Source organism: Microcoleus sp. Pol17C6, assembly GCF_036701145.1.
In the GTDB taxonomy this organism is placed as follows: domain Bacteria; phylum Cyanobacteriota; class Cyanobacteriia; order Cyanobacteriales; family Microcoleaceae; genus Microcoleus.
Genome location: NZ_JAUBQH010000032.1, coordinates 1 through 53,616, shown reverse-complemented (window position 1 = coordinate 53,616; position 53,616 = coordinate 1). Strand labels below are relative to the sequence as shown.

General features: G+C 46.0%; 54 protein-coding genes, 1 tRNA gene and 2 pseudogenes. 29 read left to right on the top strand and 28 right to left on the bottom strand.

What is annotated here, in order from left to right:
* Positions 1–923, top strand: a pseudogene (locus QUA25_RS17205) (WD40 repeat domain-containing protein); the annotation flags it as partial.
* A gap of 108 nt (positions 924–1,031) precedes the next feature.
* Here the strand turns inward: QUA25_RS17205 and QUA25_RS17200 are convergent.
* The 5 genes from QUA25_RS17200 to QUA25_RS17180 all read right to left on the bottom strand — a co-directional run bounded on the left by QUA25_RS17200 (position 1,032) and on the right by QUA25_RS17180 (position 4,100).
* The gene (locus QUA25_RS17200; RefSeq protein WP_333039849.1) at positions 1,032–2,012 is read right to left on the bottom strand and encodes a HemK/PrmC family methyltransferase; all 981 of its coding nucleotides are present in this window, start codon (positions 2,010–2,012) and stop codon (positions 1,032–1,034) included.
* Positions 2,013–2,159: 147 nt separating this feature from the next.
* Positions 2,160–2,996 (bottom strand): Tic22 family protein, encoded by an 837-nt coding sequence (locus QUA25_RS17195; RefSeq protein WP_333039848.1) that lies wholly within the window; start codon positions 2,994–2,996, stop codon positions 2,160–2,162.
* 152 nt (positions 2,997–3,148) lie between these two features.
* Positions 3,149–3,222 (bottom strand) — tRNA-Pro (locus QUA25_RS17190).
* A 153-nt stretch (positions 3,223–3,375) separates the two neighbouring features.
* Entirely contained in the window at positions 3,376–3,564 is a 189-nt protein-coding gene (locus QUA25_RS17185; RefSeq protein WP_333039847.1) for a hypothetical protein, read from the bottom strand.
* Positions 3,549–4,100, bottom strand: coding sequence for a GNAT family N-acetyltransferase (locus QUA25_RS17180; RefSeq protein ID WP_172187348.1), 552 nt, complete (start codon positions 4,098–4,100; stop codon positions 3,549–3,551). Before QUA25_RS17180 ends, QUA25_RS17185 begins: the two co-directional genes overlap by 16 nt.
* A 270-nt stretch (positions 4,101–4,370) precedes the next feature.
* Between QUA25_RS17180 and QUA25_RS17175 the strand changes: the two genes are divergently transcribed.
* The 10 genes and pseudogenes from QUA25_RS17175 to QUA25_RS17130 all read left to right on the top strand — a co-directional run bounded on the left by QUA25_RS17175 (position 4,371) and on the right by QUA25_RS17130 (position 15,343).
* Positions 4,371–4,523, top strand: a complete 153-nt coding sequence (locus QUA25_RS17175) for a hypothetical protein (protein WP_333039846.1) — start codon at positions 4,371–4,373, stop codon at positions 4,521–4,523.
* Between the two features lie 85 nt (positions 4,524–4,608).
* Positions 4,609–5,334 (top strand): hypothetical protein, encoded by a 726-nt coding sequence (locus tag QUA25_RS17170; protein ID WP_006631881.1) that lies wholly within the window; start codon positions 4,609–4,611, stop codon positions 5,332–5,334.
* Positions 5,335–6,500: 1,166 nt separating this feature from the next.
* Entirely contained in the window at positions 6,501–7,370 is an 870-nt protein-coding gene (locus QUA25_RS17165) for an alpha/beta hydrolase (protein WP_333039844.1), read from the top strand.
* A gap of 299 nt (positions 7,371–7,669) precedes the next feature.
* Positions 7,670–8,812, top strand: a complete 1,143-nt coding sequence (hrcA, locus tag QUA25_RS17160) for a heat-inducible transcriptional repressor HrcA (RefSeq protein WP_445242230.1) — start codon at positions 7,670–7,672, stop codon at positions 8,810–8,812.
* Positions 8,813–9,242: 430 nt separating this feature from the next.
* Complete coding sequence (locus tag QUA25_RS17155; RefSeq protein WP_333039840.1) at positions 9,243–9,377, top strand: hypothetical protein; 135 nt, start codon at positions 9,243–9,245, stop codon at positions 9,375–9,377.
* 280 nt (positions 9,378–9,657) lie between these two features.
* Positions 9,658–11,250 (top strand): methionine--tRNA ligase, encoded by a 1,593-nt coding sequence (gene metG / locus QUA25_RS17150; protein WP_333039838.1) that lies wholly within the window; start codon positions 9,658–9,660, stop codon positions 11,248–11,250.
* 105 nt (positions 11,251–11,355) lie between these two features.
* Complete coding sequence (locus QUA25_RS17145) at positions 11,356–11,961, top strand: LabA-like NYN domain-containing protein (protein WP_006631885.1); 606 nt, start codon at positions 11,356–11,358, stop codon at positions 11,959–11,961.
* A 197-nt stretch (positions 11,962–12,158) separates the two neighbouring features.
* On the top strand, positions 12,159–13,355 hold the full coding sequence (gene lptC / locus QUA25_RS17140; protein WP_333039835.1) for an LPS export ABC transporter periplasmic protein LptC: 1,197 nt from the start codon (positions 12,159–12,161) through the stop codon (positions 13,353–13,355).
* 430 nt (positions 13,356–13,785) lie between these two features.
* Positions 13,786–14,844, top strand: a pseudogene (locus tag QUA25_RS17135) (ISKra4 family transposase).
* Between the two features lie 367 nt (positions 14,845–15,211).
* On the top strand, positions 15,212–15,343 hold the full coding sequence (locus QUA25_RS17130; protein WP_333039834.1) for a hypothetical protein: 132 nt from the start codon (positions 15,212–15,214) through the stop codon (positions 15,341–15,343).
* Here QUA25_RS17130 and hpsP read toward each other — a convergent pair.
* From hpsP to hisH, 8 genes are all read right to left on the bottom strand, one after another.
* Complete coding sequence (gene hpsP / locus QUA25_RS17125; RefSeq protein ID WP_333039832.1) at positions 15,340–16,518, bottom strand: hormogonium polysaccharide biosynthesis glycosyltransferase HpsP; 1,179 nt, start codon at positions 16,516–16,518, stop codon at positions 15,340–15,342. The genes QUA25_RS17130 and hpsP overlap by 4 nt on opposite strands.
* Before the next feature lie 47 nt (positions 16,519–16,565).
* Positions 16,566–16,745 carry a hypothetical protein gene (locus QUA25_RS17120; protein ID WP_332977946.1) on the bottom strand — a complete coding sequence of 60 codons (180 nt, stop codon included), beginning with the start codon at positions 16,743–16,745 and terminating at the stop codon, positions 16,566–16,568.
* A complete protein-coding gene (locus tag QUA25_RS17115) occupies positions 16,742–17,089 on the bottom strand; it encodes a hypothetical protein (protein ID WP_333039830.1) in 348 nt (115 codons plus the stop codon). Before QUA25_RS17115 ends, QUA25_RS17120 begins: the two co-directional genes overlap by 4 nt.
* Before the next feature lie 43 nt (positions 17,090–17,132).
* Positions 17,133–18,302 carry a hormogonium polysaccharide biosynthesis glycosyltransferase HpsO gene (gene hpsO / locus QUA25_RS17110; protein WP_333039828.1) on the bottom strand — a complete coding sequence of 390 codons (1,170 nt, stop codon included), beginning with the start codon at positions 18,300–18,302 and terminating at the stop codon, positions 17,133–17,135.
* 31 nt (positions 18,303–18,333) lie between these two features.
* Positions 18,334–19,308 (bottom strand): hormogonium polysaccharide biosynthesis glycosyltransferase HpsN, encoded by a 975-nt coding sequence (hpsN, locus tag QUA25_RS17105; protein ID WP_333039891.1) that lies wholly within the window; start codon positions 19,306–19,308, stop codon positions 18,334–18,336.
* 187 nt (positions 19,309–19,495) lie between these two features.
* Positions 19,496–20,956 carry a phosphoglucosamine mutase gene (gene glmM / locus QUA25_RS17100; protein WP_333039826.1) on the bottom strand — a complete coding sequence of 487 codons (1,461 nt, stop codon included), beginning with the start codon at positions 20,954–20,956 and terminating at the stop codon, positions 19,496–19,498.
* A 258-nt stretch (positions 20,957–21,214) separates the two neighbouring features.
* Positions 21,215–21,757 (bottom strand): 16S rRNA (guanine(966)-N(2))-methyltransferase RsmD, encoded by a 543-nt coding sequence (gene rsmD, locus QUA25_RS17095; RefSeq protein WP_333039824.1) that lies wholly within the window; start codon positions 21,755–21,757, stop codon positions 21,215–21,217.
* A 188-nt stretch (positions 21,758–21,945) separates the two neighbouring features.
* Entirely contained in the window at positions 21,946–22,581 is a 636-nt protein-coding gene (hisH, locus tag QUA25_RS17090; RefSeq protein WP_333039822.1) for an imidazole glycerol phosphate synthase subunit HisH, read from the bottom strand.
* Between hisH and QUA25_RS17085 the strand changes: the two genes are divergently transcribed.
* Positions 22,571–23,149 (top strand): pyroglutamyl-peptidase I family protein, encoded by a 579-nt coding sequence (locus QUA25_RS17085; protein WP_445242228.1) that lies wholly within the window; start codon positions 22,571–22,573, stop codon positions 23,147–23,149. The two genes, hisH and QUA25_RS17085, sit on opposite strands and share 11 nt — an antisense overlap.
* Before the next feature lie 113 nt (positions 23,150–23,262).
* Here QUA25_RS17085 and QUA25_RS17080 read toward each other — a convergent pair whose 3' ends face one another.
* The 4 genes from QUA25_RS17080 to lgt all read right to left on the bottom strand — a co-directional run bounded on the left by QUA25_RS17080 (position 23,263) and on the right by lgt (position 26,735).
* On the bottom strand, positions 23,263–23,745 hold the full coding sequence (locus QUA25_RS17080) for a flavin reductase family protein (protein ID WP_333039820.1): 483 nt from the start codon (positions 23,743–23,745) through the stop codon (positions 23,263–23,265).
* A 152-nt stretch (positions 23,746–23,897) separates the two neighbouring features.
* Positions 23,898–24,734, bottom strand: coding sequence for a dienelactone hydrolase family protein (locus QUA25_RS17075; protein ID WP_333039819.1), 837 nt, complete (start codon positions 24,732–24,734; stop codon positions 23,898–23,900).
* A gap of 180 nt (positions 24,735–24,914) precedes the next feature.
* Positions 24,915–25,721: a precorrin-4 C(11)-methyltransferase gene (cobM, locus tag QUA25_RS17070; RefSeq protein WP_333039818.1), complete on the bottom strand. Its 807-nt coding sequence runs from the start codon at positions 25,719–25,721 to the stop codon at positions 24,915–24,917.
* 120 nt (positions 25,722–25,841) lie between these two features.
* Positions 25,842–26,735: a prolipoprotein diacylglyceryl transferase gene (gene lgt, locus QUA25_RS17065; protein ID WP_333039816.1), complete on the bottom strand. Its 894-nt coding sequence runs from the start codon at positions 26,733–26,735 to the stop codon at positions 25,842–25,844.
* 338 nt (positions 26,736–27,073) lie between these two features.
* Between lgt and rlmN the strand changes: the two genes are divergently transcribed.
* Entirely contained in the window at positions 27,074–28,183 is a 1,110-nt protein-coding gene (gene rlmN, locus QUA25_RS17060) for a 23S rRNA (adenine(2503)-C(2))-methyltransferase RlmN (RefSeq protein ID WP_333039813.1), read from the top strand.
* Between the two features lie 100 nt (positions 28,184–28,283).
* Here the strand turns inward: rlmN and QUA25_RS17055 are convergent, their stop codons facing one another.
* From QUA25_RS17055 to QUA25_RS17040, 4 genes are read right to left on the bottom strand one after another with little or no spacing between them, the layout of a single operon-like run.
* Positions 28,284–29,393 carry a class I SAM-dependent methyltransferase gene (locus QUA25_RS17055; RefSeq protein WP_333039811.1) on the bottom strand — a complete coding sequence of 370 codons (1,110 nt, stop codon included), beginning with the start codon at positions 29,391–29,393 and terminating at the stop codon, positions 28,284–28,286.
* The gene (gene purN, locus QUA25_RS17050; RefSeq protein WP_333039808.1) at positions 29,386–30,060 is read right to left on the bottom strand and encodes a phosphoribosylglycinamide formyltransferase; all 675 of its coding nucleotides are present in this window, start codon (positions 30,058–30,060) and stop codon (positions 29,386–29,388) included. Before purN ends, QUA25_RS17055 begins: the two co-directional genes overlap by 8 nt.
* Before the next feature lie 7 nt (positions 30,061–30,067).
* On the bottom strand, positions 30,068–31,024 hold the full coding sequence (locus QUA25_RS17045; protein WP_333039807.1) for a type IV pilin-like G/H family protein: 957 nt from the start codon (positions 31,022–31,024) through the stop codon (positions 30,068–30,070).
* Positions 31,025–31,072: 48 nt separating this feature from the next.
* Positions 31,073–31,648: a GNAT family protein gene (locus tag QUA25_RS17040; protein WP_333039805.1), complete on the bottom strand. Its 576-nt coding sequence runs from the start codon at positions 31,646–31,648 to the stop codon at positions 31,073–31,075.
* A 59-nt stretch (positions 31,649–31,707) separates the two neighbouring features.
* Here QUA25_RS17040 and QUA25_RS17035 point away from each other — a divergent pair, with 59 nt between their 5' ends.
* Positions 31,708–32,598: a sugar ABC transporter permease gene (locus tag QUA25_RS17035; RefSeq protein WP_333039804.1), complete on the top strand. Its 891-nt coding sequence runs from the start codon at positions 31,708–31,710 to the stop codon at positions 32,596–32,598.
* 140 nt (positions 32,599–32,738) lie between these two features.
* Here the strand turns inward: QUA25_RS17035 and QUA25_RS17030 are convergent, their stop codons facing one another.
* A complete protein-coding gene (locus tag QUA25_RS17030; protein WP_333039802.1) occupies positions 32,739–33,356 on the bottom strand; it encodes a DJ-1/PfpI family protein in 618 nt (205 codons plus the stop codon).
* Positions 33,357–33,433: 77 nt separating this feature from the next.
* Here QUA25_RS17030 and QUA25_RS17025 point away from each other — a divergent pair, with 77 nt between their 5' ends.
* Positions 33,434–33,793: a hypothetical protein gene (locus QUA25_RS17025; protein WP_333039800.1), complete on the top strand. Its 360-nt coding sequence runs from the start codon at positions 33,434–33,436 to the stop codon at positions 33,791–33,793.
* Positions 33,794–34,051: 258 nt separating this feature from the next.
* On the opposite strand, the gene psaX is transcribed toward QUA25_RS17025, so the two are convergent.
* Positions 34,052–34,156, bottom strand: a complete 105-nt coding sequence (gene psaX / locus QUA25_RS17020; RefSeq protein WP_333039887.1) for a photosystem I protein PsaX — start codon at positions 34,154–34,156, stop codon at positions 34,052–34,054.
* Positions 34,157–34,324: 168 nt separating this feature from the next.
* The gene (locus QUA25_RS17015) at positions 34,325–35,299 is read right to left on the bottom strand and encodes a lipoyl synthase (RefSeq protein ID WP_333039798.1); all 975 of its coding nucleotides are present in this window, start codon (positions 35,297–35,299) and stop codon (positions 34,325–34,327) included.
* A gap of 198 nt (positions 35,300–35,497) precedes the next feature.
* Between QUA25_RS17015 and QUA25_RS17010 the strand changes: the two genes are divergently transcribed.
* On the top strand, positions 35,498–36,049 hold the full coding sequence (locus tag QUA25_RS17010; protein ID WP_006635176.1) for a response regulator: 552 nt from the start codon (positions 35,498–35,500) through the stop codon (positions 36,047–36,049).
* Between the two features lie 286 nt (positions 36,050–36,335).
* Positions 36,336–37,427, top strand: a complete 1,092-nt coding sequence (locus QUA25_RS17005) for a PfkB family carbohydrate kinase (RefSeq protein WP_333039796.1) — start codon at positions 36,336–36,338, stop codon at positions 37,425–37,427.
* A 164-nt stretch (positions 37,428–37,591) separates the two neighbouring features.
* Here the strand turns inward: QUA25_RS17005 and QUA25_RS17000 are convergent, their stop codons facing one another.
* A complete protein-coding gene (locus QUA25_RS17000; protein WP_333039794.1) occupies positions 37,592–39,340 on the bottom strand; it encodes a CapA family protein in 1,749 nt (582 codons plus the stop codon).
* Between the two features lie 542 nt (positions 39,341–39,882).
* Positions 39,883–40,026, bottom strand: coding sequence for a hypothetical protein (locus QUA25_RS16995; RefSeq protein WP_333039792.1), 144 nt, complete (start codon positions 40,024–40,026; stop codon positions 39,883–39,885).
* A gap of 220 nt (positions 40,027–40,246) precedes the next feature.
* Here QUA25_RS16995 and QUA25_RS16990 point away from each other — a divergent pair, with 220 nt between their 5' ends.
* From QUA25_RS16990 to QUA25_RS16935, 12 genes are all read left to right on the top strand, one after another.
* On the top strand, positions 40,247–41,440 hold the full coding sequence (locus QUA25_RS16990; protein ID WP_333039789.1) for a HEAT repeat domain-containing protein: 1,194 nt from the start codon (positions 40,247–40,249) through the stop codon (positions 41,438–41,440).
* Between the two features lie 105 nt (positions 41,441–41,545).
* Positions 41,546–42,631: a glycosyltransferase family 4 protein gene (locus QUA25_RS16985; protein ID WP_333039788.1), complete on the top strand. Its 1,086-nt coding sequence runs from the start codon at positions 41,546–41,548 to the stop codon at positions 42,629–42,631.
* 135 nt (positions 42,632–42,766) lie between these two features.
* The gene (gene map / locus QUA25_RS16980) at positions 42,767–43,528 is read left to right on the top strand and encodes a type I methionyl aminopeptidase (protein ID WP_333039787.1); all 762 of its coding nucleotides are present in this window, start codon (positions 42,767–42,769) and stop codon (positions 43,526–43,528) included.
* Between the two features lie 305 nt (positions 43,529–43,833).
* Positions 43,834–44,763 carry an LD-carboxypeptidase gene (locus QUA25_RS16975; RefSeq protein WP_333039786.1) on the top strand — a complete coding sequence of 310 codons (930 nt, stop codon included), beginning with the start codon at positions 43,834–43,836 and terminating at the stop codon, positions 44,761–44,763.
* 165 nt (positions 44,764–44,928) lie between these two features.
* Positions 44,929–45,711 carry a hypothetical protein gene (locus tag QUA25_RS16970; RefSeq protein WP_333039785.1) on the top strand — a complete coding sequence of 261 codons (783 nt, stop codon included), beginning with the start codon at positions 44,929–44,931 and terminating at the stop codon, positions 45,709–45,711.
* Between the two features lie 320 nt (positions 45,712–46,031).
* Complete coding sequence (locus tag QUA25_RS16965) at positions 46,032–46,229, top strand: hypothetical protein (protein ID WP_333039784.1); 198 nt, start codon at positions 46,032–46,034, stop codon at positions 46,227–46,229.
* Positions 46,230–46,282: 53 nt separating this feature from the next.
* Positions 46,283–46,495 (top strand): ParE family toxin-like protein, encoded by a 213-nt coding sequence (locus tag QUA25_RS16960; protein ID WP_333039886.1) that lies wholly within the window; start codon positions 46,283–46,285, stop codon positions 46,493–46,495.
* 470 nt (positions 46,496–46,965) lie between these two features.
* The gene (locus QUA25_RS16955; RefSeq protein ID WP_333039783.1) at positions 46,966–47,229 is read left to right on the top strand and encodes a hypothetical protein; all 264 of its coding nucleotides are present in this window, start codon (positions 46,966–46,968) and stop codon (positions 47,227–47,229) included.
* A gap of 12 nt (positions 47,230–47,241) precedes the next feature.
* Complete coding sequence (hemE, locus tag QUA25_RS16950; RefSeq protein WP_333039782.1) at positions 47,242–48,306, top strand: uroporphyrinogen decarboxylase; 1,065 nt, start codon at positions 47,242–47,244, stop codon at positions 48,304–48,306.
* 404 nt (positions 48,307–48,710) lie between these two features.
* Positions 48,711–49,676 carry an NAD(P)-dependent oxidoreductase gene (locus QUA25_RS16945; RefSeq protein ID WP_333039781.1) on the top strand — a complete coding sequence of 322 codons (966 nt, stop codon included), beginning with the start codon at positions 48,711–48,713 and terminating at the stop codon, positions 49,674–49,676.
* Between the two features lie 398 nt (positions 49,677–50,074).
* Positions 50,075–51,667, top strand: a complete 1,593-nt coding sequence (locus QUA25_RS16940) for a B12-binding domain-containing radical SAM protein (protein ID WP_333039780.1) — start codon at positions 50,075–50,077, stop codon at positions 51,665–51,667.
* A gap of 304 nt (positions 51,668–51,971) precedes the next feature.
* Positions 51,972–52,871: a M48 family metalloprotease gene (locus tag QUA25_RS16935; RefSeq protein ID WP_333039779.1), complete on the top strand. Its 900-nt coding sequence runs from the start codon at positions 51,972–51,974 to the stop codon at positions 52,869–52,871.
* 128 nt (positions 52,872–52,999) lie between these two features.
* Here QUA25_RS16935 and QUA25_RS16930 read toward each other — a convergent pair whose 3' ends face one another.
* Positions 53,000–53,383: a type II toxin-antitoxin system VapC family toxin gene (locus QUA25_RS16930; protein WP_333039777.1), complete on the bottom strand. Its 384-nt coding sequence runs from the start codon at positions 53,381–53,383 to the stop codon at positions 53,000–53,002.
* A gap of 1 nt (position 53,384) precedes the next feature.
* Positions 53,385–53,555 carry a type II toxin-antitoxin system VapB family antitoxin gene (gene vapB / locus QUA25_RS16925; RefSeq protein ID WP_445242229.1) on the bottom strand — a complete coding sequence of 57 codons (171 nt, stop codon included), beginning with the start codon at positions 53,553–53,555 and terminating at the stop codon, positions 53,385–53,387.
* Positions 53,556–53,616 lie beyond the last annotated feature (61 nt).

Genomic DNA, 53,616 nt, shown 5'->3' with positions numbered 1-53,616 from the left:
CTGCCAGTCGGGACAAGACCATCAAACTCTGGGATGTCACCACTGGCAAGCAAATCCGCACTCTCCAGGGGCATAGCGAGGTGGTTACGAGTGTCAGTTTCAGCCCCGATGGCAGAACCTTGGCTTCTGCCAGTTATGACGAGACCATCAAACTCTGGGATGTCACCACTGGCAAGCAAATCCGCACTCTCCAGGGGCATAGCAGTTGGGTTAGGAGTGTCAGTTTCAGCCCAGATGGCAAAACCTTGGGTTCTGGCAGTGATGACAACACCATCAAACTCTGGGATGTCACCACTGGCAAGCAAATCCGCAATCTCCAGGGGCATAGCAGTTTGGTTTATAGTGTCAGTTTCAGCCCCGATGGTCAAACCTTGGCTTCTGCCAGTGAGGACAACACCATCAAACTCTGGGATGTCACCACTGGCAAGCAAATCCCCACTCTCCAGGGGCATAGCTTTCAGGTTTGGAGTGTCAGTTTCAGCCCCGATGGTAAAACCTTGGCTTCTGGCAGTGATGACAAGACCATCAAACTCTGGGATGTCACTACTGGCCAGGAAATCCGCACTCTCCAAGGGCATAGCGAGGTGGTTATGAGTGTCAGTTTCAGCCCCGATGGTCAAACCTTGGCTTCTGCCAGTCAGGACAACACCATCAAACTCTGGGAGGTCACCACTGGCAAGCAAATCCGCACTCTCCAGGGGCATAGCCGTTGGGTTTGGAGTGTCAGTTTCAGCCCCGATGGTCAAACCTTGGCTTCTGCCAGTCAGGACGAGACAGTGATTTTGTGGAATTTGAATTTTGACGATTTACTGGTGCGCGGTTGCGATAAGGTGCGGGTTTATTTGCAGAACCCCAGCGCAAATATCAGCGAAAGTGACAGACATCTATGTGATGGTATTGGTACTGGGAAAAGTCAGAAATGATGCTTCCATTTATGATAGCAACTCCTTCTTACTGCTTTCCCAACTAGATCTCGGAAAATCAAGCAACAATGCACATTCGATAAATTCTCTATTTGCTTGCCTTGATCCCTAACGTCGATAAGCTAAGGCAAAGCGATCGATTCCTGCTAAATCAGAAAATATCTGAACTTCACCGTAACTTCCGTGACTTTGCAGCATATCAGCTACCGCCTCAGCTTGTCCCGCCATCATCTCCACCAACCAAACTCCCCCGGATTCTAAATAATCGGGAGCCGTTTCTACCAAATGCCGGATGCAATCTAACCCGTCAAAGCCGCCGTCTAAGGCCAGATGAGGTTCGTGCTTCAAAACTTCCGGTTGCAGAGTCAGCACCGTGCTGCTGGGGATGTAAGGCGGGTTAGACACCATGCCGCTGACTTGACCTTTGAGAAATGCTAGCGGTTCCCACCACAAACCTTGATAAAAATTAATTCGCGATCCAAAACCCAAATTCTCAGCATTCAGTCGAGCAACTGCCAAAGCTTCCGAACTGCAATCTACTGCATAAACCGTAGCATTTGTCAACGCAGAAGCCAACCCGATCGCGATCGCCCCGCTGCCCGTCCCCAAATCCACCCAATGCGATTTGGCAAATTCTCCCCCCCGAAGTTCGGAGAAGTTTAAATCTTCTCCCCCCCTTAGTAAGGGGGGGTTGGGGGGAGTAAATTTTTGATTGATATTTTCGGCTTCTAAACGGCTTTTAACAGCTTCTACAGCCAAATCGATCAGCAATTCCGTTTCAGGACGCGGAATTAGCACCGCCGGCGTTACTTTGAGCGAAAAATGCCGCCAATGTGCAACTCCCGTTAAATACTGCACCGGCACCCGTTCCTGCAAGCGCTGCTGCCACAATTGAGCAAGTTCAGATAAAGACAACTTTAATTCTATTTTTGGCAAATCTTTAAACGATTCCAAACGCAGAGCCAACCTATCCAAACCCGCCAGCTCTTGCAGAAGCCAGTCGATTTCTGCTAGGGGAATGTCATAGGATCTCGCCTCGGTTTTAGCTTGATTCATCCACTGCCAAACCTCTAAACCCGAAACTAACATAAGGCTTCGTAATAATTGCTAATTGCTAATTGCTAATTGTTAATTGCTAATTTCTAATTCGTAAATAGTAGGTTGAGTCGAGAAACCCAACCTACTAATCAATGACTGAGAACTGATGACTAATGACTGATGAGTGCTGGCTAACTATTAGCGAGCCGGTCGAGCTGGAGCCGGAGAGGCTGGAGCCGGCCGAGCTGGAGCCGGAGCAACCTGTGGATTTTGGCCCGCACCAGCAGGTTGGAGCGATCGCACAAATTCCAGGGACTCCCGCGACGGAATCAACATCATTTGGGTCAAAAACGGGTCGTTCTCAGTACGCAAAGCTTCCAAAACGCTCTCCAAGTTCACCACCTCAATCTTAATTGTGGCAGTCACGTTCGGCTGCTGCTGCTTAAAACGATCGACCATTCCCTGCAAATCCTCCTTGTTAAAAAACAAGGGAATCACCTCTTGTTGACCCCGCTGAATCGTCAAATAACCATTTTCCGCGCCGCCTCTGGCCAAAAACAGAGGTACACCGTTGAACTCGTTAACTTGTTGACCAGTCTGCTGAAGTACAGTTTTAGCCGACTGCACCTGCTGCGGAGCCGGAACGAAAGCAAATTGCACCTCCTCCGGCTTGCCTTTATTTGCTTGAGTGATCTGATAAATTTCCCCCAGCGACACCGGCATCACGCGCACCGACGCCGCCAACTGAGGATTTTTGGTTTTCAGTTGATCCACAAAAGCTTGAGCATCTTTCTGGCTGATGAAAATTCCCGCCACCGAAGCATTACCAGTTTGACCCTGACCCTGCTTGGGAACAGAAGCGACCAGGGGCGCACCCTGAGCGTCTGTAATCGTAAATACCGGCACCGATCGCAATTTTTCCAAAATTTGCGGCTCCGGCAGTGCCAGTGCAGACATCTTGCCAATTGGGGAGGGGCCCAGCAGAGTGCTGCCGACAATTCCCAATATTGCGCCCAAACGAACTAATGATTTCATGTTTTTTCCATCAGGAGCGATCCTGAAACACATTAACGCAAAGACTGGCGACTTAACACGATCGGCAAAAACTGCCTCAATTTGTTTTCATTTTTACGAAATGTAAACATCAGAGACAGTTCTGCTTCAATCTATTATTTAACATTATGCGATCGGGATGACAGGATTTGAACCTGCGACATCCTGCTCCCAAAGCAGGCGCGCTACCAAGCTGCGCTACATCCCGGTGGTATAGTTAGCTAACCTCTAACCATTAACACACAAAACCGCTTGCTTGTCAAGCTTTATTAAATATTTAGCTCTCGATGCAGCTAAGGCGAAGTTTTTTTCAGGTTGTCCGGTTTGACCCCACCCAAAAACCGATACCAGCCCCTGACTCCTATCGTGCTCGGCTCAAATCGACTGACAATACTTGCACAGCTTCATAACCGCCCTGATGCCGAGATACATCCACGGGTAACTGACCGCAGCGCACAGGTGCATTCAGTGTTGTCAGCGTCAATATTGTATTGTATGTCCTCAACAAATCAACGCCGACCTGCACCTCGCTTGCTAATCTGGATACCAAAACATACCTTTAATCCCCTCTGGATCGGACATAAAGCCCAAATTGCGGTAAAAGTCCACCACTTGAGGGTCAGCAAATAAGGTAATGTTGCTGATATCTTCACTGCGGAGTTTTTTAATGATGTATTTCATCAGCGCCTTGCCCATGCCCTTGCCCTGGTAGTCGGGATGAACTACCACATCCCAAAGCGTGGCATTAAAAGCATGGTCTGAAGTCGCTCTGGCGAAACCCACCAGCCGTCGCTGGCTGCCCCGCATCTCCCACATAGAGACGACTAGGAAGCTGTGCTGAATAGCTTTTTTGACTTTACGCAGGGGACGGCGGGACCAACCCACTGCATTACAAAGTTCTTCGAGTTCGTAGAGGTCAATGTCCCGATCGCAACTGAAAAAGATGCGAGCGTTGCCGCTGGCGGGTTTGCGAAACGTTGGGGAAAGCGGATCGCCTAACCCAACAGCCACATCTTCCTCAAAATCCGCTGTTTGGGGTACAGAGGCAGACTCAGAACTACTAAATAAGTTTTTCCAAAAACCCATGCAGGCGCGGTTAAGGTAGTAGAAGTTGGACGACGAGAAAGAGAACCCGACAGATAAACCCACTCCGATCGGCGTAGGATCAATTGCCGGTAGCCTCTTGAGGAACAGTTTACGGTACACTCATCTTACGCCGAAAACAGGGATTTGTCGTCCAACATTGAGTCTGCGCTTTTTTGATTCTGTCAAGTTTGGTAGAACTGTTCTGCTAGCCAGTGCCCGGACAACCCGCTTTTAAGGTAAAATTTGTTGCCGAACCAGGACTGAGGCATTTTGGGAAATGCTTCTTTTGAGTGCCGCCGATCGCGCCGGAACTTATACCCTTGGTGGGAAATACCACTGGAATGGCGCAACGGTGACATTCTCGTGATAAGTTCTCAGACAGATTTGACTTTTGCTTTTAGTGAGGAGACGGGCACAATTTAAGTCGAATCGTCGAATCGAAAATCCCATTGCCATAAGGCATGGAAGAGTCAATACCTCGTATATCTCCCGCACCTTCTCCTCAATTATGGCTTCGGGTTTAAAACCATCTACACTAGAACTCCTCAAGCGCTTTAACCGAGCGTTTCCGCAGTTTTATGAGCAATTTGTCAGCAGCGAAATCCAGTTGCAAAACCTCAAATTAGCTTACCAGCTTTACAAAACTCGGCAAGCAGTCATCGAAATCCGAGCCGAAGGTAACAAAAGTGCCCTGCATTTTGCTTACCGGAACCAGTCTTTTCTACTGAGCGATATTTTTGGAGTGCTCGCGGCCTACGGACTGACAATTCACAGTCTGAGTCTGTACGGTCAAATTTACCCGCCCATGCTGGTATTTATCAAATTGGTCGTATCTCGCGGTGGCAAGGTACTGGCAGATAAAACAGCAGAAAACGTCTGTAGAGCCGTTCGAGAGGCATTGGCGGGACATTTTGAGGTTGAAGAGATGTTGGCGGTGGAATTTAATTTAGACGCGGGTTTGGAAGATGTGGCAACTGAATTCTACGTCGATCCGGTTTTCCACTTGCCAGCTTTACTGATTGAAGCAGATAATCAACCTGGACTTTTTTACAAAGTTATGTATGCAATCTGGCAAGAGGATTTGTTGGTCGTAAATGCTAATTTGCTGGTTTGGCGGGGGCGAACTCGCCTAATTCTCTACTTGTTGGGGCCCAATGAAAGTTTAATTCCCGAATATCTGGGGCAGAAAATCGCTGAGGGGGTGCGACAAAGATTGCTGGGCGAGCGATTTTAGGGCAAGCTACCGATGATCCCTAAATAACTAGATTTCTATAAGTAGACATTAGTTTGCAAAAGTTTTCCAGTGAGATAGGATAAAAAGCTCGGCAAAATTGTTCCTACAAACGAGTGTAGATAGCGGTTCTCATAAACATGGGAGACGCACAAACGATATTGTCAAGCTTTTTAACTTTGATGGGTAATTCATCTACAAAATAACCACCATAATAGAAAAAACGTGCCAGATAAATAGGCGAGTTTAACAAGCAATAATCCGGAGTGTTTTTAGTTCCTACTCTGAAAACAGCGATTTTCCGTTGGTAGCTCGATTGCCTTGGAGCCTTAAAATCCTTCTTCTACGGTTGGCTATCAAAAACAGTCCGAAGTATTGAACAAGTGTTACTTTCGTTTAAGACGGAATTAAAACCTTCTAATAAACAGGTTTTAATTCCGTCAAGATTCTGGAGTAGCAAGACACGCTTACAATTGGGAGAACGGGATAATGCTGGAAATAGTGGCGTTGAGAGCAACGGAGCAAACCATAAAACTCCCTACACCGAGCGAATTACACAAACGCTTGGTAACAGGACTTAAAAGTTATTATCAGTGTTATTACAATCAATAATTGAAGTTTTAAAATTATCTATAATTTAGCAAGACTCCGGACAGTTTTTATATGAGCCAAGGGCTTATTCTGTAGGACTTCGCAGCCCCTGTGGATAATTAAATCAATGTCAGCTCTACCCGGAGTTGCATTTAATTGGACTTTATTTATGATCCTTGTGCTGTAAAGCTTGTAGTCTGGTTGCAAAAACTGTCCGCAGTATTGATTTAGCTATAATGAACTGAGTTAATAACCGCTTACAATAAGGATGTAGTCAGATTACAAACACCAAAATTTCCGATAAAAAAATCGCATAAAAGGGCAAGCTAGGCCCAGATTACCCGTGTAGTGGACAAAAATTTTGTAGCGTCACCTTAAGACCGCGCGTTGCAGCAGGAAGTAAGCGGTAAATCGATAAAGTTGAGTCTTTTTGGCTTACTTATAGCGCTTCTTGGGTATATGAGGTAAACAATTCAACTGAAAAAGCTTGAGAACACAGGGTTTCGGCGTACTCGCTCTTTCTGAGAAAGGCTATACATAGGTTTACATAGGTCTTATGGAGCGGATAAGATAAAAGTATGGCAACAATCGACATCCTAGGGGTTCGGCACGCTTACGATTTGACGGCTCCGACAGCAACTTCCCCGGTTCTGGTATTTGTCCACGGCTGGCTTTTAAGCCGCCACTACTGGCAACCTTTGACGGATCGCTTGGCATCAAACTATCAGTGCCTTACCTATGATTTGCGGGGGTTTGGCGATTCTCAATCGGACTCCGGCGACGATCGCCCATGTTCCGAACCGCTAAATTCCTGCTACACTCCCGCAGCTTACGCTCGCGATTTGGAACTTTTACTCGAAAAACTCGATATATCTTCTGCTTGGCTGGTGGGACACTCTCTCGGCGGTACGATCGCTCTATGGGGAGCCAGCAAATTGTCCGATCGCGTTAAAGGCGTGGTCTGCATCAATGCAGGGGGTGGCATCTATCTTAAGGAAGAATTTGAGCGGTTTCGAGCGGTCGGCAAGCAGCTAGTGACAATGCGCCCCGGCTGGCTGCCTCGCTTGCCGTTAGCAGATTACCTGTTTGCCCGCGATTCTGTAGCCCGCTCGATCGGCAGATCCTGGGGACGGCAGCGCTTAATAGATTTCGTGGGAGCTCATCCAGAGGCAGCTTTGGGGGCTTTGTTGGACTCCACCACAGAAGCGGAGATTCACCTATTGCCACAAATTGTCTCCCAACTCAAGCAACCTGTTTATTTTATTGCCGGTACTAAAGACAAAATTATGGAACCAAAATACGTGCTGCATTTGGCTAGCTTTCACTGGATGTTCCAAGGTTGTGGCGCAAATGTCCTTCAGCTTCCCGATTGTGGCCATTTGGCAATGGTGGAACAGCCGGATGCAGTGGCTAGTTACCTGCAAAATATTCTGAAAGAACACACTTAAAGGGCATTTGCTAAAGCGAAACCGAGGAATGGGGCATTGGGCAGATCTCCGGTTCGGGGAAGCTTCGCTTCCCAAATAGAAAGTTACAAGTTAAAAGTTAAAACATTTTTCCCTGTTCATTCCCTCAACATCGGCCCGTAAAATCACGTACACAATCCGTAAAATCCCGTACACAATCTGTTGCTGAACTTCCTTCACCTAAATCTGTTATCTTAAATAGATAACTCTGCCCGATCGCCCTTAAGGACAGAGCTTCTGACTCGATAGTGGCAAATTGTCTGAATACTAATTCTGCTTAAATATCTGTGCGCGTTAACCTCACCGATCGGCAACAACACATCCTTTGGGCAACGGTTCGCCACTACATAGCTACAGCGGAACCCGTTGGCTCAAAAGCTTTGGCTGACGAATTCAACCTCAGCGTCAGCCCAGCTACAATTCGCAATGCGATGGGGACTCTTGAAAAAGCTGGACTGCTTTATCAGCCCCACACTTCGGCAGGACGAGTCCCCTCTGACTCCGGCTACCGAATTTATGTAGACCAGTTGATTCAGCCGTCTGATACGCTGGCCCGCAAGGTGGAACAGGTACTAGACCAGCTCAATTGGTCGGACGGCCGCATGGACGCGGCACTCCGCGGCGCGGCTCAAATTCTGGCAACTATCAGCGGTTACATAGCAATGATCACCATACCGCAAACCAATATGGCTTGCTTGCGCCACTTGCAACTGGTGCAGCTAGAGCCGGGAAAGGTGATGCTGATCGTGGTGACGGATGCCTACGAAACTCAGTCGGTTTTGGTGCAGTTGCCTTTGGACGCAGAAGGTAACACGCCTGATGTCGAAATCGTCGATCGCCAATTGCAGATTTTGTCGAATTTTTTGAACAGCAAGTTGCGGGGACGATCGCTCTCGGAACTCTCGACTGTAGACTGGAGCGAGTTAGACCGGGACTTTGAACTGTACGCTGAGTGGATGGAAACCATGCTGACTGCTTTGAGCAGCCGCCAAAGCAATCCAACCTACACGCGGATTCTGATTGGCGGTTTAGCAGAAGCGCTGCGCTTGCCTGAGTTTTCGCAGTTGCAGCAAGTTCAAACCCTGGTGCAATTGCTCGAACAAGAGCAAGAACTGCTTTGGCCTTTGATTTTTGAATCGCCTGAGTTGGACATCCCCGGGAAGCGGGTAACGGTGCGTATTGGTTCGGAAAATTCTTTAGAACCAATTCGTGGCTGTACTTTGATTTCTTCGACTTACCGCCGGGGATCAGTGCCGGTTGGTAGTGTTGGGGTTTTGGGGCCGACGCGGATGGTTTATGAAAATGCGATCGCGGTAGTGGAAGCTGCGGCCGATTATTTGTCAGAAGCTATTGGCGGAAATCGAGTGAGTTTTCCTGATGGCGATCGAGGGCGATCGGATCATCCCTTGTTAGATGCACCCTAATGTGATAGCCCCAAGCTTAACGAGCTTGGGGTTTTATTGTCTGTGGACGTACTCGCAACCTTTATCAAGCGGGTTTTGTGACAAAAAACCCAGGCTTTTATCCCACATTCCGCACCCAGGGGTGTTACACAGTATAATTACGCAGAAAGCTAGATCTTTAAAGTAATAGATTATGTATTTAAAGAGTTATTTATCCGTTAATATACGTAAATTCTACTAAAATAGTAGAATTTATAGTTTTATTGCTGCCTCAAAATAAGTAAAAACCGATAGTGACAGTTGAGGGTGTCAAATATGGGTTTTATACTATTTTTGGGGTAAGAAACTAAAGCTTCGTGCTTGACAAGAGAGTTTCGTAAACAACCCGGTTTCTGCGTCCATTAGCGGCTCGGAAAGTGGCAGGAGTTACGGGGTAGCGACTTTCCAGCGATTGGTAGAAAAAGATTGCGATGGCGAGCGATCGCGCATTTACAGAAAGTGGTCGCCGAGGATTAGTCGAATGGCAGGTTTAGCAGCCCAAACGATGAGTTTTGTTGCAAACCGGGTGGGCGATCGCCCGCTCTAGGGATAGCTGCTGCGACAAATAAATTGAGGCGGCCCGAACCCCGCGATCGTCGATTCCCAAGGCAGCAGAATGTCAAAATATTAAGACATTTTAGAGAGTTCGTCAAAAACAACTAAAAAAGATTAGTGTTGATATGAAAGCAATATTTCTTTTGGGAATAGCCCGGGTTAAACAATTGCAAATAACTTGCAGTGAATTTGGCTTGATTGCCACTCCATAAAAAATTTAACCGCTGAGTTAAGATCGAAACGGAATTTAGGGAATTTTCTTTTAGCATTCAATGAAATCGACTGATAAAACTAAAAATACCTTTGCGATAACAACGCCTCTGTATTATGTAAACGATTTACCTCACGTTGGCAGTGCTTACACGACTATGGCTGCAGATGCCCTAGCCCGATTTGAGCGGCTGCGGGGCAAATCTGTTTTGCTGGTGACGGGGACCGACGAACACGGGCAGAAAATTCAGCGGACAGCCGAGAGTTTGGGACGATCGCCCCAAGCTCACTGCGATTCAGTGGTTCCGGCGTTTGAGGCGCTGTGGGAGCAACTCGACATCCAGTACGATCGCTTCATCCGCACAACTTCGCGGCGCCACGAGTACATTGTCAAAGAATTTTTCCAGCGGGTCTGGAACTCCGGCGACATCTACTTGAACCAGCAGCAAGGCTGGTACTGCGTCTCCTGTGAAGAATTCAAGGATGAACGGGAATTGTTGCCGGGAAATCGGTGCTCCGTCCACACCAGCAAGGAAGTTGAGTGGCGCGACGAGGAAAATTACTTTTTTCGCCTGTCGCGCTATCAAGACCAACTGCTGACCTTGTACGCAGAACGTCCCGACTTCATCGCGCCGGAAAGCCGACGCAACGAAGTGCTAAGTTTCGTCAACTCTGGACTGCAAGACTTTTCGATTTCTAGAGTGAATCTCGAATGGGGTCTGCCAATGCCAGTTGATCCCAGTCACAGCATCTACGTGTGGTTTGACGCTTTGCTGGGATACGTCACCGCCTTGCTAGATCCGGACAGCGACCCGATTTTGGAGAATGCTTTATCTAAATGGTGGCCGGTTGACTTGCACTTGATCGGCAAAGATATTCTTCGCTTCCACGCAGTTTACTGGCCGGCAATGCTGATGTCAGCGAATCTGCAGGTGCCGGGTCGCGTCTTCGCACACGGGTTTTTGACCAAAGACGGCAAAAAAATGGGGAAATCGGAGGGTAATACTTTAAACCCTGTCGAATTGGTCAATAAATACGGCGCTGACGCAGTGCGTTACTATTTCCTCAAAGAAATTGAGTTCGGAGAGGACGGCGATTTTAACGAAACTCGGTTTATCAATATATTGAATGCTGAGCTAGCAAATGATTTGGGAAATTTGCTTAACCGTACCCTAAACATGGCTCGAAAATATTGCGGTGGTTGCGTACCCAATGTGTTGGGAGAAAACATTGACGGCGACAACCTTCTCAAGGCTATGAGCCTGGATTTGGGCGCTCAAGTAACGGGTTTTTACGAAGAGTTGGCTTTTAGCAAGGCTTCCGAAGCCGTGCTTGCATTAGTTCGAGCCGGTAACAAGTTTATTGACGTGCAAGCACCTTGGAGTTTGTACAAGCAGGGACAGATAGAAAGTGTCGCACAAGTGCTATATTCTGTTCTGGAATCTGTTAGACTAGCATCTTACCTTTTATCGCCGATTATTCCAAATATCAGCAACGCTATCTATCAGCAGCTAGGTTTTTCAATTGACTTTAACGATCGAGTTACAGTTAACAGTTTAGCGAATTTTGCGGCTCATGCTACCTGGGGCGCTTTGCCGGCAAACCAAACTCTGGGGGAACCCCAACCTGTTTTTAAGCGGCTCGAACTGCTGTAAACAGTACCTTCATAGTTGGCAGCCACCGCTCTGGGTGTGATGACAGACTACGAATTAGCAGTTATTTCCTTACCAATCTTTCATAAAATTTGAGGCATAACAATCATGTTGAATAGAATAGAGAGCAACGACCTTTTTACGCCGGAACAGGTTCTAGAAAATCGTGGTAGAGTGGCAATTTTTATTGACGGTTCTAACCTTTTTTACGCGGCTTTGCAGTTAGGAATTGAGATTGATTACACTAAGCTGCTGTGCCGTTTAACTGCGGGTTCGCGGCTGCTGCGCTCTTTCTTCTACACGGGTGTCGATCGCACTAACGAGAAACAGCAGGGGTTTTTGCTGTGGATGCGCCGCAACGGCTACCGCGTGATTTCTAAGGATTTGGTACAGTTGCCTGACGGTTCTAAGAAGGCGAATTTGGATGTAGAAATCGCTGTGGATATGATGGCTTTAGTGGGGTCTTACGACACGGCGGTACTGGTGAGCGGTGACGGCGATTTGGCTTATGCTGTAGATGCTGTGAGCTATCGCGGTGTGCGGGTGGAGGTGGTGAGTTTGCGATCGATGACGAGCGACAGTTTGATTAATGTAGCCGATCGCTATATCGACCTGGAAATGATTAAGGACGACATCCAAAAAACATCGCGCCCTAATTATGCTTACCGCCCTTTGTCGGGTCTGAGCTTGATGGAGGAACACGACGACAGATAGGGATTTGGTAATGTGTAATTGGTAAGGGTTAATAGGTGATGATTAATGGGTTGAATTATTGAGAATTAGAAGTTAAAAATTTAGACAAAGCATGACACATTTTTAATTTTTGATTAAGTGTTTTTCACGACCCAATTATCAATTACCAATTCCCCATTCCTCATTCCCAATTACCGATTATCAATTCCCTATTCCCAATGATTCATCTAAAATCCCAAATTCCCAATCTCAACTCCCCAAAATTGAGGCTGCTATTTTTAGCCGTACTGATTTTGGGGATTGATGCTTGTGCGGTTCCGCAAGAGACTCAAAAGAACAAATTAGCTGAGGATCTCCAAACTGCTCAACAGTCAAACAGCACTTTAACTTTAAACAAAGTAACTCTAGAACAAGCAAACGAAAAGGGCGAGACGTTCTGGAAAGTCAACTCGCAAAATGCCGTTTACAGCAAAGACAAAAAAATAGTTAACGTTCAGAAACCTGTGGGCAAATTGTTTCAGGACGGCAAAGAAATTTACGATATTCAGGGAGAAACGGGGCAGGTATTTCAGGAAGGAAATCAGGTTTTTCTCAAAGGTAACATAGTCGCTAAAGACCTGAAAAATGGAGTGGTCTTGCGCGGAAATGAGTTGGAGTGGCGACCAAAGGAGGATGTTTTAGTTGTCCGTAACAATTTGACGGGAGAGAACAAACAGGTGACGGCTTCAGCGAAGGAAGCGCGGGTTTTCAGCAGGGCTAAGAGGATGGAGTTATTCGGTTCTGTGGTGGCGAATGTTAAAGATCCGGTTTTGCAATTGCGAACCGAGCACTTAGTGTGGTTTGTGGAGCAACAAAAGGTAAACAGCGACAAACCAACTCAAATTGACAGATACAAAGATAAAATAGTAACAGACAGCGGTTTTGCCGACCAAATAGATGTAGACTTAAAAACCAAGATTGCGACGCTGACAAAAAACGCTCAGTTGATGCCATCAGATCCGCCGCTGCAAATAGAAAGCAGTTTGATGAGTTGGAATTTTCCGGCGCAATCTGTGGTATCGCCCGGGCCTGTGAAGGTTTTTCACCGCGTGGAAAAGGTGACGATGACTGGGGATACGGGGCGGGGAGATTTAGATAAAAAAGTTTTTTATTTGACGGGAAATGTGGTAGGAATTGGTGAAAAACGTCAAGCTCAATTAAATACCGATCGCGTAACATGGTATTTAACTAATCAGACTTTTGATGCAGAAGGAAATGTGGTTTACAAGCAACTAAATCCGGTGTTTAATTTGACTGGGCCAAGGGCGGCGGGAGAGTTGAAAAATCAAACTGTGATTGTCAAAGGCGACGGTGGTGGCGGCCAAGTGGTTACGGAATTTGTACCGGACGAGTATAAGGGAACTTTGGGACAGTAGATGGGATTGCGATCGCAGATGTCGACAGATGATCCCTGATGAACGCAGATAAGAAGCTAGACAGAATTAATAGACCTCTTGCCAAAAAATATGTGTTATCCTTAAAAGTCTGCTCAAGTTTAGGTCAAACTTTGAATTATGGGGTTGATTGGCATCTCCTTAAACTTGCCCAGCCTGCTCGATCATAAAATTGGCTAAACTTTCAATAATAGCACCAAATTATTTTGCAAGAGGTCTAATTACACAAATAGGGAGCATCCCGCTTTTGCAAGTAGGCAAAAGTATGATAAAATCTTTCGCTTTATGGAAAAACCTAGACTTAGCTTCCCAAAAAAATCTGTTTTAGAGTCAATGAGCCATTTTATAGCAATTGAAAAATAGAGTATCTCAAGAGTTACAATAGTCCATAAATAATTTTGACGAACCCAACATGACGCCTGACGAACAAGCACGTTTACGATCTTCGTACTGCTGAAATCGCCAAAATTTTATACAAAAACACTCCCCCCGAGGCATTAGAGAGCCTGGAAACAATAGAAGGGCACCTGAGAAAACAATGGATAGAGATAGTGGGACCCCAAGTTGCTTTTTTTTTATCAAAGAAAGAACGGGAACAGACAAAAGACGTCCCCGAACAGTAAAAATCTGTGTGGGTGAGTTAAAAATTACCGAAAAACAAGCGGAACAATTAAACCTCAAAAAATCGACTCGCTTGGCCCCTTTTTTCGAGAAATGCTGTCTGCGACAAGTGGCAGTCTTATCCTATTCCAAGGCATCTAAAGAAATTGAGGTACAGACGGGAGTCAAGATAGGTCATACCACTTTACATAGATTGGTAGAAAACCAAGAGTGGGTCGAACCAGTAGCATTCACCCCAATTAAAGAAACCAGTGTGGATGGAGGGAAAGTGCGTGTTAGAGGACCAAAAGGGGAGGGTTCTCACTGGCTCGATTATAAAGCAGTTAGTCTTCATGACAGCTTTTATGCTGCATATTTTCTGGAAAATGAAGTGTTGATTGATTATGTCAATCGTCAGCCGTTAAATTCCCTACTGACTTGTTTAGGCGATGGACACGATGGAATTTGGAATATCATCGGTCAATTAAATCCGGATGGCAATCGCCGAGAAATCTTAGACTGGTATCATTTAGTAGAAAATTTGCACAAAGTAGGATGGTCTAAAAAACGGCTGTATAGAGCAAAAAAATTGTTGGGGCAAGGCCGTGTAGATGAAACGATTAAGTTGTTTGAGTTGTGCGGTCGCCGTCAGAGTACCAACTTTTGTAACTACATAACAAAACCTCGGAATCGAATCGTTAACTATCAAGTCTTGTCCAGCCAAAATACTTGCTCTATCGGGTCGGGAGCCGTGGAATTATTAGTGAAACAGATTGATAGAAGATTAAAAAATTCCGGGGTTCAGTGGCGTCGTGAAAATATTAATCAAATGCTGAAACTTAGGTGTGCTTACTTGAATGATAAAATATAGACGCATCCTTCAAGAGCCATTTTCCTTCCAAACTCCCATACTTTAGATGCTCCTCAAAGCCAGTGCGCTTAGCGCGCGGGCGAAACTTTTGCGTTATATCATATAGCGCAAGGCGAAAACTTTTGGCTCTTATCATACTTTTAACCATTTACAAAACCGGATGCTCCCTGGCTCGCTTCTGTTCTCTAGGCTCGGGGTTGCTATCGATAAAATCACTTAATTCTTTGAGATTTTGCTGCTCAGACATATTTTTCTATTCACGCTATATTTCCATCTAAATATTAACATACGACCTAACTATTATAACTTATAAATTTTTACAAATCATTTAGGATTGCTATATTTATTCATTACCTCAAGTTTGGTGATGTCCCTGTACCCGCGCGCTTCATCCCTTAATTCAGCAACGCCGACAAAATCTCGCCTGAAAATTCAGATAGCAGCAGCACAACAACTCGCAGCAGGAGAAGAAGTAAAAGGTAAACGGCTATTGCACTAATTAATAGATGACAAAATCTGCTGGTAAGCATCGATGGTTTGTTGGGCGATCGCCTCCCAGTTATAATGCTTTTTGGCATACTCTTGGCCGTTCAATCCCCGGCGTTGACGCTCCTGTGGATTCAGAAGTGCTGATTTGATTGAATTGGCGATCGCCCCTACTTCCAAAGGCCCCACCCAACCAGCCTCTGCTTGCTGTATGTCTTCGGCAATATGTATGCGATCGGAAATGGCGACAGGTAGACCGGCAGCCATCGCTTCTGCTACAGCAATGCCAAAGTTTTCGTAATAAGAAGGCAATACAAATAAGTCGGCTTTGGTCAACAGTTCAGCTTTAAAATCACCGCTCACAAAGCCCATTATTGTTGTGTATTTTGCTAAGCTTGAATTCTGAATTTGCACTTTAATTTTTGTTTCATAATCAGCATCTTGGGGATTTGAACCAGCTAAAATAAAGTGAAACTCTATACCCGCTCCTAAAATACTTTCTAATGCTAGAATTAACAAATCAAGCCCTTTTTTAGGTTCAATTCGCGACATAAATAAGATGATTGGCACTTGAGAGTTCCGCAATCTCTTAGGAAACAAACCTGCTGTCACCCCCAATGGAATCACCAAATCCCGTGGCACAGGCATCTTGTCTGTGAAGTCCAAACCAAATCTTTCTGAGATTTTAGCCTCTTCTTTACTTGTGAAATGAATTGCGGCTGCCCCTGCTAAATTAGGGCGTTCTAAAAGCGTGGCATAAATCTGTTTCAAGCGCTTTTTTTTCTGCAAATCGGCGGGGTCAAGCATACCGCAGGGACGCATAATATATGGCAAATGATGATATCTAGCAATTGTGGCGGCAAAGGTAGTTACTGGTGAGAAAAGAGCGTGAATGTGAGCCAGGTCAAATTGTCGCGCATTTTCATTTAACCACTGCAATAAACTCAGAGAAAACTTATATCTACGAAACGGAGAACAGCGGAAATAAATAATTTGATAACCGTTTTGTTTTAGTGATTGATTTAAGGGGACATCTAAGGGATGTTGACCGATATCTCCGTTAGAATCTGTGGTGATAATTGTGACATCAATACATCGGGAAGCCAGGGCCGCTGAAAGTCCAAGTACCATTTGACTTGGCCCGCCGTATACCAAGGAAATTGAGGGGATAATTTGGAGAATCCGCATGGGGGATAGTTATTTAAATCAACATACCAACATCTCCCATTACAAATTTAATTATCTGCAAAAGGTTGCCCGTCTAGCTGTTCAGCTTCCTCTCTTTTTGTTGCTGTAATTTGGGTATTGTGAGCCATTGTCTTGGAAAATTCATACATTTCACTGGCTTTTGCTTCCGCAGCTTTCACAATTTCAAGGATTTCCAGGAGTAGGCTTTCATCTGGTAATTGTTTCATGGCAATGCTTCTAATCTCTCAACTACTTTGTCAATCATAATTTTCGATTCTGGAGCCATATGTAGCAACCCTGCTAAATAATCTCCTGCTTTTTGAACATCTTCATCGGGCACACCAGCCATCAATACATTGCCCACAATGTGCTCTGCTTGTAAACGAGTACCTGCTACGTTGAATTGAAAATTGGTGATAGAAGAAAAGTATTGCATCAGTATTTCATTTTGGGGAAAAAGAGACATTGCTCTTCTAAGTGCAAAAAGTCCCTGCGTTGCTTGGCGCTCGCTATCGTCTAGTACCTGGTAGAGTTCGTCAACCAAAGAGCGTATGTCGGAAGGAATAGACATTTACTACAGTTTTTATTTAACACTTGCATTATACTGCTAAAAGTTACAACAATTCTTTGTAGAATTCCAATAACTGCTCAGCTAAAGCTTTATTTGTATAATTGCTCATCGCTCTATGATAACCCCGATCGCCCAAATCGGCCGCCAACTCCTGCCGCTCCATCAATTTCTGCAAACACTCTCGCAAAACCCCTACATTCCCTTCTGGGAATAATAAACCCGCATCGCCGACGACGTGGGGAATTTCGCCGCAGTCGGAACCAATAACCGGAATGTGACAGGCCATCGCTTCAATTAAAACGTGACCGAATTGTTCTTTCCAGCCCACAGCGGTCAAAGTTTTGAATTTATAGCTGGTTTGCGAAGGCAATACCAAACAGTTCATTAAGTTAATGTAGGGGGGAATCTCTTCGTGGGAAACGCTTTCTACCCAGATTATTCGGTCGCTGATTCCCCATTCAATACATTTTTCAGCGAGGTGCGCCCGCAATTTTCCTTGTCCTACTAACAGCCACTTCCAAGGAAGTTTTTTCAACCCTGCCAAGGCTTCAGCTAAAGTTAACAGTCCTTTTTCTTCGACAAATCGCCCTACAAATCCTACAACAAAATCGGTCGGTTCAATGCCGAATCGGCGCGATAAATCAGCGTCTTTACCAGTGCGACAAAACAAAGTTTCATCTACTCCGAGTTGTGGCATTACTTTTACCGCACCTTGATAGCCCCGCTGCCGCAAAATTTTAGATCCATCTAGGTTTCCTGCAATAATTCCGTCGGTGTGCTGAAGATTGTAATTTTCTAATACTGAAACCGGCCAATTCAATTTATAAGGCAGGTTCCACCAAGTAAATAATATATTTTTTGCTTGCAGTCTTAGCAGTTTGTTTAGTAAGATTAACTGAGCGCAAGCAATAGATTTTGAACCTTGTTCAACTTGAATTATTTGGGGCTGGATTTTCTGCAAGAGTTCAATTATATCTGTACCAAAAGTTAGCAATCCTTGATTGTTTTGACTAAAGTTGGAGAGGGGAACTACTTTAAAAGATCCTTTTTGATAAAATTGGGTTTCTATAATTTTATTTTGTACGCCTCCGGGTTTCCAACGCTGCGGCACTACCAGTGTTACTTCAATATCGGGTTCTAGGTTGGCTAATATCTTGAATTTTTCCCGATTAATGTCCACAATATATGTGTGGCTGGCAACGAGAATTCTCATTTATTGGGAAGGGCGAATGGGGAATAGGTAATTATTGAGCGTTAATCTTGTCTTGATGGCTATAACTTTGTCCATCATTCCACAGAGATTGAATTACTGTATTTATAGCACTGAGAAAACCCAAGATATAAAAAGCAAATCTAGTTATAATTTTAATGGGGGAGCCACTTTTATAGCAAGGCGGATTTCCCAAAACGTGGCAGTCAAATAGTTTGGCAAAAAATCGCAGGCATTGAAAAGCTGTTAAATTTTTCAATCCCATTAGAAAATGATTGTGATAAAATGTGACTTGATATTCGATCGATCGCGTGCTGACATCGTGACACCCGCCGCTCTCTTCCCCCAAGTGAACTAAACACGCATTGGGATCGTACCAAATTTTCAGCCCCGTCGATCGCAATCTCAAACAAAAATCCGACTCCTCCCGCACCGCACTGCCTGCAAACCGCTCGTCAAACCTCAGCCCCCACTCGGCAAAAACCTGCCGGCGAAATGACATATTACAGCCTCTAGCCGAGAGTACCTGCTGCGGTTTGACTGTATGCACCAAATCGATAAAATACCAGGCAATCCCGGCATCCATAGCTTCTGAGGGCAAATATTCGATCGCCAAATTGCCTCCAGAATTATCCAGTTTCATTCTGTCAAAAACCCTGCCCGCCACACATCCCACATCCGGTTTTTCTAAATAGTTGTTAGCGTGAGCCGCCAAAAAACCCTCTGGCAACTGTACATCATCATCAATAAATAAAATAATCTCTCCAACTGCGCGCCGCACTGCATAATTTCGAGCAGCCGGCAAACTCGCCCAATCTACTCTAAACCAGCGAATTTGGCCAGCATTTGCCAATTGCTCTAAATAAACTTGAGTTTCCGATTCGTGGCTGCGAGTTTGATCGATTATTAGCACTTCAAAATTCGGGTAATTTTGCCGAATCGCATCAGCCAATGTCTCTCGCAGAGGTTGCTCGCGGTTGTAGGTGGGTATCACCACAGAAATCATCATCACACAATTGAGTGAAAATAAAGTTAAGGGCAGGCAGGATGCCTGCCCCCACTCGTTATTTTTGGAGAAGTTGATTAAAACTCGAAATGAATAGTTATAAATTTTGATTTATGAATTTTGAATCAAAGGATTTTAACTCAAAACTCAACACTCAAAATTCACAACTTTTAGCAAGTCCCCATTTCCATCAGATAGCTATGTGTTGCTGAACGGCTAAAACTAAATTTTCAGTCCAGAAGTTAGCCAATTCGGCGCTGGCAGCTTCCACCATAACTCGGATTAGCGGTTCGGTGCCCGAAGCGCGAACCAAAACCCGTCCCTGTTCGCCCATTGCTGTTGTAGCACGTTCGATCGCATTTTGCATTGCTTCGCACTCGTGCCATTTCAGGCGTTTTTCGCGATCGTCCACCCGAATATTTCGCAGCAACTGCGGATAAGTTTGGAAACTGCCACTTACCAATTGTGCCAAAGATTGCCCGGACTGGCGCACCAGCGAAGCCATATGTAAAGCTGTCAGCAAACCATCGCCACTGATACCGTAATGCGGACAAAGAATGTGTCCCGACTGTTCGCCGCCCAACATCGCACCAGTGCGCTGCATTTCAGCGTGAACGTACTGATCTCCGACGTTCGTTCTAGTTAGTTTGCCGCCCAATTCTTCCCAAGCTCGCTCGAAGCCGAGGTTAGCCATTACAGTAGAAATAATTAAATTGGATGGTAACTGTTCGGAGTCGCGCAACTGCCGACCCCACAGATAAAGAATGTAATCGCCGTCAATCGTTCGACCTTGGTTGTCAACACACAAAACTCGATCGGCATCGCCGTCAAAAGCAAATCCCAAATCAGCATTGTGTTCCAAAACAGCCGCTTGCAAACTGTCGAGATGAGTAGAACCGCAGTTAACATTAATACGAGATCCATCAGGAGAGTCGTGCAAACAGATCACATCCGCCCCCATTTGCGCGAACACCGCCGGCCCCAAACCCGCGGCCGCCCCCCAAGCCAAATCCAAAACTATCCGCATTCCCTCCAAATTCATCTCTTGCAGCGAATCACAGAGGGAAGTGGCATAGTCTTTAACCAACTCAGACCGATGGTAGTGGTGTCCCCAAGCCAAGCTAGCAATTGGAACCTTTGCCCCCCGGATTCCCGCTTCGATTTGTTCCTGCAACTGCTGCGACAGCTTGGAGCCGTTTGAGTCGAAAAATTTAATGCCGTTGTCTTCTGGGGGGTTGTGAGAAGCCGAAATCATCACTCCGCCGACCGACTCCGAAACGCTTGCCAGATAAGCAACGCAGGGAGTGGGACACAATCCCAAATTCCACACTTCCAAACCGGCGGCCGTCAAACCCGCTGACAGTGCCATTGCCAGCATATCGCTGGAATTCCTGCTGTCTTGTCCCAAAATCACAGGCCCCTGGTTGGGCGAATGTTGCCGCAGAACTTGTCCAGCCCAGAAGCCCACTTGCAGGGCTAGGGGTGCATTCAGCAATTCTCCAACTTTCCCGCGAATGCCGTCTGTGCCGAAGAGTTTGGTATTGGGCAGGGGGAGGCTATCTCCCATTAAAATCGTATCGCGTTTGACTGGCTGTACCGAGTTAGCCGCCGGAAACTCGCTGCCACGAGGGCGCGAAGGTGTCTGAACCATATTCACTCCTTTAGGAATATTCACACTCACACTTTGGGTTTATGTTACAACTGAAAGTCTTTATTTTCAGCCTAAACGGCATTTATTTCGTCAATTGCTGAGGCAACTTGCTCAGACAACCTACGCACAAAGCTTAACTTCATCGGAAAAATTTGTATTGTACCCAAGGGAAAAACTTTTAGTACCGGGGGCGCGCCCACGCCACGAAACCTGGTTTTTTTCTGTCTCCAGGCGTGACGCTGCTGCGGTTTGAGCCGATCAGCAACTGCGGGTATAGAAGGTTAATGCTGTATTGCCGTATACTTTGTGGCGGCAAATTTCTAGGCCGGAAATCGGTTGTGTCGATCGCTCCGGGCTGTGTTCGATCGCGATTTCGCCGTTTGGTGCTAGCATTTCTTGGCTGGCGATCGTGTTTAACACAGGTTCGTACAAGTCGCTGGCGTAGGGCGGATCGAAGTAAATGCGATCGAACTGCTGCCCCGCTAAGGTCGCCAATTTCGCCGTCGCGTTTCCCCGCAGTATTTGGAATGTTTGGGACGAGTCTGCTACTTGCTCCCAGTTTTCGCGGATAATCGCACAAGCTTTGGCCGACTGTTCGATGCCAATGACAGTCGCTGCTTGACGACACAAAGCTTCTGCACCCATCGAACCGCTGCCGGTACAAATGTCAAGCCATCTACAATCTGCGATCGTCCCTTGCCAAATATTAAATAAAGCTTCTCTGACTCGCGAAGGTGTAGGGCGAGTTGCGAGTCCCGGCAGGGTTTTGATTTGGCGGTTGCCACAGATTCTTAAAGTCATTTAGGAAGAAGGAAGTTCGGCAACGGATTATGTAACGGATGTAACGGATGTGAGGAAGAAGGAAGTTCGGCAACGAGCAATGTAAGGGATGTAACGGATGTCACGGATGTCAGGAAGAAGGAAGAAGACTTTTAAAAATGTCAAACCCGGTTTCGGCAATCTACCGGGTTTTTCAATATTCATGCCCGCTAAGCAGGTACTTTTTCCCTCACCAGACTGACAAAGTTTGACAGCATTTGCAATCCCGTACTCGAAGACTTTTCCGGGTGAAACTGCACCGCCATCAGATTGTCTTTAGCTATAGCTGCCGTCACGTTTTGACTGCCGTGACTCACCATTGCCGATCGCACTTCCAAATCCACCGGATCGACATAATAAGAATGCACGAAATAAACCCAAGGATCGGACGGTAAATTTTGCCACAACGACAAATTCTGCTGAGTAAATTGCAATTGATTCCATCCCATGTGGGGAATTGTCAAACCCGGTTCCGAGCGAAATCGGCGCACTTTTCCCGGAATAACGCCCAATCCCGGTTCTACGCCTTCTTCGGAACTTTCAAACAGAATTTGCAAACCCAAACAAATGCCTAAAAAAGGTTTTCCCGAGGCGATCGCACTTTTTATCGGTTCTATCAAATTGCGCGATCGTAAATTCTGCATTGCCGGGTCAAACGAACCAACTCCTGGCAAAACCACCGCATCAGCCTGCTCGATTATAGCAGGAGAATCTGTAATTTTTGGCACTGCACCCACATTTTCCAAGCCTTTACAGACTGAGTGCAGATTGCCCATGTCATAGTCCACTACTGCAATGACAGACATTGACTTACTTGCCTTATATTATCAATATCAGTATTATTGCACAAATATGACGGCGAAAATCCTGCTAACCTCATTTGATACTTGGCTTCCCCATCAGCAATCCAACTCTTCGGACGACTTATTAGCCAAGATTTCCCAAATCAAATCTTTGCCTGATTCCCTGACTTTTTTGCGGAAACTGCCAGTAGATTTTCAGCTAGCACCTAATTTAGCGATCGCCAAAATCAACCAACTCCAACCCGATACTATTATCTGCTGTGGCATGGCCGAAAGTCGGCAAAAATTAACCGTAGAATCTTGCGCTTGCTGCGATAGCGACATTCGGAAAACAGCAGTTAATCTCGAACCGCTAGTCGCTGATTTAGCTGCAACAGAAATCAGTCACGAAGCCGGAAAATTTGTTTGCGAAGCCCTGTATTATGCAGTTTTAAAACATATTTGCGATTCTCAAATAGCCGCTAAATGTATTTTCGTTCACGTACCAGTTTTAACTCCAGACAATGCTGACAGAATGGTCGATGATTTTTTATTAGTTATGCGACGCCTAACTCTCGCAAGTAAGAAATAGGTCGCTCTAATTCAACTTAAAAATTTGTTTAGTATTCAGAAACCCGGACTTTTAAAGCAACCGGGTTTCTCAGTGTTAGTTTTTTTTACTAACAACTGCCAACTGCCAAGTCATTAGCCGCCGTAATTCCAACCCGTGCTTTCTAGCAGCAACGGATTGCCTTCTCGGTGGACGCCTGCAGCCACAACTTCTCCCACATAAACCGTGTGATCCCCGTGTTCCACAGCACCGACAACTTTGCACTCGACGTAACCCAGAGAATCCGAGATAATCGGACAACCAGTTTCCGCGCCGGGATAAAATTCTACATCCTCAAATTTATTGCCAACGCGGCGCTGCTGCTTGAAGAATTTCTGGGCTAAGTCTTTCTGTTCTGCTTCTAGGAAACTCAAAGCAAAGACACCGCTAGCTTTGATCATGGCGTGGGATTTGGAGTCTTGCTTGACGCAGTTGACAACTAACGGAGGAGTAAAGGAAGATTGCATCACCCAGCTAGCGGTGAAACCGTTGACTTCCTCCCCGTCTTTGACACCGCAGATGTACAATCCGTGAGGGATTTTCCGCAAGATGGTCTTTTTAGCTTGTTCGTCTAGCACGGGCTTACCTGTTCGATCGATAATTCTACACCGCTCAGTTTACCAATGTCGGGCCCACAAACCCACCTGTCTTAAGGGCTATTCGCTAATATTGCCTTTTCCGATCCCAAACTTGACACCAGTTTTAAGTGAAAATTAACAACTCAAAACTATTATGAAACTCCATACTTTTTAAACCAATCTTGCATCCGTTTCCAACCATCCTCAGCTTCTTTTTTCCGGTAACTGGGGCGATAGTCGGCGTTAAAAGCGTGCGGCGCATCTGGATAAAGCACAATTTCGGAACCGCTGCTGCCAGTTTTGAGAACTTCCCGCATTTTCTCGACTGTATCGTTGGGAATTGACTGGTCTTTGCCCCCGTAAAGCCCCAATACGGGTACTTTCAAACTGGCTGCAATGTCGATCGGCTGTTTGGGAGTTAAATCCGTAGAATTGCCAACCACCCGCCCGTACCAAGCCACTCCAGCTTTGACTTTAGGGTTGTGGGAAGAGTACAGCCAAACAATTCTGCCACCCCAGCAAAATCCTGTAATTCCCAACTTATTAGTATTGCCTTTTCCTGACTTTTGTGCCCACTCTACGGTTGCATCTAAATCGGACATAACTTGAGCGTCAGGAACTTTCGAGACAACTTTACTAATAATTTCTTGAACCTCGGTGAGTTTAGAAACATCGCCTTGACGGGCAAACATTTCTGGGGCGATCGCTAAATAACCTAATTTTGCCAAACGGCGGCAAATATCTTGAAGGTGCGCGTGAACTCCGAAGATTTCTTGAATTACTAAAATTACGGGAAAATTGCTGCCGCTGGCGGGCATTGCTCTGTAGGCTGGAATTGAGCCGTCTTTTACGGGAATTTTTACCTCACCTGCAACTAAACCAGCAGCATCCGTATTGATAACGGCAGCCGCAATAGGATGAACTGCTAAGGTAAATCCGGCGCTTAATGCGGTGACAATGATAAATTGTCTGCGAGTTAAATCAGTCATGGCGATTTTAGATTTTAGATTTTAGATTTTAGATTGGGGAATTGGGAATTGGTAATTGGTAATTGGTTATTTCATAATTGCTCCTTATTCCCTCTTCCGACTTCCATGAGACTGACATCCGTTACATCCGTTACAGAATCCGTTGCCGAACTTTCTTCTTCCTGACATCCGTTACATCCGTTACAAAATCCGTTGCCGAACTTCCCTCGATGGTCGGAAAAGCCGATCGTGCTCTGGATGGTACAAGCGCGATCGCCCTTCTGCTGATTTTCCCAAGGCCGGACTAATAACGTACATTGTCGTTCTGATCAAATTATTTTCGCGCGTAGCAACGGCCATTTTGTCAAGGGGAACTAGCACAATTTTTTCATCCGGCCAGCCCAACCGATAACAAATCGCTACAGGCAAATCCGATGGGTAATGTTCCATCAATTTAGCTTGAGCTTGTTCGACATGGCGGGCGCTCAAATACAGGCACAAACTCGCTTGATGAGCCGCTAAACTCGCCAATTCTTCGCGTTCGGGTACTTCGGTTCTGCCGCTAATTCGCGTCAAAATAATTGTCTGCACAACTCCCGGAACTGTCAACTCAATTTTAAGTTTAGCCGCGGCAAGTTGGAAAGCGCTAATTCCCGGAATTACCTCAAAAGCAATTCCCTCCGAGGCCAAAGCTTGCATTTGTTCGCCGACGGCCCCGTAGAGACAGGGATCGCCCGAATGGAGGCGGACGACGCTTTTTCCGTCCTGCACTCGTTCCACCATCAAAGGTACAATCTCTTCGAGGGTCTTATCCGCAGTTTGGATCACTTCAGCATCCGCGCGCACCCCCTGCAAAATTTGCTTTGGGACTAAGGAATCAGCAAATAATATGACATCAGCCGCAGCCAGTAATTTTTGAGCCTTAACAGTCAACAAATCCGGGTCTCCCGGGCCTGCACCTACAATGTATACCCCTGGAATTAGGGCTTCAATCTCTGTGAAACTCATGGCTGCTAAAAAATTTGCTAAATTTACGGACGCTTCCGGATGTACCTATTTTAGTTGGAAGTAATAGATGGTAGATGCACCCTGGTTTTGAACCCTAGAGACTAACCTCTCTGGGGTTTTTTATTGATCCTCTGGCAATTTCGGAGCGATCTTTGCCCGATCGCTATTGGGGGAGACAACATCGGGTAAAGGTCGAGCGAGCAAATAAAGCCAAGCCAAACCGCCTAACCCTAAAACAATCCCAGTCAAGCTTACCATCTGTGCCGTCCGCAGCGGTCCGAACATCAAACTATCAGTCCGCAACCCTTCAATCCAGACTCTACCGGAACTGTAAGCTGCGATATAAACTAAAAACAAAGCACCAGTTTTTAATCGAATTTTGCCCTGCAAATCGCGGAAAAATAAAGTTAAAAGCAACCCAAAGACTGTCAGATTCCAGAGGGATTCGTAGAGAAATGTGGGGTGGAAGTATTCAAAATTAGCGTAGGCGAGCGGGCGGCTGTTTGGCGGAATATAGAGTTTCCAAGGCAAATCCGTAGGACTGCCAAAAGCTTCCGAGTTAAAGAAATTTCCCCAGCGTCCGATCGCCTGACCGAGAATTGCCGAGGGCGCGATTAAATCTGCCAATTGCCAAAAAGAAACTCGCTGAATTTTCGCAAAAATTAAAGCTGCGATCGTGCCGCCCAAAATCGCCCCGTGAATGGCAATTCCGCCTTTCCAAATCGCAATAATATCTTCAGGCCTCTGGGCGTATTGCTGCCACTCGAAAGCCACGTAATAAATTCGAGCGCAGGGAATAGCGCCCAGAACCAGCCAAATTGCCAAATCACCCAACAATTCCGGGTTGACGCGGCGTTTTTGAGCCAAGTATTGGGACAGACTGACCCCTATCAAGACGGCAGAAGCTATTAACAGCCCGTACCAGCGGATGGCTACGGGGCCAAGTTGAAAGATAATTGGGCCGGGCGATGTAAATTGAAACGCTAAGGGCAACGCAAGAATATTTAGCACCATAAAAGTTGCATTAATTGTGATGGAAAGCTGTCAAATTTGCACACCCTTTAACAAACTCCAGAGTTTATTTTAGGTGGGTGTGGTCATTTACACGCAATATTTGGGGAATTTTGCCAAAAATTAACTTTGTTGCGGACATTGGTGTCTGGAGTTTTCTTTGTGAGTCCACAATAAGAGCCCCCTAACCCCCTTTTTTAAGGGGGGAACCGGATTATTCTCAAATTCCCCCTGATTAAGAGGGATTTAGGGGGATCGAGACTTCACCTTTTTGAGGATTAACGGCAGCTTTGGTCGAGAAGTTTTAATATAGAGGGTGGCTTTAAATTTTCTGATGACCTATGTCTCCTACTTCCGTTTCTCAGGTGTACTCTTCTGGTAATTCCAAGGGCGCGAATCAGTCTCGCAAGACTGCTGCTTTGGCTGTTGAGTCGGGTAAAATTCCGCCCTTGCTGGGGGCTAGTTTGGCTGAGTTAACGGAGTGGGTGCAGCAAAATGGGCAACCTGCTTATCGGGGAAAGCAGTTGTATCAGTGGATTTACGAGAGAGGTGCGCGATCGATCTCTGACATTTCTGTATTCTCGAAACAGTGGCGCGAGACTGTTGCTAAAATCCCGATCGGGCGATCGACCATTCACTATCGATCGGTCGCACCAGACGCCACGGTAAAGTATCTCTTAAAATTGGCAGACGGTCAAATCATTGAAACAGTCGGCATTCCCACCGATAAACGGCTGACTGTCTGCGTCTCAGCCCAAGTTGGCTGCGCGATGGGCTGCGACTTTTGCGCTACCGGAAAAGGCGGTTTCAAGCGCAATTTAGAAAAACACGAAATCGTCGATCAAGTCTTGACAGTACAGCAAGATTTCGGCCGCCGAGTCAGCCACATCGTATTTATGGGAATGGGCGAACCCTTGCTGAATTTCGATAATGTTGTAGCTGCTGTCAAGTGTTTGAATCAAGACGTAGGAATTGGACAGCGAAACATCACCATTTCCACAGTCGGGATTCGCAATCGCATCAGCCAACTAGCTGAACATCAACTGCAAGTTACCCTCGCCGTCAGCCTCCACGCTTCCAATCAAAGATTGCGCGAAGAGTTAATTCCTAGCGCCCGCCCTTATCCTTTGGGTGAGTTAATCGCAGAATGTCGGGAATATGTGCGATCGACTGGACGCAGATTAAGTTTTGAATACGTACTTTTAGCAGGTGTGAATGACTTGCCGGAACACGCAGCCGAGTTAGCAACTCACTTGCGCGGTTTTCAGTGTCACGTCAATTTGATTCCTTACAATCCGATTCAGGAAGCTGAATATAAGCGACCTACTCCCAATCGAATTAACAGTTTCGTTGCGACTTTGAAGGAAAAGAAAATTGCAGTTAGCGTGCGGTATTCTCGCGGATTAGAAGCAGATGCAGCCTGCGGACAATTGCGGGCATCCGAGGTTTAGGATTGGATTTTTAACCGCTAAAAATTGTCCGAGGTACGTCAGAGTGCATTATTTTATCAATTATAGAGAAACTACATCCTGACGCACCCTACTATTTTAGCTACAAGCGTTTAACAAGTATCCACCGCAACTCTAACGGCGGTGTTTGTTGCACAGAAAATAAATCCCGCCCGCTAGCCCAACTGACAAACCAAGGTGTCGGGGGCCAAGCCGAGTCAGGCAAATGTTTTTGTTCGTATTCAATCACAGATTCATCAGAAATAATTTCTAACGGCAAACCCTCTATTGCTGCTTGCAATTCTTGTCTGGTAATCAGATAAGACCAACACAATTCAGACATTTGTTTTGCCATTTCATCGGGCTCGTACCCATCTACAGCTAAGAAAGAACTGAATAAGATAAACCCGCCGCTTAAAACAGCATCTGACATTTTGCCGAGGAAAAGACGAATTTGTTCGGGGTAGCGGAAATGAGAGAGAACTTCGGTAGCAATGGCTAATTTGTACCGATAAGTTTTCATCCTCAATAATGGGTCTAAAACGTCGCCTTGGGTGACATTTATCGGCAAGTTTTCGGCGGTTGCTGCTGCTGACAGCTTCTCGGCAAATATCGGTGTTAGTTCGATCGCATCCACGGAATGGCCTAACCTTGCTAAAGGCAAACTATTGCGCCCTGGGCCCGCACCAATATCTAAAATAGGTGCTTTTCCCGGTTCGCCTAATTCGGCGGCAATGGCGATGACTTTGGCATCGGGATGGCTGCCGAATAAAGGTTCGGGGCGAATATCCGGCCAGCTATGATATTTCTGGGCCATTGATTCGATTTGAATCTTGGTATTCAGAGTAATGCCACCGGCTAAACCGCTTTGAGAATTGGCGGGAAAATATGAGACTATTAGATTAGCGTGGGGGGAATTTTTGAATCCTTCTGCTAAGGCGTTGGCGATTAATGTTCGCAAGTTTTCGGCTTGGGCAGCGTCGATGTTTTGTCCGAGAATGTTTAAGAAGTCTGACAGTAATTTAAGATAGTCGTCTAGCATCGATGGCAAGCAAGGCAGATAGAATTCTCCCTTGAGGCCAATGCTCTTTTTGAGCCTTTCTTTGAGAATTAATTTCAGGCGATTGGAGTCTGTCAGCGGCGGGCCTGCTTCGGGTGATTCGCTGACGGGCAATGCGGGGATAGATGCAGCACTGGTGAGGTTTTTAGTCACAATATTTTCGATTAGATTCGGCAATAAGTGCGATCGCACCGAGCATAATCTTGTGCTCTTGCACCTGAATTCTCGCGTGCAGCGTTTCTGCGGTATCATCAGGCAATACGGGCACCGCAGCCTGCATTAAAATCGGCCCGCTGTCTACTTCTAAACGGGCGATATGCACCGTACATCCGGTGATTTTAACCTTGGCGGCCAGTGCTTGTTCGACGGCGCGAATTCCTGGGAAACTCGGCAGTAAGCTGGGGTGAATGTTAATAACGCGATCGGGAAAAGCATCCAACAAAACTTTGGTAACAATTCGCATCCAACCCGCCATAACTACCCATTCCACATCATATTCTTGGAAAGTTTTGACAATTTTTGTATCTAATTCTTCGCGGCTTTTGCAGTCGCGGTGATTGAGCAGAATCGAGGGAATGCCGTATTTTTCGGCTCGGGCTGCAGCTTTGGCTTTGGGGTTGTTGTAAATTAATACTGGGATTTTAGCGTTGAGTTGTTGGTTTTGGATGGCTTGGGCAATTACCTCGAAGTTGCTGCCGCTACCAGAGGCTAAAACTCCTAGTTTTAAGGGCGTGGCTATATTAGCCTTTCCCTCTATGAGTGCGAGAGGAATCGCGGGAGAAATTAAACAGTCTGTAGAATTAGTATGTGCTGCAATCATCAAAGTTTCACCGTGTTATCAAATAGGAACCTGTTGGGCATTCAAAATTGTCTGGAGCCTTATTTTTAGGAAGAATTGGTATTGGAGGTACAGTAGAGGGTTCATTTGTTGCGCAACTAATTGCAACGGTAGCTTGGATATCGTAGTCTTTATAATTGACTAAGAAAACGGCACTTGTGTAACTTTTTAATTCAGGTTTCTTAGCTTGTAGCGTCATAATTACATCTGCCGTAAAATTACTTTGAGATACAAATTGATAGCGGTAATTTTCTTCGTCTAACTTCATTCCGATACCGAGTTCCTCAAATGTTGAAGAAAATTTGTTATATTCGGCATAGAAAGCTTGTTGAGCCTTATTCGCTTGGCGAATATATTGCCCGCTTTCATATACTTGTACTTGTGGCGGAGTATCTGGTTCAAACGGATTAAATGTTTCTAATGTTTCTATTCTTGTGTTTTGAGGCAAAGTTGTAGCTGTGGAAACTTTTTCGAGAAGAAATTCACTTTTGGTAAAAGTAGTTGGTCTGGCTTCTCCTGACTCTATACCCCTTGACTCTACACGCATTTGACCGTTGGGAGTAAATTCAAAAATTGTCTGCAAAGTTTGGCCTTCACTATCAGTTATATCCATTTCCATCGGCTGCGAAGTCTGGTTGATTTTGTATGTAAATTCATAGACTGTTATCGGTTCAGTTAGAGATACAAAAGGAACTGATAAAGGGAGTAGAAATAACTTGCCTTCTTGTGTAAAAATTAGTGTTACCGGACTCTGGAATACGTATTGCAAATGCCAATGTCCTACTAATTGTTCGGTAACAGTTTTGGCGGTGGGAGTTGTTTGGGCGGGGACTGGGGCTCTCGGTGTGAGCGGTTGGGCGATCGCACTTATAGCAAACCTGCTCATAGAGAACAGGCAACAGCCAGCAATCAGCAATCTGGAAATATTTAAGTATGTTTTTTGCATAAATGTCAACCCTGACGTGCACAATCATTGTACCGCTTGCTGGCAGCGCTATTCTGCTCGATCGCTAAAAAACTCTTCCCTGAGAATCGAATAAATTTTTAGATCCCAATATCTGTCTTTCACAAATAGGTGCTGTCGCAATATCCCTTCCCTTTGCATCCCCACTTTTTCCATCACCCGAGCCGAAGCAATATTGTTAACCTCACATCGAGCCATAATTCGATTCAGCAACATCTCCCGAAAGCCGAATTCAATCACTGCATTAACAGCCTCGCTCATGTATCCTTCGCCCCAATACCTCCTAGAAAGTGCGTAGCCAATTTCCGCGCGGCTGTGCGTCATACTCCATTCCACAAATCCGCAAGTCCCGATAAACTTTTTCTCAGCTTTGTGGACAATTCCCCAATCTACAAGCTCTCGTCTTTTGTACATTTTAGTAAGTGACCTGAGAAAGTATTTAGTGTCTTCGAGCGAGGTGTGAGTTGACCACATTGTGTATTGTGATACTTCGGGGTTTGAGGCATACTCAAACATATCGCTGGCATCATTTAAAGTTATTTTTCGGAGCAGGAGCCTTTCAGTTTCTATAGTGGGTAAATGAGCTAATATATCGAGAAGGTTCATTTTGACATTGACCTATATTGTGATACCATTTAAAACTAAAAGCTAAAATTTACAAGCCAATGGTTCGGATTAAATTTGGGCGTTTTAACTGGTTGGATAATGATGCGATCGCAGCTTGGACTTTTCTGGCCCCGGCTTTGCTGTTTCTGGGTACTTTTTTGATTTGGCCGATCGCCTATTTATTTTACCTCAGCTTTACCAGCGGCAGCTTTACCCAGTCGGGAGTGCGTTGGATTGGCTTCAACAACTACTGGCGTCTAGTCACAAACCCGGATTTCTGGCAAATTATCCAAAATACGGTCTATTTTACTACTGCAACCGTCATTCCCAGTTTAGTGATTCCATTGGGCTTAGCAGTTTTGCTAAATCGCTCGTTTGCTTGGCGAGGAGCTCTCCGCACCGCTTATTTTATTCCTTCGATTACCTCTTTAGTTGCAGTGGGCTTGGGCTGGCGGTGGCTGTTTCAAACCGACGGCCCGGTGAATAATGCCCTAAGTGCGATCGGCTTAAATCCAATTCCTTGGCTTAGCAGCACAGTTTGGGCAATGCCAGTGATAATTCTGCTCAGTGTTTGGAAACAATTAGGCTTTAATATGGTAGTATTTTTAGCAGGATTGCAAGCAATTCCAGTAAATCGTTACGAAGCCGCAGAATTGGATGGAGCTAATGCTTGGCAGCAATTTTTGTACATCACTTTACCCGGTTTGCGACCGACTTTAGTATTTGCTACTGTCACTACTGCTATATTTACTCTGCGGAGTTTCGAGCAAGTTTACGTTATCACCGGCGGCGGCCCTTTGAACTCTACTAATTTGCTAGTTTATTATATTTACGAGCAAGCTTTTTCACAATTTGATTTTGGCTATGCAGCCGCAGCGGCAACTTTCCTGATGGCTGTAGCTTTGCTATTAGTCTATTTACAACTAAAAGTTTGGGGCGAAGATGCTTGATATCACGTCCAGTAGCATCCTTCGTGTATGGTTCGTGTATTGGCGGGGCGGGTTTACGAGATTGTTTGTTTTAGGCAATTATGGTGGGTAAAACCCGCCCATACGCGCAAATTATACAATTAACCATGCCCAATGCCCAATTACCAATTCCCAATTTTATATTCCATGTGTTCTGCTGTTTGTTCAGCTTGTGCTGTACCCAAAAGTTTGCCAACAACGTGCAAAGACATATCAATTCCCGCAGCAATTCCCCCAGAAGTGATGATTTTGCCGTTATCTACAAATCGTTGATTTTCGATAATAGTTGTGTTGGGAGCTAATTCTCTCAATAACTCCAATACTTGATGGTGTGTAGTTGCTGCCAAGCCTTCCAGCAAGCCAGCTTTTGCCAAAAGCAGCGAACCCGTACAGACAGAAAGCACTAATTCTGCTGTTCGCGCACAATCTTTTATCCAATTAATAACTGCTGAATTATCGATTAACTTTCTCGTACCTTGTCCTCCCGGTACAATTAAAATATCCGGTGGCGGACAGTCGGAAATGGTGCAGTCGGGATTTACGCTCAAACCATTGCGGGCGTTGACCGCACCGGGATGTTCGGCTACGGTAGAGACTGCAAAAGGTCGTGAAGCGAAGCTATCCCGAAGGGAATCGCCCTTACTTAATTCTGATGTCACCGAAAACACTTCAAAAGGGCCTGCAAAGTCCAGTACCTCGACATCATCGAACATTAAAATAGCTACGTTCCTAGTTGCCATAAGACATACTTCTGATAGAGGCCAAAATATCTGCGATTTGTTATCGTAGAACTGGTATAATTTAAATCATTAAAGCTATGCCGAAAAATATTCGCCATCGCGCCCTGAAACTATGTGTTTTGTGTCTGGCTTGCGCCCTAGCAATTGGTGTTGCGCCAAGTTTTACGCCCGCCCAATCCACAACTCAATTAGAATTTCGCATTATTCAATTAGAACGTCAAATTTCTGAACTCAGAGGACAAATCTACAGTTTTCAGAATCAAGGTTCTAGAGTTACCAGACCTCCGTCTCCTTCCGGTTCGGGTCGGACAAATGGTAGAATGCTGTCGGGAGACCCGCTGTTTGACAATTTAGCAACTTTGGCAATTGAAACTAAGCAAGATGTTATCAAAATTCAAGAGCGGTTGTCAAAGCTAGAATCGTCCAGAAATCGCTAGAGAAGTCATTAGTTAGAAGAAAGAGGGAAGAAGGAAGCCACGACACGGATTTTGACACGGATACAGGGATTAATTATTGAGCAAAAGTCGGAAGTTAGGAGTCAGAAGGAAGAGGGAAAAAGTCAGTAGTCATTAGTTAGAAGAATGAAGTCATATTCTCGCCAACTCCAAACTCCAAACTGTCCCCCTCTCCATCTCTCCCACTCTCCGACGTTGAGGTCGAGAAAAGCAGGGTCTGCTAAAAGTTAACTTGCAGAACTATTCAATGATATGGAAATAAAAGGCTGCAACCACAAAATTGATTGCTAACAGCAAGAGAAACCAGCCTGCGCGAAATGGGTAAGGGAATTTGCCCGTTTTCATCACGGAGTCGGATTTTAATTGGTTCTTCGCTATCTCTGGCATAGGTAAAGCTCCTAATTGATAATGTCACTCTATTTACAAATAGCAGAGAGCGTCGCACTTATGCACAATCCTCTAGAGTTATTTTTTGTAACAAGGAGTTTATACCGAGTTGAATTCAAATTAGTTTCAATCGCTCTCTCCGGCGTGGTAGGAACTGCGGACTAGAGGCCCCGATCGCACGCGCTCAAACCCCATCTCCCGGGCGATCGACCCGAAACGGTCAAATTCGGCTGGCGTCCAGTATTTACGAACTGGGAGGTGATCTAGAGATGGTCTCATGTATTGACCGAGGGTGAGCCGATCGCACTTCGCATCCCGCAAATCTCTCATCGCTTCGACTATCTCGGCTTCGGTTTCCCCGTGTCCCAACATCAAACCGGATTTGGTGGGAATAGTTGGGTCATATTGCTTAACAATACGCAGAACATCGATCGAGCGATCGTACTTCGCCCCCCTCCGCACCGGCCCTTGCAACCGACGCACCGTCTCAATATTGTGGTTGTAACAAGCCGGTTTAGCCTCCACCACCGTGCGAATCCGCTGGCGCTGCAACTCATCGAGTCCTGAATTCTCCCCCTCGGGAGCGGGCACGGGGGCACCGCCCCTACCCGTTCCCCCCCAAAAATCCGGCGTCAGTACCTCAACTTCAGTATGTGGGTTAAGAAGGCGGATTTGGGCGATCGTCCTGGCAAACCAACCCGCACCCCCATCCGGCAAATCATCCCTCGCCACCGAAGTCAGCACCGCATAGCGCAAACCCAACAACTGCACAGCCTCCGCCACCTTTTGCGGTTCCTCCGGGTCTAGCGGCATCGGAGAATGACCTTTATCTACTTGACAAAAAGCACAAGCGCGGGTGCAAGTCGGCCCCATCAACAAAAAAGTCGCCGTTTTTTGCGCGTAGCACTCGCCCCTGTTGGGGCATCTCCCCTCCTCACAAATCGTGTGAATTTGCCGCTGTTTGATAATTTTTTGCACTTGGGAAAGTTCGCTAGCTTTGCCAACGGGTCTACGCAACCATTCCGGCATCGCCTCGATTTCACCCCGCATTTGGGCGGCAACTGCTTTGACAGTAAGAGTTTTAGGAGTTTGGGGCGACATAAAATTAAGTGGCGATTGAGTTAATTCCTTCGATCGTATCCGAAATCAAAGCCCCTGAACTTGTAGGAGTATCACCCGAAATCAGGATCGCGCCGAGGTGCAACAAAACTAAACTCGCCCAGAATTATGGGTAGAATTCTGTTAGGGATATACTGAAGGTTGCAAATCATCACTCATTCATTACTGAAGGAGTCAGTCGTGGCTGGTCAAAAAATCTTGGTAATCGATGACAGTAAAGTCATCCGCGTCCGAGTCCGAGAGATGTTGCCTCAGGGTAACTTTGAAGTTCTAGAAGCAAAAGACGGCGAAGAGGGACTCAAACTGATCCGTCAAGCCCGGCCAAATCTAATTATGTTAGATTTCCTACTGCCCAAAGTCAGCGGTTGGGAAGTGTATCAAAAAGTGCAAGCCCATCCTGAGCTTTCTAAGATACCTTTGGTGATCATGTCGGGCCGCGAAGAAGAGGTGATGGAAAAAATTCCGAAACCCTTTGAGAAGCATTTTTTTGCATTCATCGCCAAACCCTTTGAGAAGAAGCAGCTAACCGAGGCAATCAAATCGGCGATGGTACTGGCCAAAAAGAAACCAGTGCCGGAAGCCCCAGCCGCCGCCGCTGCACCCACTTCCGGAGCGGGCGCCGCCGAAATTCAGGCGATGACTGCGAAAATGGCGAAAATGCAAGCGGAAATTGATGCACTCAAAAAACAAATGACTCAGGTGATTACGATCATCAAGCAGAAATTGAAATAATTCTGCTGTTTTTTGAAGGCACTTATGTAGAAGGAAACTTCCACACCGTGAAACTTTCAGTTGAGTCTCAAAGGCTGCGATTTTATCTGCATTTTTTTGCCAAATTGTTGGAGCGAGTGCGATCGCCAACAGCCTGCAACTGGTTTCTAAAAATCCCAGTGAGAAAATCAATTAAAAGTTAAAAATAAAACAAGGGAGGAAATTAATTATTAATTAATATTAGGATTTTTAATTCCCGCTCGTTCCACACTCAATTATTAACTCCTCAGTCTCATTTTTTTGGTTAATGACTAACGACTATTCCGATTTTTTGCCTCAACTGCGTGCCTCAACAGAGCAATTATTGAAAAGATTAGACTGCTTCGATCAAGCGCAGGTATTAGCGATCGGAGATTTGACCTTGGACGAGTTTCTTACCGGACAAGTAGAGCGAATTTCCCGCGAAGCACCTGTGTTGATTTTGCGCTACGAAAATACTCAGCAAGTACCCGGAGGTGGCGCAAATGCGGTCTATAATTTAGCCAAACTGGGAGGCAAAGTAAAAGTTGCTGGTTTGGTGGGAAAAGACGACCAGGGAAAGGCTTTGTGCGGTATTTTTGAGGCGGCGGGAATTGATACGGGTGGGATTTTAATCGATTCGCAGCGTCCAACTGTCACCAAAACTCGAATTTCCGGACACGCGCGGCAGTCGGTGACTCAGCAAATTGTCCGAGTCGATCGCAAATCGGACGAGTTGCCGGATTTAGATTTGCAGTTGCAACTGGCAGACTACATCCGGCAGCAAATACCGACAGTAGATGCAGTGGTTTGTTCCGACTACGGCGACGGAGTTTTGACGAATTTGGCGATCGAATCGGCAGTGGTTCCCGGCAAAACAATAGTAGACGCTCAAACAAATTTGCAGCGATATTCTGGAGCAATGTTATTTACTCCGAACTTGCCCGAAGCCGAGCAAGCCGTCGGATATGCTATCAAAAACCCTGAAACTTTAATGCAAGCAGGACGGGATTTGTTGAACTTAACTCAAGCTCAAAAAATCCTGATTACTCGCGGCGAAGAAGGGATGACTTTGTTTGAAAGGGCGATCGGCGAAGAAATCAAAAATTCACCCCCTCCAACATCCATTTGTGAAAAGGGGGAATTTGCAATTCAAAGTTGGGACATTCCCCCTTTTAACAAGACTGATGTATTCGACGTAACCGGTGCTGGAGATACAGTGGTAGCAGCAATGACTTTAGCTTTGTGCGTCGGTGCATCCGGTTGGGAAGCGGCAGTTTTGGGAAATTTAGCGGCTAGCATTGTCGTGCGTCAATTCGGTACGGCAACGACGACTGTAGACGAAATGAAAGAAGCTTTGAAAGCAATGATTGATTACTAATTATTGGTAATGGGGAATCGGGAATGGGGAATGGGGAATGGGGAATTGGTTATTTGTGATTAGTTATTGGTTATGGGTTATTGATTATTAGTTACTCGTTACCCATGCCCCATGCCCCATGCCCCATGCCCCATGCCCCATGCCCCATGCCCAATTCCCAATAACTACTTACTCTTTTTCAAAATTTGTCCCTTGTCATCAATTGTCAAACCGCTATTGGGAAAATCGCTCTTTGTCAAACGGTCAATCAACCCCACAGTCCTAAAATTGTTATCAACAGCCGGCACACCTCGCCCGTCAAGTTGGACGGGGATAATCTTACCAGAAACAAAATCCCCTTGCGGAGTCATTTTCACATCCAAAATTAGAGATTTACCGAGTGCTCCTGCTGAGGACAAAGTGCGATAACCCAAAAAATTGCCCAGCGAATAAGCAATCAATTTCCCTTTATAAAGTTCCATCGCTCGGGGAACGTGCGGGCCATGTCCCAAAATCAAATCTGCTCCCGCATCAATCATCGTCCGCGAAAACAAAACCATATTTCCCCGGTTTTCTCCGTAAAAGAACTCAGTTTTATTTCTCACATTCAGAGCTCCCGTTCCTTCAGAGCCAGCATGAACTGATATCACTACAATATCAGCTTTTTCCTTGGCTTTTTTGACAACTTCTGCTCCTGCTTTCAGTTCCAGCAAAGAATTGTGAACGTCGCCGTAGTTGCTGAAACCGATAAAGGCAAAATTCACGCCCTTGACATTTTTATAAACAATTTGATTTCTTTTACCAACAGCCTTCATGCCATTGCTGTCGATGTTTTTAATCGTGTCATTAAATCCCTGCTCGTGAAAATCGTAAGAGTGATTGTTGGCAATACTCAAAATATCAAAACCAACATCTTTGAAGATTTTGGCATAACTCGGAGGCGTCCGAAAGGCAATCAGCATTCGTCCGCCGCCTGCTTTGGAACTGTAAGGATAATCGGTCATCGTGCTTTCAAAATTGCCAAACAGAATATCAGCTCCTTTGAGGTACGGTTTTACCGACTCTAATAACATCTCTTTTTTTGCCGGCAGTTTGTTGTAGGGATAATTTGTACCGGGAACCATGTCGCCAACTGCTTTGATACTGACAGTTGCGGGCACAGTGGCAGGTTTTTTGGCAGCCGGGGAGGGCGATTTTGGATCTGGAAGGGGTTTGGCTGCGGCTGCTGGTGTCGAGCTCACTTCTTGTACCGCAGGCTTTGACGTTCGAGGGTTATTAGTAGCGGTGGTTGAGGATTTGTAAAGTTGAGAAGCCAGAACCAAGCCGGATATCGGTACGAGAATCAGACTCAGAGCACCTACTGACAGCCCAGATTTTTTAGTTTTAGTGCGGGCTAACTCTGGCTGCGGTGATGGCTTTTGCTGCCGTTGGTTTGTGGGTTTTGGAGTTGGGATTTTAGGGGGTTGGGGCGGAGATTGTTCTGGTGTTGGAGGGGGCGCAGTTGTGAAATTTTGAGGTTTTTCTAGCTTGGGCAAAGTGACAGGAATGGGAGAAGCGGGTAGACTCGCGGCTACTGCTGCACTCGCGGCTACTGCTGCATTCACGGCAACTAATGCACTCACGGGTTCGGAAGTCAAGCGTTTTTTTAATTCTACCGTCTGAGTCCAAGCGGGCAATTGCTGGCCGCCCTGCCGCCCGTAAATTGTCACTGAGTAAAGGTTATTTGGTTGCAGCCGCTGCAACCCTTTGACTGCGACTCGGAGACAGGCTTCTTCTGCGGGCAATTGTTCTGCTTCCAGCAGCAGGTGCAGGGTGTCATTTTCCCGGCTGGCTTTAGCCGTGACGCCGAAGCTTTGGAGTGCTTGGCCGATCAGAAATGCGATCGCCCTGGCATCGCCTTCTTTTGCTAAATTTAAAATATCTTGTTGGCTCACAAACGCCTCTACTCTCACACTAGAAATTTAGCTCGATCTTATATCAAATTTGGCGGCACAGCGTTAAATACCGATTGATTTAACTTAAGTAAGTGGGTACCAATAAACAAAACGTTGGCAGAGGACGCCTGCGTGAAAGGGTCTACTCGCTCTCACTCTAGCTCCTAACTAAATCCGACCCTACTTTTATAAGATATTATGATTTTTGGCGCTTGCTAGCTGAATACAATATTTCCTAACGGTTATCTTAGCCGATCGCCCAAACACTTCTATCCGGCATAATTGCCCCCTTCAACTTAACATCGGTCAAATCAGTGCTCTCTTTATTACAGTATTTTGGGTAAATAAAACTGGTTTATGAGCGTCGAGAGTGCGTCGTGGAATGTACTGAAAATATGCGGTTTAGCAGCGAAGAATTAACGAAAAAACCGGGTTTCTCGTTACGAGTGCCAATGCCCCTGTCCCACTTCCGCCCAAATTCACACAAAAACGATCAACCTGCAGGCTCGGAAGCTTGTTAAACTCTTGGTCATGCCACGCTATTAGTGAGAAATCGACGGCGAGCCAAAATCGTCTGCTAGCGCCCCCGCAGTGCTGCGCTGCGGGGCCTGCACTGCACACTGCACGTAGGTGAGATTAGCTGCAATCAACTTTCGGGATGCCGCTGCTAAAGTCGCGGCCGCCAATGTAGTTGTTCGTTTTAAACTAATTATTTAAAGGAGTTGCACGTCAATGACACAATTGTGCTTATGAGAGCTGGCTCGGTGCCCTCTCAAACCAGGGTTTTTCGTTAGTCTGGTGCTATTAGCGAGTTAGTTAAGCCCATAGCAGCTAGGATCGAGCTAACTCAAGGTTAAACTAAAGCTCGTCATGCGGCGTTGCCTCTCAAAACCCGGATTGAGTCTTATGGCGCATTACCGCTCCTCTGTATGTTTGTTCACCTGCATTGCCTGTCTGGGCGCTGCGTTCAGTCCAAGTGCCGACGGAGGGCAACAGGTACTCAATGCCTCTGCGCGTGCTGTTTCCCAAGAAATTGCTCAGGCAAACTCTCCCCCGGACGATCGCCAGGATTCCAAGCCTCCAAAACCGTCTCCAGCGCCCGATAAAAACAAATCTCAGCCGTCCAAAACGTCCAAATCTAATTCTAAGATCCCGAAATCGGTATCCAATTTGATCGTCATTTTGTCTCGTCAGCGGGGGTTCTTAATGTTGGGTTTGGCAGCAGTTGTCGTCACGGCAGCGGCAGTATTTATCATGATCAAATTAGTTAGCAGTGACGAGTCAAATTATTCTAAGCGAAGACGAGGAAGATTTGATCGCCACAACCAAAGAAACTCTCAATTTACTAATCCTGATTCTCCTACAAACTCGCACGAAAGTAGACCGAAAGAGACTTCTTCGGGGCGACAGTCGCTGCCAGCCTTGCCCTACCCTTTTGATTTGCCAAAAGGCCACAGTATCGAGAGCAGCGATCGACCTTTACCGTTTATCAGGGAATCCGGGGAACCAGAATCCAAGGATGCAGCAGTCGAGGGCGAGCGAATTAACTCCGACACCTCGCCCTTGGAAACTCACAGCAACGGATACAGCAACACAGGTTTCAACATTCCCGAAACCACTAATCAAACGGATTCCCTAGCGAAGAAGAAAGGTATTGCCCTTCCCGAAACGGATGGTAGACCTAAAGTTGATATTATTGAAGCACTGATTGAAGATTTGCAGCAGCTAAATCCGGCCAAGAGAGGCAAAGCAATTTGGGAACTAGGCCAGCGGGGAGATTCCAGAGCAGTTGAACCGTTGCTCGATTTGCTCGCAAATTCCGACTCCAAGCAGTACAGTCTAATTTTGGCAAGTCTCTCGGAAATTGGCATCCGCACGCTCAAACCCATGAATAATGCGTGGTCAATTTCGCTGCAAAATGAAAATCCCGAAGTGCGTAAAAATGCAATTCGCGACTTGACGCGGATTTACGAATTGGTGAATCAAATCAGTTACTTGTTGCACCGTGCGACGGACGATCCAGATCCAGAAGTTCAGGAAACTGCTCGCTGGGCAATCAATCAGTTGAACCGCCTCCGTCCGCGTTCTGGGATGGATTAATAAATGTAGCAATTTTCAAATAACTTGAACTTGAGATTTGAAATTGGAAATTTATAATTTAGATTATGTTAAAATTAGTGAATGCTGACTAATGACTAAGGACTAATGACTAATAACCATTTAAAACTATTGTTCCTCTCAACTTCGGTCGGTCAACTCGGTTCTGGGTTGGGCGGCGGAGTCGAACTTACAGTCCTTAACATCGCTAAAGAATTACAGAGTCGCGGTCATAAAATAGCAGTGGTGGCGCCGATTGGTTCGGTTTTAGAATCAATTCCCGTAATCGAAATAACGGGTGATTTGCAAGTAACGGCCCAAACACAAAATTACAATGATCCTATTGTGATGCCCGCAGATTCTGTGCTGGCGAATATGTGGGAATATGCTCGCCAAGTTCAGGATGAATGGGATGTCATTGTTAATTTTGCCTACGATTGGCTGCCGTTTTATTTGACACCATTTTTTAGGACTCCGATCGCACATTTGATCAGCATGGGCTCCCTTTCCGCCGCCCTCGATCGCATAGCCGGACAAACCGCCCTCCAGTTTCCTGGTACGATCGGAGTTCACACCGCTTCTCAAGCCCAAACATTCGCCTTTGCCGATCAATGTCAGTTGTTGGGAAATGGCATAGATTTATCCCTGTACGAATTTTGCAACCAACCGCAGTCTAAATTAGCTTGGCTAGGCCGCATCGCCCCGGAAAAAGGCTTAGAAGATGCAGTAGCAGCAGCGAAAATTACAGGCATTCCCCTGAAAATTATGGGCAAAATGCAAGATGAGGATTATTGGCAAAAAATTTGTGCAGATTACCCGGATGCTCCGGTAGAATATTTAGGGTTTCTGACAACAACCCAAATGCAAGAGCAAGTCCGTCAGTGCCGAGCATTGTTGATGACACCGCGTTGGGTGGAAGCTTTCGGAAATGTCGCGATCGAGGCTTTAGCGTGCGGTGTGCCGGTGATTGCTTACGAGCGCGGGGGGCCGGCGGAAATTGTGAGAGACGGGCTGACGGGCTTTTTAGTGGAGCCTGATAGCGTAAATGGCTTGGTAGGTGCGATCGGCCGCTTAGACCAAATTGACCGCAGCGCTTGCAGGCGACAAGCAGAGGTAGAATATTCTTTAGCAGCTTTGGGCGATCGTTGTGAACACTGGTTCAAATCTATCACTGCTAGTAGGGTGCGTCAGTAATAATACTGGCCAATTTTTAGAAATATCCGCTGACTGACGCACCTTACAAGTTTATTGAACAGCAATTCAACTCTATTCTAAAATTGAGTTAAATAAACTCTTAATCGACCACAAAAAAAGCAAACAGAAAAAACTATGGCAACCGAACGTTTAGTGCTTTTATCCAGTAGAGAAATCGAAAAAATGCGCCAAGCCGGCCGTTTAGCGGCCGAACTTCTGCTACATCTCGAACCGATGGTAAAACCGGGAGTAAGCACTCTAGAAATTAACGATGAAGCCGAACGCTGGACTTTGGCACACGGAGCAAAAAGTGCTCCGCTAGGCTATAAAGGATTTCCAAAATCTCTGTGTGCTAGCGTCAATGAAGTAGTCTGTCACGGCATCCCCAATGCGAAACAAATTCTGAAAGAAGGTGACATTATTAATATTGATGTAACACCTTTAGTTGATGGTTATCATGGCGATACTTCCAAAACTTTTTTTGTGGGAACACCTTCACCTGTAGCGAAAAAGTTAGTTGAAGTAACCGAGGAATGTTTAAGAAGAGGAATTGCGGAAGTCAAACCGGGTGCTCGTACTGGCGACATAGGTGCCGCGATTCAAGAATATGCTGAAGCACAAGGTTTTTCGGTAGTGAGAAATTTTGCGGGACACGGGATTCACCGAGTCTTTCACACTGAACCGGAAATTCTGCACTACGGCAAGCGGGGTACGGGAAAAAAGCTCAGACAAGGCATGGTTTTTACGATCGAGCCGATGATTAATGAGGGCACTTGGGAAGTGGAAATTCTCGCCGATGGTTGGACATCTATCACCAAGGATGGAAAGCTTTCGGCTCAATTTGAACACACTCTGGCGGTGACTGATTCTGGGGTGGAAATTCTGACTTTGCCGTAGCAATCATTAACAAAAAATCTGAAAAATTCGCTCCTAAATCAATAATCCATCATATCCCGTAGGGGCGGGTTTCACCGACAATATCTAACGATTATAAACAATATAGATAAACCCGCCCCGTCACAACCGATAACCCACATCAACCTGAAATTTGCATCGAATCCGAAAATGTAGGTTTGTATTTATGGGTGGGTGGGGGCGGGTTTTCGAGATTGTCTGTTTCAGTCAGAAATTGTCTGTAAAACCCGCCCATACGGAATTACGATCGATTCACCAAACACGATATAAATAATAACTAATAACTAATGACTGACATAAAATTTCTGCAACCAGGAGATTTGCTCAAAGTAATTGCCCCTAGTGGCACTTTGCGAGAATCAACCAACTTTGAAAAGGGTGTAGAAATTTGGAAATCTCGCGGCTATCGACTTGAATTAACACCGGGTTTTGACGATCGCTGGGGCTATTTGGCAGGTTCCGACGAAAACCGCGTCCGACAGTTGGCAGATGCCCTCAATGACCCGGATTGTCGCGGTATTCTCTGTGTTCGAGGCGGTTTCGGCAGCACTCGGCTTTTGGAAAAAGGAAATGTGGGAAAGGCGGAAAATTCTCAATTTCCAACTCCCGATTCCCATTCGCCGAAATGGTTAATCGGCTTTTCCGACATTACTGCTTTGCTGTGGAATCAGGCTAAATTGGGTGTTTGGGGTGTTCACGGGCCGATGCTGACAACTTTGGCTGCTGAACCGGATTGGTCTGTCGATCGACTTTTTGACTGCATAGAAGGTCGTCCCTTACAATCTTTGCAAGGTAAAGGATGGGGCAGCGGACAAGCCACCGGGCGGCTGTTTCCGGCGAATCTGACGGTGGCTTCTCATTTGCTCGGAACCCCGTATCAACCGGATTTGACCGGGGTTATTCTCGCCTTTGAGGATGTTTCCGAGGCTCCTTACAGGGTCGATCGAATGTTGACTTTGTGGCGGATGGCGGGGGCTTTCGCTGGCGTGCGGGGCATTGCTTTGGGGCGCTTCAGTCGCTGCGAGATTGAGCCGAGTATTCCCAGTTTTAGCATTGAAGAGGTTTTGCGCGATCGGCTGGGGGATTTGAATATTCCCATTGTCTCGGATTTGCCCTTCGGGCACGAGGGAGTTAACGCTGCTTTGCCAATGGGAATTAGGGCGAGTCTAGACGCTGAATCGGGATTGCTGATTTGTGGCGATCAATCGCAACTTTAGATTAGGGATCAACGTCTATAACTTTAACATGAGATTTTGCACCCGCTAAATAGCCGGGTTGGGTGAGGTTGACACGGTTGGCAGAAATTACATTTAAAATGGATTGTGTATGCAAATGTCGGCGCCAAGAAAGCAAAAAGATTTTAAAATTTTCGAGAGGTTGATATGAGAACTCACAACTTGTTAAACAGTATTGCTGCCGCTGTGCTAGTTGCAGGATTGGCACTCACTGGCATTTCGTCTAGTGCAGTTGGCGAACAGATACAGAATAACGATCGCATCGACGGAGTAATTCGCCGCACTTCCCCCATCTACCGTTTCCGAAATATGTGGACACCGGGATCTCCGACGGAAGAATTGCGGGGTCAAGAATACACATTCAGCGCTCGGGAAGGCGATAACATTGAAGTGTTTTTAGACACAGATAGAAGTCGCGGTTTTACTCCCGTCATGGTGCTGTTTTACGGGAACAACAAACAAGTCGCTTTTACGCAAGACCGTTCTTTTAATTATCAAATTCCCCGTAGTGGCGATTATAAACTGTTAGTGTTAGCAAAAGATGCTGCCAGAGGCGGTAGCTACACGCTGGAAGTTGCGGGAATTGATGGGGGCGGCAGACAATCTCGCAATTCGCGGGACGATTGGTACACGAGACGAGATAACGATCGATATGACGGTCAATATGACAGAGCACAGCTTCTGCAAGATGATTTTGGCTTGCGGTCTGTTGATTGTCGCGAGAGACGTTCTATGGTGAGAGTCAGGTTTGATGAGGGAAATCAAGACTCGACTTACTGCGCTGTACCGAATAGAGCTTTTCCGGCGGGAGATTATTACTACAATTCGCGGACTAGAAATTTAGACTCGGCGAGGCGGAATGATAGTAGATTCGATGCGGGCCGAGATCAATGTCGGGTAGTGGTGGGCGGAGTTTGTGTGACGAGATAAGTAGGTCAAACTGTAGGGCGGCATCAGAAACCGGGTTTCTTCGTAGAAACCTGGTTTCTTTGCGTAAGTTGTTGCGGCCTTTAAAATGTCTGTCAAAAAAAATCAAAGTCTTGTGGGGAGTAGGGATTGGGCATCCCGCCCGCCCTGAATATACAATTTAAATGCGCGACAGCTTATCGACGCACTCCGACTCCTCGAAACCGGGTTTTTTACGCTCATCTGTGGGCTGCAACACGTCTTTCAGAAAAAACCCGGTTTTTGACTACCCGTGCCTTCAGAATTATTGGTATATTAATAATATTAATGATGTGGCAAAATATATGAGCGTTAAAGAACTTGAAACAGCAATTATGAACCTGTCGGTTAAGGAACTATCAGAACTCACTGCTTGGCTGATAGAGTATCGCCAACAGGTTTGGGATAGGCAAATTGAAGACGATTTGGAGGAGGGGCGGTTAGATCCACTACTTGATGAAGTTGATGCAGAGTATGAAGCGGGATTGGCTAAAGTGTTATGAAGCATCTGACTTTACCGCGTTTTTGGAACTGATATCACCAGCTACCTCAAGAAATACAAGCTTTAGCCGATAAAAATTACGAATTACTCAAAGTCGATCCGTATCACCCTTCGCTGCATTTTAAAAAAGTTGGCAGGCGAAAGCATTTGCAATCGGTGCGAGTAGGGGATAGTTACCGAGCTTTGGGAGTTGAGAAACCTGAAGGTATTGTCTGGTTTTGGATAGGGACTCATGGCGATTACGATGCAATATTAGCTCAGAAATAAGGTTCACTTTGAATCCTTCAAACTAGAAAGTACGTCATCTATTAAATATATGGGTGTCAGGGAGATGCACAGTATTTGACATAATAGGAGTACCCCAAGGTTTAAAGCTAGCATAAAACCGGGTACGAGTATCAAAACCAAACCTATACAAATAATGTAAAAATTTGAGCTGTACAGCAAAGGAGCAAATAAAGCAGTGAGAAAAAGCCATTTGAGGAGAAATGGCAAGTTACCCTGAGTGTTTATATTGTATGAAGGCTTCGCTCCACGACAAGTAGGCTTGTAGATCAACCCGAGTACAGACAGATCTCTCCAAAGTTCTACAGTGGATTCAAACTTTATTTTCTTCATAGTCTTAACGTCTGGAGTCAAAAATAATGTAACAGCAGCATCCAGAATCTACCCGTTTATATTGTCAAGTATTGCTGTACTGGGTTCTTTACTAGGTTTTTATTCAATTTTTTTATTCAATGAGTGCCCCCCAACAAGTGGAGAAAACTCCATTATACAGCGCCTATAATGCCAGGAGTCTAGATGTCATTTGCGAGGCTGGTGGCGCAAAAAGGGCGGTTCAGCTAATTTACCGCCAGCCTCGCAACCAACCAAATCCCGATCGCCCAAAATCGAACTCAGCCACTCCCCTCATCTCCCTCCCCGCCGATCGCCGAATTTTCGATCAAAAAGGACGATCGCACAGTGGTAAGCTACCAAAGGCATTGAAATATCTAAGGTAGAGAAAAGTTAAAATGTCGGCATTAAATGAAGTTCCCTTGTTGTTGCGGGCAGCCCGCGGCGAAACCCTAGACCGCCCGCCCGTGTGGATGATGCGTCAAGCCGGCCGCTACATGAAGGCTTATCGAGATTTGCGAGAAAAGTATCCCTCGTTTCGCGAACGTTCCGAAATTCCCGAAGTTGCGATCGAAGTTTCCCTTCAGCCGTGGCGCGCGTTTCAACCCGACGGCGTAATTCTGTTTTCCGATATTGTCACCCCTATGCCCGGTTTGGGCATCGACATGGACATCGCCGAAGGCAAAGGCCCGATTATCCACGCACCCATCCGCACTCAGCAGCAAATCGACAACCTGCAACCGCTGAACCCGGAAGAAAGCTTGCCGTTTATCAAAACAATCCTGAAATCCCTGCGCGAGGAAGTCGGCAACAAATCCACCGTGCTCGGCTTTGTGGGCGCGCCGTGGACGCTGGCGGCCTATGCGGTTGAGGGTAAAGGTTCTAAGGATTATGCGATCATCAAAAACATGGCATTTTCCGATCCAACTTTACTGCATCAGTTGCTGTCGAAATTCGCCGATGCGATCGCCGTTTACGTGCGCTATCAAATCGACTGCGGCGCGCAAGTAGTGCAAATGTTCGACTCCTGGGCCGGTCAACTGTCCCCGCAGGACTACGACACCTTCGCTCTACCTTACCAGAAACAAGTATTCGAGCAAGTCAAAAAAACCCATCCCGACACACCGCTAATTCTGTTAGTCACTGGAAGTGCCGGCCTCCTCGAACGCATGACAACATCCGGCGCGGATATCATCAGCGTCGATTGGACTGTTGACATGGCCGACGCGCGCCGACGTTTGGGCCCGAATATGAACGTTCAAGGAAATCTCGATCCGGGCGTGTTGTTTGGTTCTCAACCGTTTATTCGCGATCGAATTCTTGATACAATTCGCAAAGCGGGCCCGCGCGGACACATCCTCAATTTGGGACACGGCGTGTTACCGGGTACTCCCGAAGATAACGTGCGTTTCTTCTTTGAAACCGCAAAACAAGCCGACAAATTGCTTGCAGTTCCTGCTTGATTTGATTTCGATTGTAGAATCCAATCGAATCCGGTTAATTGCACTTGATATTTGTAGGGATACGGCAATGGCGTATCCCTACGGTGGAAAAAGATTATATAATCGGAGCAAATCCGGTTAATTGCATCTGATATTTGTAGGAAAACGGTATTTCCTATTAATGTCAACTTAACGTTAAACCCGCAGTCCGGCAGGGACTTAAGTCCCTGCCTCAAAGCTAAAGTCCTCTTAAGAGGACTGAGAAAAAGACTTGTAAACTCATTAGTCCTCATAGCGAGGACTTTAGCTATTAGACAGGGACTTAAGTCCCTGGCGGCTTTCGGCTTAAGTTGACACTAATAGGCCATGCCGTCTGCCCTACCGCCCTTAAAAGCGTCAAACCCTCCCTCTTCCCCTGCGGCAAAATGAACTCCAAAAAAATTTTTGTGACGGGTGCAAGTGGCTGTATCGGTCACTACATGGCCGAAACTTTGATTCAAGAGACAAACCACGAACTTTACCTCTTAGTTCGCAACCCGGAAAAATTAAAATTTGACTGGAAAGCCCGCCCCGGCATCCATATAATACAAGGCGATATGCGAGATATCGATCAACACGCCGAACTTCTCCAAACAATTAATGTGGCAATTTTAGCTGCCACTGCTTGGGGAGGAACTCAAGAAGTGTTTGACGTTAACGTAACCAAAACTCTCCGCTTAATTCAACTACTTTCGCCACAGACTTGCCAACAAGTAATTTATTTTTCAACAGCCAGTATTCTCGGTAGAGACAACAATTTGCTCAAAGAAGCCGGGGAACTGGGGACAGATTATATTAGCTCAAAATACAACTGCATGGTGCATTTATCAGCCTTGACAAATGTGCCTCCGATTACGGCACTTTACCCGACATTAGTATTGGGAGGAGACGCAGAAAAACCAGTCTCTCACTTGTCATCTGGCCTGCCACTTGTCGCAAAATGGATTGGTTTGATTCGCTGGTTTAAGGCAGATGGCAGTTTTCACTTCATCCACGGTGCAGATATTGCTAAAGTAGTTAATTATTTAGTTGAACATCCGCCCGCTTCCGAGGAACCGCGACATTTTGTGCTAGGAAATCCGGCGATTACAGCTAATGAAGTGGTAGAACAAGCTTGCCAGTATTTGAATAAAAACATATTTTTTCGGATTACTCTGTCACCTTGGCTAGCGGATTTCTTTATTTGGCTGTTCCGAATTCAAGTGGCTGCTTGGGATAGATTTTGCATCAGCTACCGCCATTTTACCTATCAAAATCTTGTGAATCCCGAAAGCATAGGAATGCCGAGTTACTGCGGCACAGTTGCCGATATGTTAAGAACTAGCGGGATTCCCGGCAAAGATTCAAATTAGGGGAGAAGGAAGAGGGAAGAAGGAAGAGGGAAGAAGGAAGGAGGAAGAGGGAATGTGCACCTTACGAAATATATGTAGGGTGCGCCGAGGCGTATTTTACGAATAATGTAAGTTTTTTCAAATTCTTTTTTGCCTTAGTCCCATGCTTTTTAAATGCGATTATCGTCAATTAAGGGTCAAATACGATAAGATATCAGCATTTGCAAACTTTAACAGGGAACTGCAAGCTAAAAATTGCGCTGACGATCTTTGTCTTAGGGGGTGTCGCCCCTCGCCAGATATGCGATCGAGTGCAAAATCGTAATTTTAGCCTTAACATGAAGTCTTGAGAGTCGATCGAACTCTCAAACACGCCAGCCCGATCGCAAGTTGTTTACTGATGTGAGGTTTAACATATAATGCGAGTTCTTCTAGTTTACCCGCTGTTTCCGAAAACATTTTGGTCTTACGAGAAAATCCTAGAATTAGTCGATCGGAAAGTTCTGCTGCCACCGCTGGGTTTGGTAACAGTAGCAGCTATTTTACCCCAAGAATGGGAATTTAAGTTAGTTGATCGCAACATCAGACAAATCACAGAAGCAGAATGGGAATGGGCAGAACTCGTTATTCTGTCCGCAATGATTGTCCAAAAAGAAGATTTGCTAGACATCATTCGCGAAGCAAAACGGCGCGGTAAATCCGTAGCTTGCGGCGGCCCTTACCCCACTTCCGTACCCGAAGAACCTCAAGCAGCGGGCATAGATTACCTGATTCTCGACGAAGGCGAAATCACCTTGCCGATGTTTGTCGAAGCAATAGCGCGCGGCGAAAAAAGCGGAATTTATCGATCGGACGGCGTAAAACCCGATGTTACGACAACTCCAGTCCCCCGCTTCGATTTGCTGGAATTAGATGCCTACGATTCGATGTCGATTCAATTTTCCCGAGGTTGTCCCTTCCAGTGCGAATTCTGCGATATCATCGTCCTCTACGGCCGCAAACCCCGCACCAAAAATCCCCAACAATTGATAGCAGAATTAGACTATCTCTACAACTTGGGCTGGCGGCGCGGCGTGTTCATGGTAGACGACAATTTTATCGGCAACAAACGCAGCGTCAAACTGTTGCTAAAAGACTTACAAGTCTGGCAAGAAGAACACAAATTTCCGTTTACTTTCAACACCGAAGCCTCCATCGATTTAGCCCAAGACCAAGAATTGATGGATATGATGGTAGCGTGCAATTTTAATGCAGTATTTCTAGGGATTGAAACTCCCGACGAAGAAAGCCTGCAAATGACGAAAAAATTCCAAAATACCCGCAATTCTCTGATAGAATCGGTAGAGTTAATTGCCAAATCCGGTTTGCGAGTAATGGCCGGATTCATCATCGGATTTGATGGCGAAAAACCCGGTGCCGGTCAGCGGATTGTCCAGTTTGCCGAAGCAGCAGCAATTCCGAGCACAACCTTTGGAATGCTGCAAGCTTTGCCGCACACTGCATTGTCCCACAGACTAGCAAAAGAAGGGCGGTTGCGCGACAAATCTGGCAACCTTAATCAGACTACTTTGATGAACTTTATTCCGACGCGGCCTCTCGAAGATATTGCCCGCGAATATGTCGAGGCATTCTGCGAAGTGTACGATGCTGAGAAATATTTAGACCGGACTTATCGCCATTTCTTAATGTTGGGTGCACCTACAGCAAAGATACCTGCAAGAGTTCCCAGTTGGATCGATTTGCGAGCACTGTTAACTGTGGTTTGGCGGCAGGGAGTCAAGCGCAAAACTCGCTGGAAGTTTTGGCATCATTTGTTCAGCATTCTCAAGCGTAATCCTGCGGTTTGGGATCATTATTTAACAGTGTGTGCTCACAACGAGCATTTCCTGGAATACCGCCAGATTGTGCGGGATGAAATCGAAGCTCAATTAGCCGAGTTTTTGGCTAATGAGTCTCAAACTGTATATCAAGAACCTGTTGCTGTTGAGGAAAAGCAAGTGCAAGCTGTTTAGGGTTGGAGAATTCAACCGCAGATGAACGCAGACAAACGCAGATGAATGTAAGATTGTCTGCGTTTATTTTGTTTTTAATCTGGGTTCCAGGTTCGGGCTGGAAATGTCATATCCTGCCGGTCTGCCACCTTTTGAGAGCAGGCGAGAGAGCCTCCCGAGGGATTCCCAGTTTCTCACTGAAAACGTGAAATACTACTATTGGCGGCAGCAGTTATTTCGGCAGATAGAGGCGCGATCGCCCGCAACTATGAAAATCTAATTAGAAGCTCAAAAATATCAAAATAGCGATCGCCCTCAACCCGCCATGTTAGGAACAAATCAACTCAGAACAGCCGCTCTCTTAGGACTCCTAAGCGGCCTTCTCGTTTTAGGAAGTTATTATTTAATCGGCAACGAGCAAGGACTTTACATCGGTTTAGCGCTAGCCGCATTCTCAAGTTTTAGCTCTTGGTACTATTCCGACACCGCCGCGTTAATGGCTTACCGCGCTCAGCCAATCGCCCGCACCGAAGCTCCCGAACTCTACGATATGGTAGCATCGCTGAGCGAAAAAGCCCAAATTCCGGTGCCGAAAATATTTCTAGTTCCCACTCAATCTCCGAACGCATTCGCCACAGGAAGAGACCCGGAACACGCGACAATAGCAGTTACTGAAGGCATCATCAAGCTGCTTTCCCGCGAAGAATTAGAAGGGGTTTTAGCGCACGAACTGACGCACATCCGCAACCGCGACACACTCACTCAAGCAGTTGCAGGAACAATTGCCGGTGCGATTACATTTGTCGGGCGAATTCTGACTTTTGGAGCGCTTTACGGCCCGGTAACGCGGGACAGCAGACAAGGCGCCAATCCATTTGGTTTGCTGTTTTTAATCATTTTAGCGCCACTATCAGCAACCGTAATTCAATTGGCGATTTCTCGGACTAGGGAATTTGCAGCCGACAGCGGTGCGGTGGAAATTACCAATAACCCGATCGGCTTAGCAAACGCCCTGCAGAAATTGGAGAAACTGGGTCATGAAATTCCTATGCACGGCAATCCTGCGATGTCGCCGCTGCTGATTGTGAATCCTTTTTCGACTAAAGGTTTGCAGTCACTTTTCCGCACTCACCCGCCGACAGAGGATCGCATTCAACGGCTATTAGAAATCGCGCAGCAGCAACAGCAAGGTTCTCCTGTTATGGCCTACGTGCCCGGAATTTAATCGCTCAAAAATGCAGCAACAATATGGAGAAACCCGGTGTTTGGAAGCAGCCGGGTTTCTGTATGTTTATTGGGTTTTTGGTTATTAATTAGGTAGGGGCGATCGCTAGTATAAAACTTTTGCCTTCTTCATGACCAAACTCGCTGAACTGGATAAGCATCAAAAGCCTCATCGCGACTAATCAAAACCAGCGAATGATTCATGGTCTGTGCTACCAGAATGCGATCGAAGGGATCTCGATGATGCAGAGGAAGACCTGCATAAATCTCAGTGTCTTCAAGTGTAATTGCTAGAATTTGAGTGTTAATGTATTGCAATTCCTTCGGCAGGTCTTCAACTGGTCGATTCAGTTGAAGCTTACCGACATTAATTTTAATAGAGATTTCCCACAGGCTGGCAATACTAAAATATAAACCTGTTTTAGTATCGATCGCTTCTTTTGCTTTAGTACCTAGATTGGAATCGCCAAGCAAATACCACAGAAAGGCATGAGTATCTAAAAGGGATTCCATGTTACATATATTCCTTTAGATCTTCCAGCGGTTCATCGAAATCATCAGACATAACGATCTGACCTGCCCAACTACCATAACCATGAGGTTGTTCAAGTTGTTCGGGAGATGTTTCTGTTTTGGCGTGTTTTTCAAGTAGATATTTTGCATAATGCAATAAGCTGCTACGCAGCTAAACCGGATAAAATAGCATTGCCTTTATTTTTGATTTTTCGATCCCATTTAATAACCAT

What these genes read in the sequence shown, in the direction of transcription:
- QUA25_RS17200 (WP_333039849.1), bottom strand. Translation starts at nt 2,012, where the DNA reads ATGTTAGTTTCGGGTTTAGAGGTTTGGCAGTGGATGAATCAAGCTAAA.
- QUA25_RS17195 (WP_333039848.1), bottom strand. Translation starts at nt 2,996, where the DNA reads ATGAAATCATTAGTTCGTTTGGGCGCAATATTGGGAATTGTCGGCAGC.
- QUA25_RS17180 (WP_172187348.1), bottom strand. Translation starts at nt 4,100, where the DNA reads ATGGGTTTTTGGAAAAACTTATTTAGTAGTTCTGAGTCTGCCTCTGTA.
- QUA25_RS17170 (WP_006631881.1), top strand. Translation starts at nt 4,609, where the DNA reads ATGGCTTCGGGTTTAAAACCATCTACACTAGAACTCCTCAAGCGCTTT.
- QUA25_RS17165 (WP_333039844.1), top strand. Translation starts at nt 6,501, where the DNA reads ATGGCAACAATCGACATCCTAGGGGTTCGGCACGCTTACGATTTGACG.
- metG (WP_333039838.1), top strand. Translation starts at nt 9,658, where the DNA reads ATGAAATCGACTGATAAAACTAAAAATACCTTTGCGATAACAACGCCT.
- QUA25_RS17145 (WP_006631885.1), top strand. Translation starts at nt 11,356, where the DNA reads ATGTTGAATAGAATAGAGAGCAACGACCTTTTTACGCCGGAACAGGTT.
- lptC (WP_333039835.1), top strand. Translation starts at nt 12,159, where the DNA reads ATGATTCATCTAAAATCCCAAATTCCCAATCTCAACTCCCCAAAATTG.
- QUA25_RS17130 (WP_333039834.1), top strand. Translation starts at nt 15,212, where the DNA reads ATGTCCCTGTACCCGCGCGCTTCATCCCTTAATTCAGCAACGCCGACA.
- hpsP (WP_333039832.1), bottom strand. Translation starts at nt 16,518, where the DNA reads ATGCGGATTCTCCAAATTATCCCCTCAATTTCCTTGGTATACGGCGGG.
- QUA25_RS17120 (WP_332977946.1), bottom strand. Translation starts at nt 16,745, where the DNA reads ATGAAACAATTACCAGATGAAAGCCTACTCCTGGAAATCCTTGAAATT.
- QUA25_RS17115 (WP_333039830.1), bottom strand. Translation starts at nt 17,089, where the DNA reads ATGTCTATTCCTTCCGACATACGCTCTTTGGTTGACGAACTCTACCAG.
- hpsO (WP_333039828.1), bottom strand. Translation starts at nt 18,302, where the DNA reads ATGAGAATTCTCGTTGCCAGCCACACATATATTGTGGACATTAATCGG.
- hpsN (WP_333039891.1), bottom strand. Translation starts at nt 19,308, where the DNA reads ATGATGATTTCTGTGGTGATACCCACCTACAACCGCGAGCAACCTCTG.
- glmM (WP_333039826.1), bottom strand. Translation starts at nt 20,956, where the DNA reads ATGGTTCAGACACCTTCGCGCCCTCGTGGCAGCGAGTTTCCGGCGGCT.
- rsmD (WP_333039824.1), bottom strand. Translation starts at nt 21,757, where the DNA reads ATGACTTTAAGAATCTGTGGCAACCGCCAAATCAAAACCCTGCCGGGA.
- QUA25_RS17085 (WP_445242228.1), top strand. Translation starts at nt 22,571, where the DNA reads ATGACAGACATTGACTTACTTGCCTTATATTATCAATATCAGTATTAT.
- hisH (WP_333039822.1), bottom strand. Translation starts at nt 22,581, where the DNA reads ATGTCTGTCATTGCAGTAGTGGACTATGACATGGGCAATCTGCACTCA.
- QUA25_RS17075 (WP_333039819.1), bottom strand. Translation starts at nt 24,734, where the DNA reads ATGACTGATTTAACTCGCAGACAATTTATCATTGTCACCGCATTAAGC.
- cobM (WP_333039818.1), bottom strand. Translation starts at nt 25,721, where the DNA reads ATGAGTTTCACAGAGATTGAAGCCCTAATTCCAGGGGTATACATTGTA.
- lgt (WP_333039816.1), bottom strand. Translation starts at nt 26,735, where the DNA reads ATGGTGCTAAATATTCTTGCGTTGCCCTTAGCGTTTCAATTTACATCG.
- rlmN (WP_333039813.1), top strand. Translation starts at nt 27,074, where the DNA reads ATGTCTCCTACTTCCGTTTCTCAGGTGTACTCTTCTGGTAATTCCAAG.
- purN (WP_333039808.1), bottom strand. Translation starts at nt 30,060, where the DNA reads ATGATTGCAGCACATACTAATTCTACAGACTGTTTAATTTCTCCCGCG.
- QUA25_RS17045 (WP_333039807.1), bottom strand. Translation starts at nt 31,024, where the DNA reads ATGCAAAAAACATACTTAAATATTTCCAGATTGCTGATTGCTGGCTGT.
- QUA25_RS17040 (WP_333039805.1), bottom strand. Translation starts at nt 31,648, where the DNA reads ATGAACCTTCTCGATATATTAGCTCATTTACCCACTATAGAAACTGAA.
- QUA25_RS17035 (WP_333039804.1), top strand. Translation starts at nt 31,708, where the DNA reads ATGGTTCGGATTAAATTTGGGCGTTTTAACTGGTTGGATAATGATGCG.
- QUA25_RS17030 (WP_333039802.1), bottom strand. Translation starts at nt 33,356, where the DNA reads ATGGCAACTAGGAACGTAGCTATTTTAATGTTCGATGATGTCGAGGTA.
- QUA25_RS17025 (WP_333039800.1), top strand. Translation starts at nt 33,434, where the DNA reads ATGCCGAAAAATATTCGCCATCGCGCCCTGAAACTATGTGTTTTGTGT.
- psaX (WP_333039887.1), bottom strand. Translation starts at nt 34,156, where the DNA reads ATGAAAACGGGCAAATTCCCTTACCCATTTCGCGCAGGCTGGTTTCTC.
- QUA25_RS17015 (WP_333039798.1), bottom strand. Translation starts at nt 35,299, where the DNA reads ATGTCGCCCCAAACTCCTAAAACTCTTACTGTCAAAGCAGTTGCCGCC.
- QUA25_RS17005 (WP_333039796.1), top strand. Translation starts at nt 36,336, where the DNA reads ATGACTAACGACTATTCCGATTTTTTGCCTCAACTGCGTGCCTCAACA.
- QUA25_RS16990 (WP_333039789.1), top strand. Translation starts at nt 40,247, where the DNA reads ATGGCGCATTACCGCTCCTCTGTATGTTTGTTCACCTGCATTGCCTGT.
- QUA25_RS16985 (WP_333039788.1), top strand. Translation starts at nt 41,546, where the DNA reads ATGACTAATAACCATTTAAAACTATTGTTCCTCTCAACTTCGGTCGGT.
- map (WP_333039787.1), top strand. Translation starts at nt 42,767, where the DNA reads ATGGCAACCGAACGTTTAGTGCTTTTATCCAGTAGAGAAATCGAAAAA.
- QUA25_RS16975 (WP_333039786.1), top strand. Translation starts at nt 43,834, where the DNA reads ATGACTGACATAAAATTTCTGCAACCAGGAGATTTGCTCAAAGTAATT.
- QUA25_RS16970 (WP_333039785.1), top strand. Translation starts at nt 44,929, where the DNA reads ATGAGAACTCACAACTTGTTAAACAGTATTGCTGCCGCTGTGCTAGTT.
- QUA25_RS16965 (WP_333039784.1), top strand. Translation starts at nt 46,032, where the DNA reads ATGAGCGTTAAAGAACTTGAAACAGCAATTATGAACCTGTCGGTTAAG.
- QUA25_RS16955 (WP_333039783.1), top strand. Translation starts at nt 46,966, where the DNA reads ATGAGTGCCCCCCAACAAGTGGAGAAAACTCCATTATACAGCGCCTAT.
- hemE (WP_333039782.1), top strand. Translation starts at nt 47,242, where the DNA reads ATGTCGGCATTAAATGAAGTTCCCTTGTTGTTGCGGGCAGCCCGCGGC.
- QUA25_RS16945 (WP_333039781.1), top strand. Translation starts at nt 48,711, where the DNA reads ATGAACTCCAAAAAAATTTTTGTGACGGGTGCAAGTGGCTGTATCGGT.
- QUA25_RS16940 (WP_333039780.1), top strand. Translation starts at nt 50,075, where the DNA reads ATGCGAGTTCTTCTAGTTTACCCGCTGTTTCCGAAAACATTTTGGTCT.
- QUA25_RS16935 (WP_333039779.1), top strand. Translation starts at nt 51,972, where the DNA reads ATGTTAGGAACAAATCAACTCAGAACAGCCGCTCTCTTAGGACTCCTA.
- QUA25_RS16930 (WP_333039777.1), bottom strand. Translation starts at nt 53,383, where the DNA reads ATGGAATCCCTTTTAGATACTCATGCCTTTCTGTGGTATTTGCTTGGC.